59 protein-coding genes and 1 tRNA gene (2 of these 60 running past the window's edge) are annotated in these 57671 nt (G+C 37.8%); 34 read left to right on the top strand and 26 right to left on the bottom strand.

Going from position 1 to position 57671, the window contains the following annotated elements:
• The 5 genes from WFN33_RS04395 to WFN33_RS04375 all read left to right on the top strand — a co-directional run.
• Window positions 1-488: the 3' portion of an electron transfer flavoprotein subunit beta/FixA family protein gene (locus WFN33_RS04395; RefSeq protein ID WP_004823176.1), read on the top strand. It extends 265 nt beyond the left edge of the window; 488 of the gene's 753 nt are visible here — the last part of the coding sequence; the start codon falls outside the window, past its left edge; the stop codon is at window positions 486-488.
• A gap of 17 nt (window positions 489-505) precedes the next feature.
• Window positions 506-1438, top strand: coding sequence for an FAD-binding protein (locus tag WFN33_RS04390; RefSeq protein WP_004717227.1), 933 nt, complete (start codon window positions 506-508; stop codon window positions 1436-1438).
• A 734-nt stretch (window positions 1439-2172) separates the two neighbouring features.
• On the top strand, window positions 2173-2988 hold the full coding sequence (locus WFN33_RS04385; RefSeq protein ID WP_336951770.1) for a zinc ribbon domain-containing protein: 816 nt from the start codon (window positions 2173-2175) through the stop codon (window positions 2986-2988).
• Window positions 2989-3512: 524 nt separating this feature from the next.
• The gene (gene gyrA / locus WFN33_RS04380; protein WP_336951769.1) at window positions 3513-6536 is read left to right on the top strand and encodes a DNA gyrase subunit A; all 3024 of its coding nucleotides are present in this window, start codon (window positions 3513-3515) and stop codon (window positions 6534-6536) included.
• A 194-nt stretch (window positions 6537-6730) separates the two neighbouring features.
• Window positions 6731-7045, top strand: coding sequence for an NGG1p interacting factor NIF3 (locus WFN33_RS04375; RefSeq protein ID WP_336951768.1), 315 nt, complete (start codon window positions 6731-6733; stop codon window positions 7043-7045).
• Window positions 7046-7101: 56 nt separating this feature from the next.
• Here WFN33_RS04375 and WFN33_RS04370 read toward each other — a convergent pair whose 3' ends face one another.
• Complete coding sequence (locus tag WFN33_RS04370; RefSeq protein WP_004717220.1) at window positions 7102-7860, bottom strand: nitroreductase family protein; 759 nt, start codon at window positions 7858-7860, stop codon at window positions 7102-7104.
• A gap of 98 nt (window positions 7861-7958) precedes the next feature.
• A complete protein-coding gene (locus WFN33_RS04365; protein WP_004717217.1) occupies window positions 7959-8759 on the bottom strand; it encodes an enoyl-CoA hydratase in 801 nt (266 codons plus the stop codon).
• Window positions 8760-8860: 101 nt separating this feature from the next.
• Between WFN33_RS04365 and WFN33_RS04360 the strand changes: the two genes are divergently transcribed.
• On the top strand, window positions 8861-9427 hold the full coding sequence (locus tag WFN33_RS04360; protein ID WP_336951767.1) for a nicotinate-nicotinamide nucleotide adenylyltransferase: 567 nt from the start codon (window positions 8861-8863) through the stop codon (window positions 9425-9427).
• A gap of 62 nt (window positions 9428-9489) precedes the next feature.
• Window positions 9490-10053, top strand: a complete 564-nt coding sequence (locus WFN33_RS04355) for a YceI family protein (protein ID WP_336951766.1) — start codon at window positions 9490-9492, stop codon at window positions 10051-10053.
• Window positions 10054-10364: 311 nt separating this feature from the next.
• Here the strand turns inward: WFN33_RS04355 and WFN33_RS04350 are convergent, their stop codons facing one another.
• Window positions 10365-11255, bottom strand: coding sequence for a LysR family transcriptional regulator ArgP (locus WFN33_RS04350; RefSeq protein ID WP_336951765.1), 891 nt, complete (start codon window positions 11253-11255; stop codon window positions 10365-10367).
• A gap of 179 nt (window positions 11256-11434) precedes the next feature.
• Here WFN33_RS04350 and WFN33_RS04345 point away from each other — a divergent pair, with 179 nt between their 5' ends.
• Window positions 11435-12037, top strand: coding sequence for a LysE/ArgO family amino acid transporter (locus WFN33_RS04345; protein ID WP_336951764.1), 603 nt, complete (start codon window positions 11435-11437; stop codon window positions 12035-12037).
• Between the two features lie 156 nt (window positions 12038-12193).
• Here the strand turns inward: WFN33_RS04345 and WFN33_RS04340 are convergent, their stop codons facing one another.
• The 6 genes from WFN33_RS04340 to dapD all read right to left on the bottom strand — a co-directional run bounded on the left by WFN33_RS04340 (window position 12194) and on the right by dapD (window position 16196).
• Window positions 12194-12655: a peroxiredoxin gene (locus tag WFN33_RS04340; protein ID WP_336951763.1), complete on the bottom strand. Its 462-nt coding sequence runs from the start codon at window positions 12653-12655 to the stop codon at window positions 12194-12196.
• A gap of 9 nt (window positions 12656-12664) precedes the next feature.
• Window positions 12665-13357, bottom strand: coding sequence for a diphthine--ammonia ligase (locus WFN33_RS04335; RefSeq protein ID WP_336951761.1), 693 nt, complete (start codon window positions 13355-13357; stop codon window positions 12665-12667).
• Between the two features lie 65 nt (window positions 13358-13422).
• Window positions 13423-13833 (bottom strand): hypothetical protein, encoded by a 411-nt coding sequence (locus WFN33_RS04330; RefSeq protein ID WP_004717195.1) that lies wholly within the window; start codon window positions 13831-13833, stop codon window positions 13423-13425.
• 13 nt (window positions 13834-13846) lie between these two features.
• Window positions 13847-14518 carry a 7-cyano-7-deazaguanine synthase QueC gene (gene queC / locus WFN33_RS04325; RefSeq protein WP_004717194.1) on the bottom strand — a complete coding sequence of 224 codons (672 nt, stop codon included), beginning with the start codon at window positions 14516-14518 and terminating at the stop codon, window positions 13847-13849.
• A gap of 36 nt (window positions 14519-14554) precedes the next feature.
• Entirely contained in the window at window positions 14555-15265 is a 711-nt protein-coding gene (gene queE / locus WFN33_RS04320) for a 7-carboxy-7-deazaguanine synthase QueE (protein WP_336951760.1), read from the bottom strand.
• A gap of 109 nt (window positions 15266-15374) precedes the next feature.
• Window positions 15375-16196 (bottom strand): 2,3,4,5-tetrahydropyridine-2,6-dicarboxylate N-succinyltransferase, encoded by an 822-nt coding sequence (gene dapD, locus WFN33_RS04315; protein WP_336951759.1) that lies wholly within the window; start codon window positions 16194-16196, stop codon window positions 15375-15377.
• A gap of 304 nt (window positions 16197-16500) precedes the next feature.
• Here dapD and carO point away from each other — a divergent pair, with 304 nt between their 5' ends.
• On the top strand, window positions 16501-17247 hold the full coding sequence (carO, locus tag WFN33_RS04310; protein ID WP_336951758.1) for an ornithine uptake porin CarO: 747 nt from the start codon (window positions 16501-16503) through the stop codon (window positions 17245-17247).
• Between the two features lie 89 nt (window positions 17248-17336).
• Here carO and WFN33_RS04305 read toward each other — a convergent pair whose 3' ends face one another.
• The 7 genes from WFN33_RS04305 to WFN33_RS04275 all read right to left on the bottom strand — a co-directional run bounded on the left by WFN33_RS04305 (window position 17337) and on the right by WFN33_RS04275 (window position 24296).
• Window positions 17337-18554 carry an OmpP1/FadL family transporter gene (locus tag WFN33_RS04305; protein ID WP_336951757.1) on the bottom strand — a complete coding sequence of 406 codons (1218 nt, stop codon included), beginning with the start codon at window positions 18552-18554 and terminating at the stop codon, window positions 17337-17339.
• A 218-nt stretch (window positions 18555-18772) separates the two neighbouring features.
• Window positions 18773-19702 (bottom strand): CysB family HTH-type transcriptional regulator, encoded by a 930-nt coding sequence (locus WFN33_RS04300; protein ID WP_004717184.1) that lies wholly within the window; start codon window positions 19700-19702, stop codon window positions 18773-18775.
• A gap of 55 nt (window positions 19703-19757) precedes the next feature.
• Entirely contained in the window at window positions 19758-20819 is a 1062-nt protein-coding gene (locus WFN33_RS04295; RefSeq protein WP_336951756.1) for a sulfate/molybdate ABC transporter ATP-binding protein, read from the bottom strand.
• A gap of 10 nt (window positions 20820-20829) precedes the next feature.
• A complete protein-coding gene (gene cysW / locus WFN33_RS04290; RefSeq protein ID WP_336951755.1) occupies window positions 20830-21726 on the bottom strand; it encodes a sulfate ABC transporter permease subunit CysW in 897 nt (298 codons plus the stop codon).
• Window positions 21723-22556, bottom strand: a complete 834-nt coding sequence (gene cysT, locus WFN33_RS04285; protein WP_336951754.1) for a sulfate ABC transporter permease subunit CysT — start codon at window positions 22554-22556, stop codon at window positions 21723-21725. The genes cysW and cysT overlap by 4 nt, the downstream gene beginning before the upstream one ends.
• 80 nt (window positions 22557-22636) lie before the next feature.
• Window positions 22637-23242 (bottom strand): RBBP9/YdeN family alpha/beta hydrolase, encoded by a 606-nt coding sequence (locus WFN33_RS04280; protein ID WP_336951753.1) that lies wholly within the window; start codon window positions 23240-23242, stop codon window positions 22637-22639.
• 43 nt (window positions 23243-23285) lie between these two features.
• Window positions 23286-24296, bottom strand: a complete 1011-nt coding sequence (locus tag WFN33_RS04275) for a sulfate ABC transporter substrate-binding protein (RefSeq protein ID WP_336951752.1) — start codon at window positions 24294-24296, stop codon at window positions 23286-23288.
• A gap of 163 nt (window positions 24297-24459) precedes the next feature.
• On the opposite strand from WFN33_RS04275, the gene pabC reads away from it, so the two are divergent.
• The 8 genes from pabC (at window position 24460) to WFN33_RS04235 (ending at window position 31323) form a co-directional block, all read left to right on the top strand.
• Window positions 24460-25281, top strand: a complete 822-nt coding sequence (pabC, locus tag WFN33_RS04270) for an aminodeoxychorismate lyase (protein WP_336951751.1) — start codon at window positions 24460-24462, stop codon at window positions 25279-25281.
• On the top strand, window positions 25274-26335 hold the full coding sequence (gene mltG, locus WFN33_RS04265) for an endolytic transglycosylase MltG (protein ID WP_336951750.1): 1062 nt from the start codon (window positions 25274-25276) through the stop codon (window positions 26333-26335). Before pabC ends, mltG begins: the two co-directional genes overlap by 8 nt.
• A 9-nt stretch (window positions 26336-26344) precedes the next feature.
• Window positions 26345-26944, top strand: coding sequence for a dTMP kinase (tmk, locus tag WFN33_RS04260; protein WP_336951749.1), 600 nt, complete (start codon window positions 26345-26347; stop codon window positions 26942-26944).
• A gap of 339 nt (window positions 26945-27283) precedes the next feature.
• A complete protein-coding gene (locus WFN33_RS04255; protein ID WP_336951748.1) occupies window positions 27284-27709 on the top strand; it encodes a PaaI family thioesterase in 426 nt (141 codons plus the stop codon).
• A 468-nt stretch (window positions 27710-28177) separates the two neighbouring features.
• Window positions 28178-29158, top strand: a complete 981-nt coding sequence (locus WFN33_RS04250) for a hypothetical protein (protein WP_336951747.1) — start codon at window positions 28178-28180, stop codon at window positions 29156-29158.
• A gap of 4 nt (window positions 29159-29162) precedes the next feature.
• The gene (locus WFN33_RS04245) at window positions 29163-30044 is read left to right on the top strand and encodes a histone deacetylase (RefSeq protein WP_336951746.1); all 882 of its coding nucleotides are present in this window, start codon (window positions 29163-29165) and stop codon (window positions 30042-30044) included.
• 106 nt (window positions 30045-30150) lie between these two features.
• A complete protein-coding gene (locus tag WFN33_RS04240) occupies window positions 30151-30531 on the top strand; it encodes a hypothetical protein (protein WP_336951745.1) in 381 nt (126 codons plus the stop codon).
• A gap of 18 nt (window positions 30532-30549) precedes the next feature.
• Window positions 30550-31323, top strand: a complete 774-nt coding sequence (locus WFN33_RS04235) for an AraC family transcriptional regulator (RefSeq protein WP_336951744.1) — start codon at window positions 30550-30552, stop codon at window positions 31321-31323.
• 332 nt (window positions 31324-31655) lie between these two features.
• On the opposite strand, the gene nadB is transcribed toward WFN33_RS04235, so the two are convergent.
• Window positions 31656-33299: an L-aspartate oxidase gene (gene nadB / locus WFN33_RS04230; RefSeq protein WP_336951743.1), complete on the bottom strand. Its 1644-nt coding sequence runs from the start codon at window positions 33297-33299 to the stop codon at window positions 31656-31658.
• A 225-nt stretch (window positions 33300-33524) separates the two neighbouring features.
• On the opposite strand from nadB, the gene WFN33_RS04225 reads away from it, so the two are divergent.
• Both WFN33_RS04225 and WFN33_RS04220 read left to right on the top strand, forming a co-directional pair.
• Window positions 33525-34925: a Do family serine endopeptidase gene (locus WFN33_RS04225; RefSeq protein WP_336951742.1), complete on the top strand. Its 1401-nt coding sequence runs from the start codon at window positions 33525-33527 to the stop codon at window positions 34923-34925.
• Between the two features lie 89 nt (window positions 34926-35014).
• Window positions 35015-35461: an acyl-CoA thioesterase gene (locus WFN33_RS04220; protein ID WP_336951741.1), complete on the top strand. Its 447-nt coding sequence runs from the start codon at window positions 35015-35017 to the stop codon at window positions 35459-35461.
• Window positions 35462-36087: 626 nt separating this feature from the next.
• Here WFN33_RS04220 and WFN33_RS04215 read toward each other — a convergent pair.
• Complete coding sequence (locus tag WFN33_RS04215) at window positions 36088-36498, bottom strand: winged helix-turn-helix transcriptional regulator (RefSeq protein ID WP_336951740.1); 411 nt, start codon at window positions 36496-36498, stop codon at window positions 36088-36090.
• A 97-nt stretch (window positions 36499-36595) separates the two neighbouring features.
• Here WFN33_RS04215 and WFN33_RS04210 point away from each other — a divergent pair, with 97 nt between their 5' ends.
• The 10 genes from WFN33_RS04210 (at window position 36596) to WFN33_RS04165 (ending at window position 45142) form a co-directional block, all read left to right on the top strand.
• Window positions 36596-37426: an enoyl-CoA hydratase/isomerase family protein gene (locus WFN33_RS04210; protein WP_336951739.1), complete on the top strand. Its 831-nt coding sequence runs from the start codon at window positions 36596-36598 to the stop codon at window positions 37424-37426.
• Window positions 37427-37687: 261 nt separating this feature from the next.
• Window positions 37688-39505, top strand: a complete 1818-nt coding sequence (lepA, locus tag WFN33_RS04205) for a translation elongation factor 4 (RefSeq protein ID WP_004717093.1) — start codon at window positions 37688-37690, stop codon at window positions 39503-39505.
• Between the two features lie 21 nt (window positions 39506-39526).
• Entirely contained in the window at window positions 39527-40381 is an 855-nt protein-coding gene (gene lepB / locus WFN33_RS04200) for a signal peptidase I (protein WP_336951737.1), read from the top strand.
• 309 nt (window positions 40382-40690) lie between these two features.
• The gene (locus WFN33_RS04195; RefSeq protein WP_336951736.1) at window positions 40691-41065 is read left to right on the top strand and encodes a DUF4845 domain-containing protein; all 375 of its coding nucleotides are present in this window, start codon (window positions 40691-40693) and stop codon (window positions 41063-41065) included.
• Entirely contained in the window at window positions 41037-41729 is a 693-nt protein-coding gene (gene rnc / locus WFN33_RS04190) for a ribonuclease III (protein ID WP_004717088.1), read from the top strand. The genes WFN33_RS04195 and rnc overlap by 29 nt, the downstream gene beginning before the upstream one ends.
• Window positions 41730-41734: 5 nt before the next feature.
• Entirely contained in the window at window positions 41735-42763 is a 1029-nt protein-coding gene (gene era, locus WFN33_RS04185; RefSeq protein WP_004823128.1) for a GTPase Era, read from the top strand.
• A gap of 20 nt (window positions 42764-42783) precedes the next feature.
• A complete protein-coding gene (locus WFN33_RS04180) occupies window positions 42784-42975 on the top strand; it encodes an NF038104 family lipoprotein (protein ID WP_336951733.1) in 192 nt (63 codons plus the stop codon).
• Between the two features lie 11 nt (window positions 42976-42986).
• Complete coding sequence (gene recO / locus WFN33_RS04175) at window positions 42987-43706, top strand: DNA repair protein RecO (protein WP_336951731.1); 720 nt, start codon at window positions 42987-42989, stop codon at window positions 43704-43706.
• A gap of 31 nt (window positions 43707-43737) precedes the next feature.
• Window positions 43738-44463 (top strand): pyridoxine 5'-phosphate synthase, encoded by a 726-nt coding sequence (pdxJ, locus tag WFN33_RS04170; protein WP_336951730.1) that lies wholly within the window; start codon window positions 43738-43740, stop codon window positions 44461-44463.
• A 34-nt stretch (window positions 44464-44497) separates the two neighbouring features.
• Window positions 44498-45142, top strand: a complete 645-nt coding sequence (locus WFN33_RS04165; RefSeq protein ID WP_336951728.1) for a tRNA-(ms[2]io[6]A)-hydroxylase — start codon at window positions 44498-44500, stop codon at window positions 45140-45142.
• A gap of 97 nt (window positions 45143-45239) precedes the next feature.
• Here the strand turns inward: WFN33_RS04165 and WFN33_RS04160 are convergent, their stop codons facing one another.
• Window positions 45240-45425: a hypothetical protein gene (locus tag WFN33_RS04160; RefSeq protein ID WP_336951727.1), complete on the bottom strand. Its 186-nt coding sequence runs from the start codon at window positions 45423-45425 to the stop codon at window positions 45240-45242.
• Between the two features lie 132 nt (window positions 45426-45557).
• Window positions 45558-45633 (bottom strand) — tRNA-Asn (locus WFN33_RS04155).
• Window positions 45634-45879: 246 nt separating this feature from the next.
• Here WFN33_RS04155 and WFN33_RS04150 point away from each other — a divergent pair.
• Entirely contained in the window at window positions 45880-46359 is a 480-nt protein-coding gene (locus WFN33_RS04150) for a hypothetical protein (protein ID WP_336951725.1), read from the top strand.
• Between the two features lie 32 nt (window positions 46360-46391).
• Here WFN33_RS04150 and WFN33_RS04145 read toward each other — a convergent pair whose 3' ends face one another.
• From WFN33_RS04145 to WFN33_RS04130, 4 genes are all read right to left on the bottom strand, one after another.
• Complete coding sequence (locus WFN33_RS04145) at window positions 46392-47828, bottom strand: cryptochrome/photolyase family protein (protein ID WP_336951723.1); 1437 nt, start codon at window positions 47826-47828, stop codon at window positions 46392-46394.
• A 109-nt stretch (window positions 47829-47937) separates the two neighbouring features.
• Window positions 47938-48420 (bottom strand): FKBP-type peptidyl-prolyl cis-trans isomerase, encoded by a 483-nt coding sequence (locus tag WFN33_RS04140; protein WP_004717066.1) that lies wholly within the window; start codon window positions 48418-48420, stop codon window positions 47938-47940.
• A 143-nt stretch (window positions 48421-48563) separates the two neighbouring features.
• Complete coding sequence (locus WFN33_RS04135) at window positions 48564-49850, bottom strand: NAD(P)/FAD-dependent oxidoreductase (protein ID WP_336951721.1); 1287 nt, start codon at window positions 49848-49850, stop codon at window positions 48564-48566.
• Between the two features lie 127 nt (window positions 49851-49977).
• Window positions 49978-51246, bottom strand: coding sequence for a D-alanyl-D-alanine carboxypeptidase PBP6B (locus tag WFN33_RS04130; RefSeq protein WP_336951719.1), 1269 nt, complete (start codon window positions 51244-51246; stop codon window positions 49978-49980).
• 178 nt (window positions 51247-51424) lie between these two features.
• On the opposite strand from WFN33_RS04130, the gene WFN33_RS04125 reads away from it, so the two are divergent.
• Window positions 51425-53128, top strand: coding sequence for a M61 family metallopeptidase (locus WFN33_RS04125; protein ID WP_336951717.1), 1704 nt, complete (start codon window positions 51425-51427; stop codon window positions 53126-53128).
• Window positions 53129-53207: 79 nt separating this feature from the next.
• On the opposite strand, the gene uraH is transcribed toward WFN33_RS04125, so the two are convergent.
• On the bottom strand, window positions 53208-53609 hold the full coding sequence (gene uraH / locus WFN33_RS04120) for a hydroxyisourate hydrolase (RefSeq protein WP_442892761.1): 402 nt from the start codon (window positions 53607-53609) through the stop codon (window positions 53208-53210).
• Between the two features lie 787 nt (window positions 53610-54396).
• Here uraH and WFN33_RS04115 point away from each other — a divergent pair.
• Complete coding sequence (locus tag WFN33_RS04115) at window positions 54397-54816, top strand: hypothetical protein (protein ID WP_336951715.1); 420 nt, start codon at window positions 54397-54399, stop codon at window positions 54814-54816.
• 73 nt (window positions 54817-54889) lie between these two features.
• Here WFN33_RS04115 and lipA read toward each other — a convergent pair whose 3' ends face one another.
• Window positions 54890-55903, bottom strand: coding sequence for a lipoyl synthase (gene lipA, locus WFN33_RS04110; protein WP_004717052.1), 1014 nt, complete (start codon window positions 55901-55903; stop codon window positions 54890-54892).
• Window positions 55904-56105: 202 nt separating this feature from the next.
• Between lipA and sthA the strand changes: the two genes are divergently transcribed.
• Both sthA and WFN33_RS04100 read left to right on the top strand, forming a co-directional pair.
• Window positions 56106-57521, top strand: coding sequence for a Si-specific NAD(P)(+) transhydrogenase (gene sthA / locus WFN33_RS04105; protein ID WP_004717049.1), 1416 nt, complete (start codon window positions 56106-56108; stop codon window positions 57519-57521).
• Between the two features lie 140 nt (window positions 57522-57661).
• A protein-coding gene (locus tag WFN33_RS04100) for a 4-phosphoerythronate dehydrogenase (RefSeq protein ID WP_336951712.1) crosses the window boundary here: on the top strand, window positions 57662-57671 show its 5' end (the start). 1058 nt of this gene lie beyond the right edge of the window; the window shows 10 of its 1068 coding nt (coding positions 1-10); it begins with the start codon at window positions 57662-57664; its stop codon lies off the right edge, out of view.

The raw sequence follows: 57671 nt of genomic DNA, 5'->3' as shown, positions 1-57671 counted from the left end.
ATGACAGTCAACTTGGCGCTTTAGAAGTTGCTAAAATCCTAAAAGCTGTTGTTGAACAAGAACAACCACAACTTGTGCTTTTAGGTAAGCAAGCAATTGATGACGACTCTAACCAAGTTGGTCAAATGTTGGGGGCTTTACTTGGCGCTGGTCAAGGTACATTTGCTTCTGTAGTAACTGTAAATGGCGATAAAGTTCAAGTAACTCGTGAAGTTGACGGCGGTTTACAAACTGTTGAGTTAAATACTCCAGCGATCATTACCACTGACTTACGTTTGAATGAGCCACGTTATGCTGCGCTTCCAAACATTATGAAAGCACGTAAAAAGCCACTTGATACGAAAACTCCTGCAGATTTCGGTGTTACAGCAACTTCTAAACTTAAAACAGTTAAAGTTGAACCACCTGCAGAGCGTAAAGCTGGTGTACAAGTGAAGTCTGTAGACGAGCTTGTTGAAAAACTTAAAAATGAAGCGAAAGTGATCTAATACAGAAGGATAAAATCATGAGTATTTTAGTTATCGCTGAGCACGACAATAAGACACTTAACGGTGCAACTTTAAACGTTGTTGCTGCGGCTCAAAAAATCGGTGGTGATATCACTGTATTGGTTGCAGGTTCTGGTGCTCAAGCAGTTGCAGATGCTGCTGCGAAAGTTGCTGGTGTAAGCAAAGTTTTGCTTGCTGACGATGCAGCTTATGCAAACCAATTGGCTGAAAACGTAGCGAAACTTGTTGCTGAATTAGGTAAAGGTTATTCACATATCCTTGCTGCTTCAACAACAACAGGTAAGAACATCTTGCCACGCGCTGCTGCACTTTTAGACTCAAGCATGATCACTGACATCATTGCTGTTGAAGGTCCTAAAACTTTCAAACGTCCAATTTATGCAGGTAATGCAATTGCTACAGTTCAATCTGACGAAGCAATTGTTCTTGCAACTGTACGTGGTACAGCTTTTGATCCTGTTGCTGCTGAAGGCGGTTCAGCTGCAGTTGAATCAGCGGCTTCTACAGGTGATGCAGGTATTTCTAAGTTCATTTCTGAAGAAATTGTGAAATCAGAACGTCCTGAATTAACTGCTGCGCGTATCGTTGTATCGGGTGGTCGTGGTGTTGGTTCTGGTGAGAACTATCATAAAGTACTTGACCCACTTGCTGACAAGCTGAGTGCAGCTCAAGGTGCTTCACGTGCTGCGGTTGATGCTGGCTTCGTTCCTAACGATATGCAAGTTGGTCAAACTGGTAAAATCGTTGCGCCTGATCTCTACATCGCTGTAGGTATTTCTGGTGCGATCCAGCATTTGGCAGGTATGAAAGATTCTAAAGTGATTGTTGCAATCAACAAAGATGAAGAAGCACCAATCAATGCTGTAGCTGACTACTGGTTAGTTGGTGATTTGAATACTGTTGTTCCTGAATTAGTTTCTAAGCTTTAATTCTCGAATTAAGTTTCAAAAAACGCGCTTAGGATTTCCTAAGTGCGTTTTTTTTTTCAAATTTATTGATTAAATAGATGGATTGTATGTGCGGATAAATAAAGTCGTGGTGGTGGGTTATTCTCTATGCTAATAAAGAAACTCTGAGTAGCTTCTCTCATAAGACCTTTTTTTATAGTGTAAATCAATTTAAAAGCTCCTTTATGGTCATTTTTCCCATAGGTATAAGGAACCTTGCAAAACTAATACGATTCAAGCTACATGATCTTTTCTTGATTTATAAAAGGGATTTTTAAACATAAGGTATCATAAAATAAAAACAGTGATCAAAAATGCTATTTTCATTTTTTCTGATATTAATTCTTACGTCTAAAGTACTGTAATTTGAGTGGTTATTTTATCTATAATTAATTGATATAAATAGATAAGTTTTTTAAGGAATATTGCGAGAGAGAATGAGTAGATAAATGCCTTGAAGTCTAATTTTAAACCCTATAAGATCAAATGATAAACATAATTAAATTTTCAATCGTATACTGACAACATGCAGAAAATTCCAGTTTAAATCAGTTGTTACAGACACAAACATATCCTTTAACTCTGTAGCTGTTTTTCACCATTTTTTTAATTCTATATTTGTTGGCGCATTAGACTGGCTGATTCTGTCATTTTAGACGCTGTGTTTTTCCATTACTGCTCAATTCCATATCATCTCACCTAGAATAGCTATAAATATGAAGTGTCCCAAATGTTACGCTGAGAATATCAATGAAGCCATGAAATGTGGTATTTGTGGTACTCGTTTAAAACATGTTAAACAGACTAACGATTTAACAGGCAATAGTAATGTTGAATTTTCTGTACGCCGTGAAAATAAGCAGGGACAGTCAAATCCCACGCATAATATAAAACCTCGACAGACTCCGCCGAACAATGAAACAGAAAGCAATCAGCATGCTTCTGTAGGAGATAAGGCGAGTGCATTACTTGAATCATGGCAGCAGAAAGTTGCACATACTCAAAGAGAGTCTCAGAATCAGCCTAAAAAGAAAAATTTTAAAATTGTCTGGATACTTTTAGCTGTATTTTTGTTTGGTCCGGCAGTGCTTGGGGTTATTTCAAGTGTCGTTATTCCTATCGTGATGTCTGTAATTGGGGCATCCAATCAAGATGAGGCTGCGATCACAGATGAAGCACTTCCTGCAAGCGAAGAGGTGGTGTCTAATGAATATCAAGCGCGTTATTTTGATATGCAAGCTTATCAAGCGCGCTTAACAGAGTATTATGATGTCAAGCATCGTTTTGCAACGAGCCTAAAAGATATTGAAAAGTTTGAACAGACTCAGTTTAGTGATTTTATTTTTGATCAAATTGAAATTACACAGCAAGGAGTTCTAGTGGGTAAATTCACTGATACTCCTGCAAGTCGAATATATATGGTTCCACAGCTTGAAAATAATAAAATTCATGATTGGCAATGTTATCGTGTAGCAATCAGTGATGATTTGCTGCAACACTGTGAATTGATTCAGGCAGATCCATATAAATGATAGAAATTCACAAAACTCTATATTTGGAAGTGTTTAGATTTTTCTGATCAGTGGAGTTAGACTCCGTATTGCTTTGCTCATATTTTTTGCCATATTGGATTTTATAGGGCAATTTTCAAGTTTGAGTTTTTTAATCGATCCGAAGCAAAACTGTTTGATGTGATTTATTTTTTACTAATAAACATAACAAAAATAGTCAATGAAGCACATCATTGGGTATGATTGGATAGAAAAAATCTAGGTTTCGAGATAAAAATACCCATTCATTTATAAATTTAACGATGCTTAATTGAGTGGACAATCAGGCGTTTTTTTATTGTCAATAAATCGTTAAAATTGTTTAAAAATACTACAAAAAATCATGATTATAGTGTGGTTGGATAGGCACAAAATCGCTTGGTTTTATGCTATACTGTGCGACTGAATTTTAGATTTTGGCTCAACGCTTTTTGAGCTAAATTTTGACTAGCTAGATTATATAAATGAGCAGTAGCAGTTTGCACTGTTTGTAATAAGGAGTATGCATGAGCGTATCGGAAATTAGACCGATTGCCATTGAGGATGAACTAAAAAGCTCATATCTCGATTATGCCATGAGTGTTATTGTATCTCGTGCATTACCAGACGTGAGAGATGGTTTAAAACCTGTTCATCGTCGTGTGCTGTTCGCTATGCACGAGTTAGGCAACGACTATAACAAAGCCTATAAAAAATCTGCACGTGTTGTTGGTGACGTAATCGGTAAATATCACCCACATGGTGATTCAGCTGTTTATGAAACAATTGTTCGTATGGCTCAAGATTTTAGTCTACGTTATCAATTGGTTGATGGTCAGGGTAACTTTGGTTCTGTCGATGGTGACAGCGCAGCAGCAATGCGTTATACCGAAGTGCGTATGCGTAAGCTCACCCATGAAATGTTAGCTGACTTGGAAAAAGATACAGTCGAGTGGGAAGATAACTACGATGGCTCTGAGCGTATTCCTCAGGTTATGCCAACACGTATTCCTAACTTACTGATCAATGGTGTGACAGGTATTGCTGTCGGTATGGCGACCAACATGGCGCCACACAACATGACAGAAGTAGTTAATGCATGTTTGGCTTATGCAAATAATCCAAACATCTCAATTGAAGGGTTGATGGAATATATTTCTGGTCCAGATTTCCCTACAGGCGGCATTATCTATGGTAAATCAGGAATTGTAGATGCTTACCGTACGGGTAAAGGTCGTTTGCATATTCGTGGTAAATACCATTTTGAAGAAGATCAAAAAACTGGTCGTACGACGATTGTTTTCACTGAAATTCCTTATCAGGTCAATAAAGCAAGAACCATTGAACGTATTGCTGAATTGGTCAAAGAGAAAAAACTTGAAGGTATTTCAGAACTTCGAGACGAATCTGATAAAGACGGGATGCGTATTGCAATTGACTTAAAGCGTGGCGAAAACGCTGAAGTTATTGTTAATAACTTATTTTTAAATACTCAACTTGAAAATTCATTCAGTATCAACATGGTTTGCTTGGATAATGGCCAACCTAAACTGATGAATTTAAAAGACATCATTGCGGCATTTATTCGTCACCGTCAAGAAGTGGTGACGCGCCGTACCATGTTTGAATTACGTAAAGCGCGTGAACGTGGTCATATCTTAGAAGGTTTGACTGTTGCTTTAGCCAATATTGATGAAATCATCGAAACCATTAAGACTTCTGCGAATCCAGCTGAAGCACGTGAGCGTTTACTTGCTGGCGAATGGGCGGGTGGAAATGTTGTTGCATTGCTAGAAAAAGCGGGTGCAATTTCAGTTCGCCCAGATGAGATTGAAGGTGAAGATCCAAGTCGTCCATTTGGTTTAGACGGTCAGCTTTATCGTTTATCTCCAGCTCAAGTTGGTGCAATTTTAGAATTACGTTTACATCGTTTAACAGGGCTTGAACAAGATAAATTACAAGCTGAATATTCTGAAATTTTAGCTCAAATTGCTGAACTTACCGCAATTTTAAATGACTTCAATCTTTTGATGAATGTGATTCGTGAAGAACTTGCATTGGTTCTTCAACAATATGGCGATGCACGTAAAACGGATATTGTTGAATCACGTATTGATTTCTCTCGTGAAGATTTGATTCCAGAAGAGCAAGTTGTTTTAACTGTTTCAAAAACAGGGTATGCAAAAACGCAACCATTGTCTGATTATGCTGCACAGCGCCGTGGTGGACGTGGTAAATCTGCAACTTCGATGAAAGAAGACGATTATATTCAACATTTAATTGTGACATCGAACCATGCAACTGTATTGTGCTTTACCAATGTAGGTAAAGTTTATCGCTTAAGAGTATTTGAAGTACCTCAAGCGTCACGTGGTGCAAAAGGTCGCCCAATGGTGAACTTATTACCACTGGATGCAGAAGAGACCATTACAGCGATTCTTCCTGTTATCGATGCACCGAAGAAATTTACAGAGCGTTTAACAGAGTTTAGAACTTTTGTCCGTGCCAACGTTGCTCAACTGCGTCAAAATACAATTATCGACTCACATTATGAAGCACTAAAAGCTGCGTTTGCAGATCTTGGTGAAAATCCAGATGACTTATCAGATGCTTTACGTAAGCAACTCAAAGAAATTGGTATTGAACTTTCTGCTTCTGATCTTGATGATGAATTAATCGCTGAATTTGCTGAACGTGTAGAAAGTGTTCGTAAAAACTTCTATGTATTTATGGCAACAGCATCAGGTACAGTAAAACGTGTTGAATTAGAGCAGTTTGGTAATGTTCGTTCAAATGGTTTACGTGCGATTGAGTTGAAAGAAGAAGATACTTTAATTGGTGTTGCAATTACTGATGGCGAACAGCAAATCATGTTGTTCTCGAATGAAGGTAAAGCAATCCGTTTCTCTGAAACTGATGCTCGTGTGATGGGTCGTACTGCGAAAGGTGTTCGTGGTATGCGTGTGGCATTGGCTGCGGCACAAACAGAAGAAGATGTTGAAGTTGATGTAGATTCAGATGATGAAGATACTATAGATTCGAATACCAATGTGGTTAGCCGAATCGTTTCGTTAGTTGTTGTACCAGAAACTGGCGAAGTATTATGTGCTTCTGCAAATGGTTATGGTAAACGTACACCAGTAGATGACTTCCCAACTAAAAAACGTGGTGGTAAAGGTGTTATTGCAATTAAAACATCTGAACGTAATGGTGAGTTAGTGGGTGCTGTTGCCATCGATGAATCTAAAGAATTAATGTTGATTTCTGATGGTGGAACACTGGTTCGTACCCGTGCTTCTGAAGTAGCGAGAACAGGTCGTAATGCCCAAGGTGTTCGTTTGATCCGCTTAGGTAATGAAGAAGTCTTGGTCGGTGTGGTTGCGGTTGAAGCTGTCGAAGCTGATGATGAGATTATCGATCAGTTAGATGTAATTGAAGGCGAGACTACTTTAGAGTCAGAGAGTTTAATTGATTCAGAAAAATTAGTTGATGATGAAACCGTTATGGATCAAGTTGAGACTGAGTCTAATAATACTGAATCTGACGAGTAATTTTTAGAGAAATAAAAAGAGCGCTTAGGCGCTCTTTTTTTGTATTCTGATCAAGCTTATAAAATCTACAGTTCTGTTTAAATCTTATGAATTGAGCTAACAATACATAGCTTTTTTCTAACGAAAACCAAATAAAAATAAGTAAAAGTAAATACGAACAAAGCTATAATCAAGTTTTTGATTATAAAATAAATATGCTTAAACTGATCTACTATGTTCCAGAATCACACCTTGAAGCAACCAAACTTGCAATTTTTCAAGCAGGAGCGGGTGGTATTGGTGATTATGAACATTGCGCTTGGCAAGTGTTAGGAACAGGGCAATTTAAACCGTTAAGCGGTGCACAGCCTTTTATAGGCGAGTTAGATCATTTAGAGCAATTGCCTGAATGGCGAGTGGAAACTATCGTTCCTGAACACAAGGCCAAACAAGTGGCAATCGCTTTAAAAGCAAGTCATCCTTATGAAGAACCTGCTTTTGAGTTTATTCAAATCATTGATATTGAATAATAGTTTAAAAATCTCAACCCGCTTCTGAACAAAGAGGAGGAATTTATAAGCTAAAATTAAACTTTTTGAATAAACAAATCACGATCAAAACGGTATTGTGGGAAGAATACGCCATCTTCAGCACGTTCACCGGCACTAATCACCATGACTGGAAATTCTTTATCACCTAGATTGAGGATCTTGCGAACTAAGGGTTCATCAAAACCTTCCATCATGCAACTGTCAAAACCATAAGCACGTAAAGCCAGTACCAAGTTTTCACAAGCCAAGGCTGTTGTTTTACTGGCCCAAAGCTTTGCATCAGCTGGGTTGAATGCAGTGACAGGAAGTTGTTTATCTAAAGTGCGTGCTACTTTAAAAGCCACCTTTTTAAAGTTACCTAAAGCATTCAGATAACCTGTTTTATAGTTATATGCAATAAATTTATAATATTGTTTTACAGCTCTTGGCGCTTCTGGCATTGGGAAATGGGTTAAATTGTTTTTTGCCATTTCATCAATACGGTCAATACGTGCCACACATACAATCAGTTCTGCGGCTGTTTTTGCTGATAATTGGCTTAAACAAGCTTTGACTAATTGTTTCTTTTTCGCTTGAGACTGAACCACATAGAACGTCCAAGGCTGAAGATTTGATGAGTTTGGTGCCAATAAAGCCAAATCTAAACAAGCATCTAAAACATCGGCAGGAATTTGCTTTTCAGTGTATTTACGTACTGAGCGACGACTTTCTATGACTTTACGGAAATTTTCAATATCGATATCTTGTGGAGCGGGTTCGTAATAGCGCTTCTTGGTCGTTGTATCTTGTGACATGATCTTTACCCATAATTAAATGATATGTTTTATTGGATTCAAAATGACAAAAGCCACTGAATATTAGTCATGCAGTGGCTTTTGACAGATTCTCTCAATTAATTAAATTGAGAGAAGTTTGGCTTACGCTTTTGCATAAATGCGGCAACGGCTTCAGCCATTTCAGGTGATTTAACGCGTTGCATAAAGATCACCGCTTCATCATCCACGCATTGAATAATCTCTTCAAGATTATGCTTCATTAATGCTTTGGTTTGTTTGATTGAAGCCAACGGAAGTGCTGCTAGGGTCTGTGCTTGGTGTAAAGCGTGACCATATACATCGTCTTCAATACTATTGATTAAGCCAGCATTGAGCGCTTTTTCACTGTTAAATTTTTGTGCAGTTAACAGTAATTCAGCCGCTTTATGATATCCCGCTTGTTGAATTAAGAGTTTACTGGAAGCACCCTCAGGAGAAAGTCCCAGACTGACAAATGGGATTTGGAATAGGGCAGTATTGTCTGCATACACGAGGTCAGCATGTAAAAGTACTGTTACTCCGATCCCGATCGCCACACCACGTACTGCGCAGATCAATGGTTTAGATAAACGTGCAGCAGATTTTAATAATACAAATGGAGGGCCGTCACCTTCTTTACCTTCAAGTGGTTGTTGAATGAAAGCCATAAAATCTTTCATATCATTACCTGCACTAAAGTCAGCATCTGCGCCACGTAAGATTACCACACGAACATCACGATCTTGATCAGCTTCATCTAGGGCTTTTGCAATCCATAGATATAATTCACCATACAGTGCATTTTTTGCTTCTGGTCGATTAATTGCTAAAGTCAGTACACCATTCTCTAAATTTGCGTTTAAATGTTGATGTGGCTGTTGAATACAACTAAGTGTCATCGTACTATCCTTGCTTTAAAATTTAATTGGATTTTATGCCCTCATTATGTCGCATATTTGAAATTCTGTTGCAACTGATGAGTTCATAAAAAATTACTTTTATGACTTATAAATTTGATTATCTTGTTTATATTGGACGTTTTCAGCCCTTTCATCTCGCGCATATGCAAACTATTAAAATTGCATTACAACAAAGCCAATATGTAATTTTGGCCTTGGGTTCTGCGCAAAATGAACGGAATACTAAAAATCCTTTTCTGGCATCAGAACGGGAACAAATGATTTTATCTAATTTTTCTGAAGCGGATCAAAAACGAATCAAATTTGTACATGTTATTGATGTTTATAATGATACTAAATGGGTAGAGCTGGTTAAGTCCTTGGTGAATGCTACAGTTTTAGAGACTGATAAGATTGGTTTAATTGGTCACTTTAAAGATGATTCATCTTATTACTTAAAACTATTTCCAGAATGGCAAATGGTTGAATTGGATAGTTTAGTTGGCTCTATCTCTGCGACCCCACTACGTGAGGCATATTATCGTGGTGAAGTTTATCAGGTCGAGTTTCCTTTGGGCACAGCTGAGTTTTTAGAGAAATTTCAGAAAACGGAAATTTACCAACAATTAAAGTACAAATACCAAACGCAAGACAAATCAAATCTTTAATGTTTTTTGTGTGCATTGCAATACACTGAATAGAAATATATAGAATATGAATGGAGTATTGCATGCAGTTTAAATCAGTCGCTATAAACGGAGTTTTATTGGGTAGCTTCGTTATTTCGATTTCAAGCTATGCCGCGTCTTGGACATTGACACCCAATAGTGATGTTGGATTTCATATCGACTCATTGGGTATGAACATCGTCAAAGGGCAATTTAAGCGTGTTAATTCTTCCCTTAATTTTGATACGAGCGCTCCGCAAAATGCATCTACTGAATTTGTGATGGATGTAAATAGCCTAAGCATTAATAAATCTTCTTTAAAAAATATGATTATGGGTGAAGATTTATTTTACGCTGCTAAATATCCTTCCGCTTCTTTTAAAAGTATGGCATTTAAACCGCTTGCTAATAATAAATATCTAATTTCAGGTAATTTAACCTTGCGTAATGTGACTAAGCCTGTAACTTTTAATGCGACAATTAAACCCAATCTAAATAATCCAAAATTGCTAGATTTTAGTTCTACTACAGTCATAAAGCGTAGTGATTTCGGAATGAAAAAAGCTGTGGGTGGCGTTGGAGAAAAAGTGAATATCCAAGTGTCTGGGCAGTGGAGGATAAAGTAATAACGTATAGTGCCCAACATAATTAGCATAATATCTATAACGTAGTTTTACATTTTTTATTGTTCAATTATTTATTGTATATCTATCGCATAGCGATACGGATATCATTTTTACGCGGGGACGATTCACTCATTCGACAATTTTTTTGGTACTTAGATACTTTAACTCTGAGTACTAGAACAAAGCACAATTTTTTGCAACGCAAGCTAAGGGTTTAGCTCGTCAAATGTATGAAATTTCAATCTGGGATATGGTTGGGCTCTTTACATGTGATTTGAATTCGCTATTAATCAAATAGTATTAGCATGTGCTTAGATTAAAATAGACTGAGTATTACTAATTAAATCCAAAGTGAGTTTTTCCAGTTGCTTAGATTGTTGTTTCCAATGATGCCAATATAGATGTAAATCGGTTCTTGCTTTGGGTATGATTTCAAGTAATTGTCCTGTTACTAATTCTTTTTGAATTTGCATTTTAGGTACCATGCCATAGCCCAAATCGAGCAAAATCGCATCTACAAAAGATGTTGCAGAAGGAATAAAGTGGCATGGATAACTGTTTGGCATCAAGCCAAAAACTTGCTGTAAAACTTCGGCATGCACGTGGTCTTTATCATTAAAAATAACAGCAGGGATATGCCGTAATGTTTCACGTTGAATACCATGCTGAAAGTAAGTGTGGATAAAATTCGGTGTAGCAACCATCCTATAACTCATTGTACCTAAATGAATCGCCTCACAGCCTTTCATTGGTTTCGATTCGGTTGAAATACAGGCATTGACTAATCCCGCTTCCAGTAAGTGATGGGTTTGAGTTTGATCATCAATTTTTAAGTCTATAGCAATTTTTTCTGTAAGTAAGGTGTGTTGAATTGTGGGTAATAGCCACGTCACCAATGAATCGGCATTGGTGGCTATGTTTAATTTAAAAAATTGTGATTGTGAACTTTGTCCTTGAAGACTCTGAATTAAATTCTGTTCCATCAAGCGATGATGTTGTAGAAAAAGTAACACTTCCTGGCCTGCTTGAGTGACTTTGCATGGTCTTTCTCGAATGATCAGGACTTGTCCAAGTTGTTTTTCCAAAGTTTGCAAACGTAATGTTACCGCTGACGCTGTGATGTTCAAACGAATAGCAGCTTGCTCAAAGCTACCTGTTTCGGCAACCGCTAGAAAAGCTTCACTATGCTTACTTTGTAACATGCGGATCCTCTAAAAAATTGGGCGTTTTTATATAAAGAGATGAGTTATTTTAAAATACCCCATTACCAATAACTAAGAAAAACTTAACTTAAATGATATTTACTTAGAAATACTCATTTAAAGGAGTAAATTTGGATAATAGCACAATCCATTCAAAACTTTAAAAGTGTAGTTTTAAAATGTTGCAAAGTTATATGCAGGGGTTAGCTGTTGGGTTTAGCCTGATTATTGCAATTGGCGCTCAAAATGCTTTTGTACTCAAACAAGGTTTAAAGAAGCAACATGTATTTTGGGTTTGCGTGGTCTGTGCCGCATCTGACTCGATTTTAATTTTATTGGGTGTGCTTGGATTTTCAAAAGTTATTCAAACCCATCCAGAGTTTGTCGATTGGGCAAAGTATTTCGGAGCAACGTTTTTATTGGTCTATGGAGCACAACATTTTCTACAAGCTTTCAGAACATCGACAGGTTTAAAACCGAGTGAAAATAATGAATTCAAACTAATGAAAATGCTTCTGATTTGTTTAGCTTTAACTTGGTTTAATCCACATGTTTATTTGGATACTGTGGTTTTAATTGGTTCTATATCGACAAAGTTTGAATCTACCGCCGCGCTGTATTTTGCGATTGGTGCAGTAACGGCATCGTGGTTATTCTTCTTTAGCTTAGGTTTTGGTGCACGCTTTTTACTCCCCGTTTTTCAAAATCAACGCTCATGGCAAATATTAGATTTTATTATTGCATTAGTCATGTGGGGAATTGCAATATCTTTGCTGGTTTAATTGGTATTGTTGGTCAACTCAGCATAATGATCATTTTTAATGAGAAAAGAAGGAATAAGCTATATCAGATTTGAGTATGTTCTCAATAAGAAACTGCTAAAGTCCCTGACACGCTTAAAATCGCGTTAACTTCAAAGCGAGTAGGGACTTTTGCAGTTAAGCTTTTTGTAGTGCTTTTAAGTCTTCTAAAACTTGTTCAGCATGTCCAGCTGCTTTAACTTTACGATATTCTTTAACCAGTTTACCTTGATGATAAATAAATGTTGAGCGTTCAATTCCCATCACTTTTTTACCATACATATTTTTTTCTTTAATCACATCAAAGTGTTTACATAATTCTTCTTCTTTGTCACTGATCAGATTAATGGTCAATGCTTGCTTTTCAGTAAAGTTTTGATGTGCTTTTACAGAGTCACGAGATACACCAATGATAGTGGTATTTAAAGCGTCAAATTGGTCTTTTATACAGGAGAAACCAACCGCTTGAGTGGTACAGCCAGGTGTAGAATCTTTTGGATAAAAATATAAAACTAACCAATCTGTGGAGAGCTCAGTGAGATTGATTTCACCCGTAGTCGTAGGGAATTTTTGATTCGGAAGTAATATTTGCTCAGTCATTGTTTGTCCTTAAATGCTATCTTGTTTAAGTTCAAGTGCTAGAAATGCATAATTTTCATGATACAGAATATCACCTTTATGCAGTAAAAGTGGTTTTTTAAAAATGGGACCATCTATCAATGTGGTATGAAATTCACCAGCTTCACCACATGGATCAATCCCTCGTGTAATTAATTCATTCACAAAATCAGCTGTTAAAATTCTACCTAAATCTTCAACCCGCATACCGAGGTTTAAATTAATCGTCACAATGATGCTGACAAAACCCAGTTGAATCAATTCACTCACAATGTCGAGCCGTGGTTTTTGCCATAATGGCATGCATAACTGTAATTGGCTTTGCTCACAGACAGATTGGTTCCATTGCGCATGTCCAATCAGATCAATATCACCCGTAACAAGGGCTTCTGCACCCAGCTGTTTGGCTTGATTGAGCAGATTTAAAAATTGATGTTCATACTCATTCCACGTGGCTGCTGCTTTAAGAATTGGTAAACCAATCAGCTTAGCTTGAGTATCAATGATATCCAGCGGCATGGCGTGAGAACGAGATCTTTGCCCATGTTCTTCTAACATGACCATTAAAGCCACGGCTTGTCCAGTTTGCAAAGCATGGTATAACGCAAGGCTACTATCTTTACCGCCACTATATGAAGCAACAAACTTTTGTTGCTGTAGAACAGTGTCCCATTGATCTAGCATATCGCTTTGTATCATCCAATTGTAAAAAGAGCCTGCATATGCAGGCTCTTCACAACAAGAAGAAATTATTTCTTCGCTTGTGCAGCTTTCATTGCTTCTTCAGTTAAGGTTTTTAATTTACCTGTTAGCTGAGGACCAAAACATGTTTGAAGGTCTTGGTTGTTTTTTTGAACGAAAGCCAGTGTCGCTGGGCTTTTCTTTTGGTTAATGGCACTTTGAATTTGCCATTTTTGATCATTGGTTAACTTACCATCAGATTCAACAGCACAGCTACAGTATTTACTTACTTCCGCAGAAGTTAACTTACCACCTTTAGCAGTTTCTGTTTTACACACACCAATAAGCGCAGATTTCACATTTGCGCTTTTATAGGCTTGTTGAACTGCATTTGATTCAGCAGCAAAAGCCGTAGATCCCATTAAAGCCGAGGCTGAAAATAAAGCAGAAAGAATAAGACTTGATTTTAAATTTTTCATAAACAGTACCTTGTTATTGCGGTATATAACGTGTTGGGTCTGCAATACCTGCATCCTTAAAACCTTCTTTACGAAGTCGGCAGCTATCACACTTGCCACAAGCACGTCCTTGGTCATCTGCTTGATAGCATGAAACCGTTTGACTATAGTCTACGCCATGTTCGATACCTAAGCGTATTATATTCGCTTTGGATAAATGTAACAGAGGTGTTTCAAATTTAAGAGGCTTTCCTTCCACACCCACTTTCGTTGCAAGACGAGCCATATTGGCAAAAGCCTCGATAAACTCTGGTCGGCAGTCAGGATATCCTGAATAATCAACAGCATTGATGCCAATTACAATTGCTTGAGCATCAAAAACTTCAGCAGCAGCAAGTGCATAAGACAAGAAAATGGTGTTACGTGCTGGAACATAAGTTACAGGAATACCATCTGTTTCATGATCAGGTACATCAATGTTAAGGTCTGTAAGCGCTGAACCGCCTAAATTACCTAAATCGATATTAATCACACGATGTTCTACACCTGCGCGTTGCGTTAAAGCACGGGCTGCATCGAGTTCAGTGGTAGAGCGTTGACCATACATAAAACTTAGGGCGATACAGTCATAGTTTGCTTGAGCCCAAGCCAAACACGTCGTTGAGTCTAAGCCACCAGATAATAAGACTACGGCACGAGGGCGCATATCCAACTCTCCAAATATTAATAATTGACGATAAATTTAACGACCAGTTTCATCGTTCCAAAGCAATTTATGTAATTGCAACTGGAAGCGAACAGGGAGATGGTCTTCTAAAATCCATTGTGCTAAATCACGAGCAAGCTGAGGCAAACGTGCCGCACCTTTTTGCACTGCAAAAGCAGGAGAAAACCAAACTGTACTGACTTTTTGCTCTAAAGCGTATTGTTCAACTTGCTGTTTAGACCATTCATAATCTTCACGATTACAAATCACAAATTTGATTTGATCATGTTGTGTTAAATGATCAAGATTGCTCAGTAAATTTCGTGCAACCTCACCCGAAGTTGGGGTTTTTAAATCTAAAACTTTTGAAACGCGTGAGTCGACTTTAGAGACATCTAAAGCGCCGCTGGTTTCTAAAGAAACTTCACAACCTAAATCTGCCAAACGTTGCATTAGGGGTAAGGCATTGGGTTGAGCGAGGGGTTCGCCACCTGTGACACAGATGTAAGGAGTTTTATAATCTAATGTTGTTTGAATTATTTGGTCAAGCGATTGGCGCTCGCCACCTTCAAAAGAATAGGTGGTATCGCAATAGGTACAGCGTAATGGGCAACCCGTTAAACGAATAAAAACAGTAGGTAAACCCGCAGTGTTGGCTTCACCTTGCAATGAATAAAAAATCTCCGTGATACGTAGCCCCGCAGACGGATCAGAAACAGGAATAGTTGAAGAACGAAGAGAATTCATGAAATTTACCACAGATTACAAAATGAAAAATCTCTACGATCACGATTGACCGTAGAGATGAGAAGCGATTGCCATGCTAGATGACTAAAATTCCACGAGGGGATATAAATTAGTCTTCGCGAAGCAATTCGTTCAGGCTTGTTTTAGCGCGTGTTTTAGCATCAACTTTCTTGACAATAATTGCAGCATATAAGCTATACGTACCACATTTAGATGGTAGGCTGCCTGAAACAACAACTGATCCAGCAGGTACACGACCATAATGGATTTCACCTGTTTCACGGTCAAAAATCTTAGTCGATTGACCAATGAATACGCCCATTGAAATAACTGAGCCTTCTTCAACAATCACACCTTCAACGATTTCAGAACGTGCACCAATAAAGCAGTTATCTTCAATGATTGTTGGGTTTGCTTGAAGTGGTTCAAGAACACCACCAATGCCTACACCACCTGAAAGATGAACATTTTTACCAATTTGGGCACACGAACCTACAGTTGCCCATGTATCGACCATTGTGCCTTCATCTACATAAGCACCAATGTTTACATACGAAGGCATCAATACTACATTTTTCGCTTGGAAAGAACCTTTACGCGCAACAGCAGGCGGTACTACACGTACACCAGCAGCTTTAAATTGTTCTTCAGTCCAACCTGTAAATTTAGTCTCTACTTTGTCATAGAAACGAAGATCACATGATTCGATTGGCTTGTTATCATTTAACTTAAAAGACAATAACACAGCTTTTTTCAACCATTGGTGAACAACCCATTCACCGTCAATTTTTTCAGCTACACGAAGTGTACCGTTATCTAAGCCAGCAATGGCTTCTTCAACAGCTTGACGTACTTCAGCAGGGCAATCTACTGCTGTAAAGTTAGCACGGTTTTCAAACGCTTGTTCGATGATCGTTGAAAGCTGAGACATGATCTTCCTTCCCAAAAAATTTTAAAAGATTCTACACCAAATTGGACTCAGTTTAGATATAAAATCTAGTTTCAATCGAAAAAACTAATCTTATAATTTAAAATAAAATAACCAAAAGAGCGAATTGTTAAGTTTTTATTTAACTTATTCTCTTTAAAAACAACAATTAATATCTATTTGTATCAAAAAATAACAAAAAGCAATCAATTTATCTATTAATTGTGAGCAGAGAATCACATATGATCGTCCTGAGTCCAACACATTAATGATTAAAGAACAAACTCTATTTTTTGAGGAGACATAAATGAAAGTGTTAAAATTATTGGCTGTTACAGCTGCGTTATCTGCTTCTGGTCTAGCAATGGCAGATGGCTCTGTTGTTGACCAAGGTTATGCATTTGAAGCAAACCAATTAATTCCTACAGGTGCTCGTCTTGAAGTCGGTACAACTGGTTACGGTGGTGCTTTACTTTGGACTGCTAACCCTTATGTTGGTTTAGCACTGGGTTATAACGGTGGTGATATTTCTTGGTCTGATGATTTAAAAATCAATGGATCTAAATATGACTTAGACATGGACAACAAATTAGCGTATTTAAACGCTGAGATTCGTCCTTGGGGTGCAAGCCAAAATACTTGGGCACAAGGTCTATATGTCGCTGCTGGTGTAGCTTATATTGACAATGATTATGATGTAAATCGTAATATTGGTCGTAATGCATCATTTAAAGTTGATGGGTCACGCTTTAATGCTGGTTTAAATGATAATGTATCAATTAAAGGTAACCAGAAATACGATAATGATATTGCCCCATATGTAGGCTTCGGTATTGCTCCGAAAATTAATAAGAATTTCGGTGTATTTGGTGAAGTAGGTGCTTACTACACAGGTAATCCAACAGTGGAACTGGTTTCTAGTAACCCAGGATTAATTGGTGATGATGGTCGTACTCTAGGTCAAGCAACTAGAGCAGAAGCGGATAAAATCCGTAATGATGACAAATATAAATGGTTACCAGTTGGTAAAGTGGGCGTAAGCTACCATTGGTAATTGATTGTTGATCATGTAATAAAAAACGAGCTTCGGCTCGTTTTTTTATTTTGAACTGGGTATTTTTTATAACTGGATTTTCAGATGAATCAAAAGCGATAGCCAAGTCGAATTCCATGGGCAAAAGCATCATTATGAGCCACTTCAGATAAAGTTGAGTTTTGAATAATCGAAGTATTGGCATCTAAGTCGCTAACTTTTGCTTTATTGAATTTAAAATATTTAACACCATAAGAAATAAAGCTCTGCGGATTGATGTTATATAAAGCACCCAAACCTAAAGCATAAAAGCCATCAGAAGGATTTAAGGTTCCAGCGGGATTCGCAGTGCCTGAATCCCATGAAATATCCGTAGTGGCAATCCATTGTTGTGAAAATATATGTGCAAGCCCAAGCTTTGCAGACCATTGATTTTTGTTGTAATCAATCAAATTAAAAGGTTTGATTAGCTCGGGATATTGTTCTGCAGCAATATTAACCACTGCACCAAATTGTCTAGGTTGAATTTCAAAATCTTTCCAATTGACCCACCTCAAATTACCATAAAGAATATTCGATGGTGTTAAACCAGTCTGAAGATCCAAATTGATGGATTGAGGTGTGGTGATTTGCGTTTTCGCGAAGGGAAGAATACTTAAAGCTTGCTCTGCAACATCCTCATTGATTGCCGATTGATGATTGATTTTGGAACGATAGGTAATCGCAGTTTTTACTGCATACTCTGGAATTTGGTAGCTTAGACCTGCAAGCCAACCATGACCTGAACTTTGTTTTAGCTCTGCATGATAACCACTCATCGCTGAATAGTTTGCTCCAAAGACTTTGAGTTCACCCTCAAACTGTTGATAAATGCCACCAGTATATATATTCCAATTCGCACTAGGTTGATAACCCAATAACATTGAAAGGTTTTGGCTTTTAAACTTAAATTGACCCGACTCTAAAAGTTGCTTTCCAGCAAAGCTCTGTGGGCGATATTCATAACTGAGATCAACACCATAAGGCTGATCATAAATCAGTCCAAATGAAAGTTGCGAGGCAATTTGTAGTTTTGCGGCAGCTTTGACAAAGTGGTAATTGTTAACAAGGTTGCCTGTTGAAAAATCTTGAATGCCGAGTTGTTTGAATTGCTCATGTTGGGGTAGTTGTCCTGAAACATCTGCATAGAGCTCTGCATAAGACAACTCTACATAATGACGTGGTTCTAAAAAAGCAAGGATAGACTGGTCAGATTTCTCCATACCTGCTGCATGGCTAAAAAGAGGAACAAAACTTCCAAGGGTTAAGCCCCAAGCAATCGAATTCATTCATTCCCCCAAAAATAAATTGATCAGTGATTAAGATAAGACTAAATTTTATACTAAAAAAGCATGCTCATAATAAAATATTAAATAAAATCAAATAGATTAATTATTCTTAAGAGTTTGTGTTTTATTTTTAAATGATAAAAAAGAGAGCCGTAGCTCTCTATCATTAATCATCATGACTCTTTGATGGTTTCTTTCTTGATGATTGATTTCAAAGTTTAATCATCAGGATACGCAATTTTTTTCAATGCTTTGATATCAGCTTCTGGAGAGCAGAGCGAAATAAACTCATAGCCATAGCCACGGAGTAGATGCCCTTTACGAACTGCAATCCATGTCGTATTTAAACCAAAAATATCAGTATCGATTTGTTTTAGACGCTTATCTCGTTCTGTGTCATAAGCGACATCATTGACGATACCGACACCCATTCCCAGTTCAACATAGGTTTTGATCACATCGGCATCCAGTGCTGACATCACAATGTCTACATCTAAATTGGCATCTTCAAAGGCTTTATCAATTTTAGAACGTCCAGTAAAACCCCCGTGATAAGTAATAATTGGAAATTCAGCCAATTTTTCTAAGGTAATCTCTTTGGGATTAAGCTTAGTCAATGGGTGATCTTGTGGCGTAATGATGCTGTGTTTCCAGTTATAGAAAGATACACTGCCCAAATTATCTTCAGTGGTCAGTGATTCAGTTGCAATACCGATATCAGCCAAACCAAGCAATAACATTTCAGATATTTCCACAGGACTGGCTTGTTGCAAAATCAAATGAACTTTTGGAAATGCTTTTTTAAATAAATTCACGATCGGTGGTAACACATAACGTGCTTGTGTATGTGTTGTTGCGATGGTGAGTGTACCTTCATCAACTTTATTAAAATCGTCTGCAAGACGTTTAATATTGTCAGCATCAATGAGCATGCGTTCAACAATACTCAGTAGGGCTTGACCAGGTTCAGTTAAACCTAATAACCGTTTACCTTTACGAACAAAAAGTTGTACACCCAATTCATCTTCTAAATCTTTAATATGCTTACTTACACCTGATTGCGAGGTATAAAGTGCAGCAGATGCTTCAGTTAAATTGTAATTTTGACGAACTGTTTCTCGAATAATTCGTAATTGTTGAAAGTTCATGATGTTCGATACCTCAAATGTGGATGAATAGGAGTAATATTCATCCTGTCGTCGATTATGCGACTTGATTTTCAAATAGGTGAAGTGTAGATGCACTTACCCAAACTGTTTGATTTGGTCGATATTGATGTAATTTTGCTTCATCAGGATTTAAAGCAATTTCAATCAGTTGTCCTTGACGATCTTGTAACTCTGCCATAACTTTACCCGCAATCCACAACTCACGTAAGAAAATTGCTTGAATTGTATTTTCAGTCGGTTGCGTATGAATTTTCAATTCATTTGGTCGGGCAAAGGCAATCACTTTACCATTGGCGGTTTGTGTAGCCGAAGGCAGATGGATGCGATCTTCACCAATTTGAATGATGCCTTGATGGTTTTCACCTTCAAAACGGTTTGCTTGACCTAAAAAGTCAAATACAAAAGGTGTTGCAGGCTTTTCATAAACTTCACGCGGTGAACCAATTTGTTCAATATCACCTTTGTTCATTACCACGATTTGATCAGCAACTTCTAAGGCTTCTTCTTGATCATGGGTAACAAAGATTGAAGTGATATGTAATTCATCATGTAAAGTACGTAACCAACGGCGTAATTCTTTACGTACTTTGGCATCCAGTGCACCAAACGGTTCATCTAAGAGTAATACCCGAGGTTCAACAGCCAATGCGCGTGCCAATGCAATACGTTGACGTTGACCGCCAGACAATTGCGCTGGATAACGATCTGCTAAGAAACCGAGCTGTACCAAATCTAGTAAACGGGTAACGCGCTTTTTTATTTCAGTTTCATTTGGTCGAGTTGCTTTTGGACGAACACGTAAACCAAATGCAACATTGTCATAGACGGTCATATGACGGAACAATGCGTAATGCTGAAAAACAAAACCTACTTGTCGTTCGCGTACGTGAATATTAGTCGCATCTGTACCTTCAAGAATGACTTGCCCTTTATCGGTAGATTCTAAACCAGCAATGATACGCAGTAGTGTCGTTTTACCACAGCCAGAAGGGCCAAGTAGCGCAACCAGCTGACCTTCTGGAAAATCTAAAGAGATGTTTTTAAGTGCATGGAATGCACCGAAGTTTTTTTCAATATTTTTAACTTGAATACTCATGTGCAATTCCTTAAGAAACAGTTGATTCTTTACTTTCTCGATCTTGTTTTTCTTGGCGATATTCAACCCATGTTTTTAAAATCAGGGTAAAAATGGCTAAGAATGCTAACAGTGTTGAGACCGCAAAAGCAGCACTAATCGAATTTGGTTCGTTATATAAAATTTCAATATGCAACGGTAAGGTATTGGTTTCGCCACGAATATGTCCTGAAACCACAGATACTGCACCGAATTCACCCATGGCACGTGCATTACACAAAATCACGCCATAAATAAGACCCCATTTGATATTTGGAATGGTGATTTTCCAAAAGGTTTGCCAACCAGAAGCTCCGAGTACAATCGCAGCTTCTTCTTCTTCCGTACCTTGTGCTTCCATCAATGGAATCAATTCACGTGCCACAAAAGGAACAGTAATAAATACAGTGGCAAGGATAATGGCCGGTGTTGCATAGAGGATTTTAATATCATTTTCAATTAACCATGATCCAATCCAACCTTGTGAACCAAAGATTAAAACCAACATTAAACCAGCAATGACGGGTGAGACTGAAAATGGTGTATCAATAATGGTGGTTAAGAATGATTTTCCACGGAAATTAAACTTGGCGACACACCATGCTGCTGTAACACCAAAAATCACATTCAAAGGTACTGCAATGGCTGCAGTCAATAATGTGAGTTTGACTGCAGATAAAGTATAAGGGTCAACTAGTGAGGCAAAGTAGACTTGAACCCCTTGTTTAAATGCTTCAACAAAAATAAGCACCAACGGTAGAATTAAGCAGCTTAAAAAGAAAATCAGACCAATAATCAGTAAGGTATTACGTACCCATGCCGGTTCACGTGTCGCATCACGAGATTGCAATTTTTCTGCCAAAGCATTGCTATTGGTATTTAAGCTCATCGTGCTGTTCTCCCTGTACGGCGACTAGCCCAAGCCTGTATCAAGTTAATCAGGAACAAGATAAAGAAAGAAATCACCAGCATCACAACTGCAATTGTCGTTGCACCTGCATAATCATATTCTTCAAGGCGCGTAATGATCATTAACGGAGCAATTTCAGTTTCGTAAGGAATATTTCCCGCAATAAAGATTACCGAACCATATTCACCCACACCACGAGCAAATGCCAACGCAAAGCCAGTCAGTAATGCAGGAAACAAAATCGGTAAAATGATTCTTGTTACGATCTGAAAACGGTTTGCACCCAATGCCGAAGCGGCTTCTTCTAGCTCAGTTTCAAGATCACTTAAAACAGGCTGGACTGTACGAACCACAAAAGGAATACCAATAAAAATTAAAGCAAGCGTAATACCCAGTGAGGTATAGGCAATTTTAATCCCTAAAGGCTCAAGCAAATGACCAATCCAACCTGTTGATGCATATAAAGAGGTTAACGCAATACCTGCGACCGCTGTAGGTAATGCAAAGGGTAAGTCCACCAATGCATCGACTATACGTTTACCAGGAAATGAATAACGGACTAAGCACCAAGCCAATAAAAATCCGAAAATGACATTGATTAAGGCTGCAATGAGGGCGGTGGTAAAACTGAGCTGTAATGATTTTAAAATACGTTCAGAGCTCAAGATTTCCCACAAACCATCCCAACCTACGCCTAATGATTTTATGAATACAGCAGACAGTGGTATCAGTACTATTAATGATAGATACGCTAGGGTGAAGCCTAGTGAAAGACCAAAACCTGGCAGCACTCGGGATCGCTGCGACATGATGACTCCTCAAAAGAGAGAAAGCTTATTGAAATCAATAAGCAAATTTAAAACGATTTTGCAAGCTTAAAAGGCAATGATTAAATTGCAAATTTAAATAACAACTTGTTGTCATCAGTATTACTGATAAAGAAGTTTTGCTGATTAAAAATCAAATGATCATAAATTTCAGGAAAGTGCCCAAAGCCTGATGCAACATTGATATGCCCAACTTGACCTAAATTTCGAGGTCTAATTTTCCATGCTTTTGCCAGCTTTTGTGCATCCTCAAAATTCAACCAAGGATCATTTTCAGAAATAATCATTTCAGCAGGCACAGTTATTTTCAATTCATGAAAATAAGCTTCATAGTCACCCATACTGTTTCGAGCAAAACCAGCCTCACCAAAACGTGCTGGATTAGCTGGTGCAACTAAAATAATTTTTCTTACTTTAGCTACAATTTCAGGATGTTGAGCCAAAGCAGCAACCGTGGTTAAACATCCGAAACTATGTGCAACAATTTGAACAGGTTGTTCAGAATTGACGACAGTCGCAACAAATTGGGCAATCCAGTCCTTCAGAATAGGTAAGTTCCAATCTTGTTGTTGTACGCGCGAGCAAGACATGAGTTCACGTTGTAATTTAGATTGCCAGTGATCGTAATCACTACCACCAACGCCTGGAACAATAATTGTATGAATCAAGTCTATGCTCCTGTTTCCTTTCGTTTAAGTTTATTTTAAACAGTTATTTGCTGCTTGCATTGGCTTTTACGATTTGATCAAAAACACCATTATTTTCAAAATGTTGCTTTTGAACTTTAGTCCAACCGCCAAACTCTTTGTCAATTGTGACCAATTTTAACGGTTTGAAGGTTGTCGCATACTTTTGTAAAATTGCTGCATTACGCGGACGATAGAAGTTTTTCGCTGCAATGTCTTGACCAGCAGGTGAATACAGATAGTTTAAATATGCTTTCGCTAAGTTTAAGTTACCGTCTTTTTCAGCATTCTTTTCAACAATCGCGACAGGGGGTTCTGCTAAGATCGATAGTGATGGGGTAATGATTTCAAATTTACCCGGTTGTTCACGTGTAGATAAATACGCTTCATTTTCCCAAGCTAATAACACATCGCCAATACCGCGTTCTGCAAATGTTGTAGTAGAACCACGTGCACCAGAATCAAGTACTTTAGTTTGTTTATAAATTTGACGTACAAACTCTTGTGCTTTCGCGTCTGAACCATATTTATGTTTTGCCCAAGCCCATGCTGCCAAATAGTTCCAGCGTGCACCACCTGAAGTTTTAGGGTTTGGTGTTACAATTTCTACACCTGGTTTTACCAAATCACCCCAGTCTTTGATGCCTTTCGGGTTACCTTTACGGACGAGGAAAACGATTGTTGATGTGTAAGGTGTAGAGTTTTGTGGGAATTTCTTTTGCCAGTCTTTTGGCAATAAATTTGTATTTTGCGCAATTGCATCAATATCTGCGGCCAATGCTAAAGTCACAACATCTGCTTGCAAACCATCAATTACAGCACGGGCTTGTTTGCCAGAACCACCATGTGATTGTTTAAATTGGATGTCTTGGCCCGTTTTAGATTTCCAAAATGTTGCAAATTGCTTGTTAAAATTATCGTACAATTCTCGTGTAGGATCATAAGAGACATTTAAAAAATCTTTTGCAGCAACGCTGAAAGATGTGGTTGAAATTAGTGCTGCTGCTACAGCGAATTTAAGTTTAGAGAACTGCATTTTTTTGCCCCATTTAATTCTGAAGTTCGGTAAGATGGAGTGAGCATAACGCTAGTCTTTATCCATAAAAAATAATAAAAAACGAATTTTATATGAATAAAAAAGAAAAAGAAAATACTTATATTGCTTATAGTATTCGTGCAAAGTCATAGGAAACTGCTTAATGATCTGTTTTAAAAATGCTCAATTTGTTGATTCTATTTCACTTTTAGATCGAGCATTTCATTATGGAGATGGTTGTTTTACTACAGTCCGATTACATCAAGATGTTATGGAGTTGGAACTTTTACATCGTGCTCGATTGAAGCTAGCGGCTGAACGTTTGTTTTTAGATGTGAATTTCGAATTGTTGGATCAGACCCTACAAGGTTTAAGACAAAAAAATGGAATATTGAATGGAACATTGAAAGTGATTATTAGTCGGGGAGATGGTGACCGTGGTTATGCAATGCCCGAGCATGAAGCAGACCTTTATGTGGTCTATTATCCAAAAACAACTGCGTGCTTCCAGCCTGAATTAATTCAAAGTGGTGTATTAGATCAGGCGATTGGCTTATTGATGCCAAATTTGGTGGGACTAAAAACCTTAAATCGTTTAGAACAGGTACTACTCAAAAAAGAAGCTCAAGCAAAAGGCTGGTTAGAAGCATTAGTTACAGATGTACAAGGTTCAGTTGTTGAAGGTGTGAGCAGTAATTGTTTTATTCGAATAAACAATAGATGGATTACGCCTGAACTTCGTTATAATGGTGTACATGGTGTGATGCGAGCCGAAATTTTGTCACGGATGCAACATTATGGCGTCACTTGTGAACAGCGTTTTATCGATATGGATGAAATTCAACATTTTCAAAGCCTATTCTTTTGCAATGCACTCAGTCCAATGAAAGCAGTCGAAACGTTGAATCATCAACATCTAGACACTCAATCCTGTGTTGAGTTATTTAATACTTTAAATTTAAGTCAGTTTAATTCTCATGTCTAAAACCAAACCTAAGCCAAAGTCTAAAAAGAAAACTCAAGCCCAAGTGAGCAATAACATTTATAAAGGCATTGCAATCGTTCTGGTTATTTTTTTTCTCATAACTGCAATTATTTTAAAAATGAGTATTTTTAAAGAATATCCAGTGACAGGTCAAAAACAAAAGCTGTCTATTTCAAATGGTGAAACCTATACCGGTTTTATTGATCAATTGGCCAAAGAGGATAAGGTCAGTTTTCCGATTATTCTTAAGCTCTATCGTAAGATTTTCATCCATGACACCATGAAAGCTGGTGTGTATGAAGTGACCAAAGGGATGAATGTACGTCAAGTATTAGAAATGGTTTCTAATATTGAAAATGCTCAGATGAGCCGACTTTTAGTGATTGAGGGAACAACATCCAAGCAATTAATTCAGTCATTGCAAAAAGATCCATTGGTTGAAAAATCAGTGATCCAACTTCCCCGTAGTGAAATGCTGAAAGCTTTAGATATTCCTTATGATCACCCAGAAGGTTTATTTGCACCTGATACTTATTTCTTTGATAAGGGTGCAACGGATAAGCAAATCTTGACTGATCTTTACCAACGTCAAATGAAAATTTTAGATGAAGCTTGGGAAAAACGCGCGCCAGACTTACCTTATAAAAATAAATATGAAGCCTTAATCATGGCATCGATTATTGAAAAAGAAACTAGTGTAGACAGCGAGTTACCTCAGGTTTCAGGTGTGTTCTATCGTCGTTTAAAACTGGGCATGCGTTTACAAACCGATCCTACCGTGATTTATGGGATGGGTGATAAATATACGGGTAAAATTTCTAAGCAGGATTTACGTACACCGACTGCTTATAATACATATACGATCAATGGTTTACCGCCTACACCGATTGCTTTACCTAGTAAAAAAGCCATTGAAGCGACGATGCATCCAGATCACTCTGAAAACATTTACTTTGTTGCCACAGGTAATGGTGGGCACAAATTTACAGCCAATCTGAATGATCATAATCGCGCAGTGCAAGAATATATTCAAGTTATGCGGTCTAAGAATTAAGGAATGAGCATGTTTATAAGTTTTGAAGGTACTGAAGGTGTAGGAAAAACCACGCTCATTCAAAAGTTATTTGATTACTTTCAACAACAAGGTCAACAGGTTGTTTTAACACGTGAGCCTGGTGGTACGCCCTTAGCTGAACAAATTCGTTCATTATTGCTGTCTGTCAATCATGAAGAACAGATGAGTAATGACACTGAGTTATTGCTGATGTATGCAGCACGAGCACAACATTTGGCAACTGTGATTTTACCTGCATTGTCAGAGGGTAAAATTGTACTGTGTGACCGGTTTGTCGATTCAAGCTTTGCTTATCAATGTGCTGGTCGCGGGTTAAGCCGAGATAAGTTACAACTGCTCAATGAAAATTTTGTTTCTAAAATGCCAGATATTACTTTTTGGTTGGATGCACCAATTGAATTGGGAATGAACCGTGCACGTGCACGCGGTGCCTTAGACCGCTTTGAACAAGAAAAAGTGGTGTTTTTTGAATCGGTACGTAGTGGTTTTTCTGAAATACATCTTCGCGATTCTCAGCGAATGAAACGTTTAGATGCAACTCAAGCACCAGCGCAAGTATTTGCCGAGGCGTTGAGTTATTTAAAATAAGTGCCAATCAATCCTCTAAATAAGTTCAGTTGAGCAATTTTCGAGTTTCATAACGCAGACTAAGATAATTTTAGTCACAACCCTGAGCAAGAACAAAGCACTGCTTTGTTTGCAGCGCAAGGCGCAGTGGGGGGACTTAAGTGTTTTTTGTCACTACTTCGTTACCTTGCGAAACGATGTTTCTCATCATTTAGAATGACTAAATTTCGTATTTCGTGCCTAGTATTGCCTAAAAAACACTTATAGTCGTAAACATAGACGAATTGTCAACGGCCCCTAGTGTTTTGAACCGAAAAAGTCTTTATATTGTTTTAGGTCATGGATATAAAGACTTTAATTATGAAAAGCTCGAAAGCTGAAATCGTAGAATTCTTACAGCAATTTTTTTCACCTAGCTTACAACGTTGTGAAATTGAAGAAGTAACCGAAAAAGGAGCTTCATTGGTTTGGCATGTCAGTGATCAAGATATACGACCAGGTGGAACTGTTTCAGGTCCTACCATGATGGCCCTAGCAGATTTTGCACTGTATGTTGCGATTATGGGTGAAATCGGTTTAGTGGGTTTGACGGTCACAACCAATATGAATATTAATTTTTTACGCAAACCAACAGGTGGTGTTGATATTCGCGGCGTGTGTAAATTGATGAAAGTGGGTAAAGCTTTAATTGTGGGGGAGGTCTGGATTTATTCTTTGGATTCGGATGATCCTGTTGCTCATGTGACAGGAACTTATTCTGTTCCACCACAAAAAAAAATCATTTAGGGGTTTTAAAATACCTGTTGGGTGATTTTTTATAATCCCTAGCAGTTTTCTGATGGTTTTTAATGATCACTATTTTTACTGATGGTTAGCTTGTTTTGATCATCAATCTATATTTTTGGTTCAAGCATCATTAACAATAGACTTTTTACGTTCGTTCTTTTTTAAAGCATAGATCATCATACAATCCCCTTATTCTAGCCTTCTCCCAAAGGGAGAAGGGGCTTTCGATAAAAAGTCTAATTCACTCAATATGGCCATTTTTGATTGATGAAAGATCGTTGATGGATACTTAAATCATGAATGTGAGCATGAGTATCAAAAAGAATAATAAATAATCAATTGTATTGATTGATATAGATGTAATTACAACTTGAGTGATATATTGAGTTCTGCAAGGGATAATGCTAATTTATTCATAATAAATAGTTGATTTAAAAATATTAATATAGATTGAATGGAATAAAGAATATGTCATCAGGTCATGAAGTCGTAGATTTGTTTAAGGAACGGGTTTTTCCTTTATCAGATAAATTGACGGAGATGTTAAATGAACACTATTCACATCAAACTGAGCGCCGTGGTTGCGGTTATACGCAGGCTACACGAGTATTGGCTGAGTACATTAATTTTCCGCGTGATCAAATTGAAGCAACTGATTTAAAAATATTTAAAGATTATGATTTTAAGAAGTTAAAAAAAATCATTGAGCAAAAAAATGCTTATGGTTTAGAGATCGATGATTGGCATAACTTAGATCAAAATAAATCGATTCAAAATTTTCTTACTGAAGCCAAAGATGATGAGTTTAAAGTCTTAGTTGAACAAGAAGTTGCAATTCAAGCAAACTTGAGACGCTTATCGCAACAAGCACAATTAGAAGAAAGTAATGTTATTTGCGCTATGTTGGAGGATGTGATTTTACCAAAAACAGCAGATGAAACAGGTTATGTTGAAATTCCGACGCTAGAGGGCAAGCCTAAAGTGGGCTCATGTCCCATGGCAGAAGCATTTTTCTTAAAGATTGCCCATCGCTCCATGTTAAGACAAGGCTCAATTAATATTTTTGTAGATGATCAAAATCGTCCGTTATTGATTGAAAAAATGAATATGGGAGATAATCATTCGTGTATAAATTTACAACCTTTATTGATGAATGGGATTCGTATTCCGATTGGTTCCTTATTTTCTGTCGATTATGATATCGAACAAATTGCAAACAAAGTCCCCAATCAAGAGTTTAAAGGTTATATTATTCCTTATAAAGAGATTCAAGGTTTTTGGTTCTTGCGATTAACCACTTTAGCCATTTCACCTGAGAATCGACAAAGGGCATTTACGACACATTTTGAACAACAAGTGAATAATGGACTGTTTAGTCCGGACACAACACTTATAAAACAACTCAATGATGTTGCAAAATCACAATTGAGAGCACTCATTCTCGGATAGTTTTATGTTAAATGTTTGTTTCTCTCCACGCTATTTTGCTCAAACACATACCAATAGCATGGAAAAACTTGTTGCAGTCGCAGAGCAACTACAGCAATTTAATTATTATAAATTTCATGAACCACAACAAATTGAACCAGAGATTTTAAAAGCCTTACATTCTCCTAAATATGTCGAGGCTTTTTTAACTGGGCAACCCGCAAAACTGGCAACTTTTGCTGGTTTTAAGCCTTGGAATGAACAATTAAGAGATGCGGTACTCTCCATCAATGCTGGGCAATTGTTGGCAACTGAACTGGCACTCCAACATGGAATTGCTGCCAATATTGCGCAAGGGTTTCATCATGCAAATTATGAATATGGTGGCTCATATTGTACTTTTAATGGTTTGGCACTAATTGCACAACATTATGCAAATAAGCGAATTTTTATTTTGGATTGCGATCAGCATGGTGGTGATGGAACGGCTGACTTTACTCGTAGATTGGATAATTTATATAATTTTAGTATTTACGGTTTGGCTTTTGGCTACCCCACGTATGAGCGAGCGGAAAGTCGTCACATTCATACCAAGCATGGAAGTTTTGCTCAATATACCATGGCATTGCATGAAGCATTTCAGCGAGCGAATGAGTGGAAAGCAGATATTATTATTTATCAAGCGGGGATGGATTGTCATCAAGCAGATCCTTATGGTTCAGCATGGTTTACGACAGAGTTAATTCAAAAAAGAGACGAAATGGTGTTTAACCTAGCCAAACGTGAAAATATTCCGATCATGTTTGTACTTGCAGGGGGCTATCAGAATTTAGACGATTTAGCAAAATTACATGCTGAAACTTTTCATATAGCACATCGTATTTATTATGGAAAAAATAAAGATTAGACTCTTTTAAAATTGGCTGGAATACCGTATTTATTGGCTGAATTTAGTAATGTGCAATCTGTATAAATTTATACAATGATAATTATTCTCATTTAAGGAAATTATCATGTTTATTCAAAATTTAGAAAACTTTCCAATCGTTCGTATTAGTTATCAAGCTGAAGATGCAGTTTCAGTTGATGAAACAATTGCAATTTATGAATCATTATTGAGTCGCAAAGAAACTTTTGTTTTTATCAGTGAAGGCGCTTTTCCTGAACAAAAAAATGATCATGAAGAACGCAAGCAAGTTGCAGCATGGGTAAAAGCAAAACGTGAAAGTTTAACCCAATATGTGAAAGCATTGATTCATATTGAACCTGATGAAAATATTCGACTAGAGGCGCAAAAATTTGCCAATAACTTTATTAAGTTTACAGGTTACCCGATGTTTATTGTAGACAATCAACAACAAGCACAGAAAGTTATCAACGCAGTTTTAAAGTGATAAATGTATAGGTAAACCATGCTTGATAATGTGGATGCTTTTTTTGTAGATCAAATAGACCAAGCAATTATTGTATTAAAAATACATCAGCAAGTTCCTGATTGGGAACTTGCGTCACATCAGCATATAAAAAGCCAATTAATGATGACCATCAATGGCTTAATTACTGTGGAAACACCATCTGGAATTTGGGTTGTTCCAGCGCAACATGCTTTATGGATTCCATCAAATGTGTCACATAAAGTCAGTAGTTATGGTATCTCCTCTGGTTATGTTGCATTTATTGATCCCCAACTTGATCATTTCTCAGAACTCACTTGCACTATGTTACAGGTGACAAATTTACTTAATGCGCTATTGGAAAGAGTTGAAAGCTTGTCTGAGAAGGTACTTTCAGAAAAAGGCTTACGTTTACATCAATGTTTGTTAGACGAAATTCAATCGGTTGTAAAGCCAACATTTTTTTTACCGATCCCGCAAGATCTACGTTTAGTGAAAATGACTGACAACTTATTGAGGAACCCTGAGCAAAATCAAAGCCTAGCTAAATGGGCAAAGTTATGCTGTATGAGTGAACGCAGCCTTACACGCACTTTTCATCAAACAACAGGGATGAGTATTAATCAATGGCGAAGAAAGTTACATGTTGTATTGGCATTACAGTGGTTAACTGAAGGGAATTCGGTTCATCAGGTTGCGATGAAATTAGGCTATGATAGTGATAGCTCATTTATTATGATGTTTAAGAAAATAATGCATCTTTCACCTCGAAATTATATGCAGCAAACATAACTTTTTTATTCTCAAATAGAAGACCTAATAGCATTAAAGATTTTGCACATGTCTCATGTTAGATTGAAAACTTTAAATTGATTTGCGTAGATGTAGATGATGCCTCACTTTTCAGAGATAAAAATTAAAAATAATTTCTTTAGCAATAGATACACTATCCCTTATGGATTTTGAACTAGTCTCGCGCTTCACGTGCATGCTTTATGATGTATACCTTTCATGCTCAATTTTAATTCAGAATGTAGACCATGTATGGAAGGGTAATAAACTCTAATATCCTCATATAAAAATAGCCAGAATCATCTGGCTATTTTTCAAGATTTCAAGGAGTTTTAAACTTCTTCATTTACCAGGGGTGTTTCGACAGTAAAGTTTGGCGGTGTTAATACCGTTTTTCTTAATTCAGGGGAAAGCTCTGGATAATCAAGCGTATAATGCAGGCCTCGTGATTCCTTACGTTGCATGGCACAACGAACAATCATTTCTGACACCATGACTAAATTACGCAGCTCAATCAAGTTCTTACTGACATGATAGTCCTGATAATATTCTGTAATTTCTTTCTTCAGCATTTCAATACGATGCAATGCACGTTGTAAACGTTTTGTTGTTCTTACAATCCCGACATAATTCCACATGGTTTGACGCAGTTCATCCCAGTTTTGCAGAATGACAACATCTTCATCAGGATTGGTCGATTGTGAAGCATCCCATTCAGGTACAGTGGGTATGTCAAAGTGATGATTAAATTTTGCTTCAATGTCTTTAGCAGCACTCATACCATACACAAAGCATTCAAGTAGTGAATTGCTCGCCATACGGTTAGCTCCATGTAGACCCGTATAGGATGTTTCACCAATCGCATATAAACCAGCTAAATCAGTTTGGCTATTTTCATCGACAACCACACCACCACAAGTATAGTGCGCTGCTGGGACAACAGGGATCATATCCTTGGTGATATCAATACCAAGTTCCAATAAGCGTGCATATAAAGTAGGAAAGTGCTCTTTGACAAATTCAGCAGGTTTATGACTGATATCTAACCATACATGACGGATACCTAAGCGTTTGATTTCATAATCAATGGCGCGTGCAACAATATCTCTTGGAGCAAGCTCTGCACGTTCATCAAAGCGCAACATGAAGCGTTCACCATCGGGTAAACGTAAATATGCACCTTCACCACGCATTGCTTCCGTGATCAGAAATGAGCGTGCTTGAGGATGATATAAACAAGTGGGATGGAACTGATTAAACTCCATATTTGCCACACGGCAACCTGCACGATATGCCATGGCTATACCATCGCCTGTGGCAATATCAGGATTTGATGTGTATAAATAAGCTTTCATTGCACCACCACAAGCAAGGGCAGTAAAGGGCGCTAAAAAGGTATGAACTTTTTCATTGCTTTCATCAAGTGCATACAGACCAACCGAACGATTAGGTTGTTGTTTATGTCCTAATTTATGTGTGGTGATTAAATCAATCGCAATATAATTTTCAAAAATATGAATATTTTTCTTTTCTTGAGCCCTTTGAACCAGTGTTGTCGAAATGGCCTTACCTGTTGCATCTGCTGAATGAATAATACGACGTTGCGAATGTCCACCTTCACGGGTCAAATGTAATTGTTCATCCTGATCTAATGTAAACTGCACACCATGGTGGAGTAAGAAATCGACAGAAGGTCGCCCCCCCTCTACCGTATGTTTAACTGCTTCAAGCTCACATAACTGTGCGCCTGCAATCATAGTGTCATCAATATGCTGTTGAATGGAATCTGTTTCATCAAGTACAGCAGCAACACCACCTTGTGCAAAATACGTGCTTGCATCGGTTAAGGTCGATTTCGCTAAAACAGCAATATTAAAGTTTTCAGGCAAAGATAAGGCTAAACTTAAGCCAGCACCGCCGCTCCCTACAATAACCACGTCAAATTGATGAGTTGTGCTTAAATTAGACATGTCCATCAGCTAATTTGAAAAATGTTTGCTAATAACACTCTTTTTTTTAACAAATTACAATAGTCACATGTGTCAGATTTTAGTATAAATAAGATATTCTAAGGCTTTTAAGATAAAATTAAGTAAAGTCTTGTTTTATAAAAAAATGTAAACATATTTTTACGTATTTATATTAAATAATATGTTACAAATATTTTTAAGCAATCATCATCAGATACAGGTTCGTGAGAAATGAGTAATGGTCTAATGCAAAAAGGAATGTATGCAGCAGTATTTACTGTCGCTGCGGCAACATCACAAGTTCAAGCTTCAACGCCTGTGGATTTTTCTAACTTGGTTGAACAAGTCAGTCCAGCTGTTGTTAGTGTTAATGTTGTTAAAAAATTATCTCAGGAAGAGTTGTTACAACAGCAAGTCCCTGAAATTTTAAAGCGTTTCTTTGGTAATCAAATCATTATTCCACAACAACGTGCGCCACAAGAAAAGACCGCGTATGGTAGTGCATTCTTTATTAGTAAAGATGGTTATTTACTGACAAATCACCATGTGGTTGAAGATGCATCTAAAGTAACAATTATGCTGAACGATCGCCGTGAAATTGATGCAAAAGTGGTGGGTAGTGACGAACGTACTGATGTCGCTTTGCTTAAAGTTGAAGGAAATAATTTCCCATCATTATCTGTGGGTAATGTAGATCAACTTAAAGTAGGGCAACCTGTTCTTGCAATTGGATCACCATTTGGTTTTGATTATTCAGCATCAGCAGGGATAGTCAGTGCTAAGTCACGCAATATGATGGGTGAAACATCGGTACCATTTATCCAAACTGATGTCGCGTTAAATCCAGGAAACTCAGGTGGTCCATTATTTAACCAACAAGGTCAGGTTGTCGGTGTAAACTCACGTATCTTTAGTGGTACTGGCGGTTATATGGGCTTGTCATTTTCTATTCCAATTGATGTTGCAATGGATGTTGTTGATCAGTTGAAAAAGAATGGTAAGGTTACCCGTTCTTATCTTGGTGTAATGTTACAAGATATCGATCGAAACTTAGCTGAAGCCTATAAATTAGATAAACCAGAAGGTTCACTGATTACACAAGTTGCGCCAAATTCACCTGCAGAAAAAGCGGGCTTTAAATCAGGCGATGTGATCCTAAAATATAATGGATCACCAATTTCACGTACTTCAGAATTATTGAACTATTTGAATCGTACTCAGCCAAATCAATCTGTTAAGCTCGAAATTTTACGCGATGATAAACCGAGAGTGATTACAGCAACTTTAACCGTTGCACCTGATGATACACCTGCAAAAGTTGATAACACTAACACTTCAGCTAAGCCAAATAAAGGGCCTATCATCGGTGTTGCGATTCGTGCGTTAACTGAACAAGAAAAGAATCGTTTAAATGTTAAAGGTGGCGTGTTTATTCAAGATGTGACCAGAGGCGGCTTAGCTGCACAGTCACGGATTTTACCTGGTGATGTAATCACACAAGTAAATAACAAGAAAGTAAATACACCAAATGATTTTGTTGATGCAGTGTCTGAGCTACAGAAAAATACGGTAGCACGTGTAGCGATTGTTCGTGAAGGACAACATGCTATGATTGGATTACGTATTCAATAAATACAACTGATCAGAATCAGCCACTCAAAGAGTGGCTTTTTTATGTCAAACTTATGCGGATGATTTAAAAGTGCAAAAGGAATGATGAGATGAGTTCAGTATTTGATTTAAAAATCAAAGTAAAACCAGAGCATATAGATCTCTTAGGTCATGTAAATAATGTGGTGTATGTACAATGGATGCAGGATGTTGCCTCTGCACATATCGAAACATTAGGTGTTGGCTTAGATCAATACTTAGAAATGAAACATGCAATGGTTGCAGTAGAACATCATGTTCAGTATCGCAAAGCAGCGATGTTGAATGATGATATTATTCTGAGAACTTGGCTATATGAGATCAATGCACTTTATTCTTTTCGTCAATACGCTTTTTTTAATGCTAAAGATCTTAGCTTACTCTTTACTGGTAATACCAAATGGGCATGTATAGAAATCGCTTCAGGGCGTCCAAAACGGATGTCTCCAACTTTTATTCAAGCCTATCAACCAGTTGATCCTGAAGTAGATCCTTTTGATTTAAGCTCGATAGTTTAAACACAATAAAAAATTTAAAGTTTAGAGTTAATCAGTTGCTATTTATATATCGAAGTAGAATTATAAAACTTAAATAAATCGGCATGCATAAATCTGCTTCGATATTTGCGTTCTTGTATTAATTGCGTTCTAAACTGTTGGTAGAAATATTAAATAGCCATACTACAGAGTAAATATCTATTTACTTTTAATATTAAATTTCTTACTTTGTTCTGAATTAAAAACTTAAAGCGAATTAGATTAACCATTTTTACAACTCGGTGCAGTCAATAGTCAATTTAAAATAGTTGATCTCAATTTGTATAATTAGGTTCGTTAAAGTATTTAATAATAATTTTAAGAAAATCAATCCTAATCAACCAAATAATGTCACAATCGTTTCTAGAATTATGCTGATTAGCAAGGGATTGTTGATTGAATCTGATGTAAAAAGTATTGAGTATTATTGTTTATCAAATCAATAATTCTAAAAACGTCTATAGATATGTAGGTTTTTATATGCATATCTCAGGATAATATATAATAATCAATAGTTTAATTTGAGTGGTTTTTTAATGTCTAAAGGAAAGCGGGATAAATTAAGTAAGCCAAGCTCAGACACTGTTTGTAGCCATCTCCCCCGTATTTTATTTTGGAGTAACGGGAGACTCCTTCGTGAAATTCGAGCCAATTACATCATCACACTCATCATAGCGAGATTGGCAAGCCTGAATGCTTTCCATATTCTCTACAGTCCAGTCGTAGAGCGCGTTAAAAGGTAGTTTGAGTGACTTACCTAGTGGTGTCAAAGCATATTCTACACCTAGGGTTTTACCGTCTATGACAGTGCGTGTCACCATACCATTGCGCTCTAACTTACGAAGTGTCTGTGTCAATACGCGCTGGGTAATACCTTCGAGGCGACGCTTAATGGCGTTGAAGCGACGTGGTTCATGTAAGACAATCAAGACCAGCATTGACCATTTGTCTGCGATTTGATCGAGAATAGCGCGGCTAGGACAGTCGGCACGGTAGACTGGATCTAGGTCAAGGTTCATTGGTATGCTCCAACATACTTAGGATGCTTAAGGTGCGTAATTGACACCTAGTATACATAAGATACCATGATTATATACAGCTAAATCAGGGTACATTATGAATATTTCCACTTATTCTACACTTCACATTGAGCATGATGGTGGTGTGGCTACTGTTACAATCAATAATCCGCCAGTCAATGTGTTGGATGTTGCTGTGATGAGCGATATCCAAAGTTTTCTCACTCAGGTGCGTGATGATCCACAAACTCGCGTAATCGTTTTCCAAAGTGCTGATCCAGAGTTTTTTATAGCTCATGTAGACATGACATTGATTGATGAGCCGCATGCTTTCGATGAGATAGCCAAGAATGCTCCTGATGGCTTGAACCCATTTCAGGCTTTGGGAGAGATGATTCGGGCACAACCGCAAGTGACAATTGTCAAACTTGAAGGTCTGGCGCGGGGTGGTGGTGCTGAATTCGTGGCGGCAGTGGATATGACATTCGCCGCCATTGGTCGTGCAGGACTCGCTCAATGTGAGGCATTGATGGGTATTATTCCCGGTGGCGGTGCCACTCAATATCTTTCACAGCGAATGACGCGGGGACGTGCGTTAGAAGTAATACTTGGTGCGGATCTCATTGATGCGCTGCTGGCAGAAAAATATGGGTGGGTGAACCGTGCACTTGCTGCAAACGAGTTGGGTGCATTTGTTCGCCGTCTAGCCAACAATATTGCTGCTTTGCCAGAAGGTGTTATTTCCGCTGCAAAGAAAGTCGTTAAACCAGCGGATTTGAGAGAGGGTTTGTTGCGAGAGCATCAGGAATGGGCAGGTCTATTTGCGCTTCCTGCTGCTGAAAAACGAATACGTGGCGGTTTGCAGGGAGGTGCTCAAACAAAAACTGGCGAACATGATTTGGAGCAACTACTGCGCGAACTATCTTAATTAGGAGGTATTATCTTCATCTGCAACGCGTCATCTTATTGGTGGCTTTGGGATGAATCTAAATGGGGAAAATAATTTTAGTTGTTTTGTAATGACGGTTTTTACTATTTAATTAATAGTATCTGAATTTATCAAAGCCTCACTATATTTTTGACCCTGTTCTGCTTATACTGTGCAGCAATTAAGATATTTCATTTTTTGCACGTCATAAGTACTTTTGATATTGAGTACATGATCGTGTACATATTTTTAGAGTAGTGTATGGCAGTAGCTAAGAAATCCGTTAATATCAACAATATACGTAATTTTTCCATTATCGCTCATATCGACCACGGTAAATCGACACTTGCAGACCGTTTCATTCAAATGTGTGGTGGATTGCAAGACCGTGAAATGCAGGCTCAAGTCCTTGACTCTATGGAGCTTGAGCGTGAACGTGGGATTACCATTAAAGCGGCTTCTGTAACCTTGTATTATACCCATCCAAATGGGCAAGAGTATCAATTAAACTTTATTGATACACCTGGGCATGTGGATTTCTCTTATGAAGTATCGCGCTCACTTGCGGCTTGTGAAGGTGCGTTGTTGGTTGTCGATGCTGCACAAGGGGTTGAGGCGCAATCTGTTGCAAACTGCTATACCGCAATTGAGCAGGGTCTAGAAGTATTACCCGTCCTGAATAAAATCGATTTACCACAAGCAGAACCTGAACGTGTTATTCATGAAATCGAAGAAATTATCGGTATTGAAGCAACACATGCACCAACATGTTCAGCAAAAACAGGTCTAGGTGTAGAGTCTGTTTTAGAGACATTGGTTGACATTATTCCCGCACCGCAAGGTGACCGTGATGCACCTTTACAAGCCTTAATTATTGACTCTTGGTTTGATAACTATTTGGGTGTTGTATCACTTGTTCGTATCAAGCAAGGTCGTGTGCGTAAAGGTGATAAAATGTTGATGAAATCAACAGGTCAATCGCACATTATCACTTCAGTTGGTATTTTTAATCCAAAACATACTGATACAGGTATTTTAGAAGCGGGTGAAGTTGGCTTCATCATCGCTGGGATCAAAGATATTTTTGGTGCGCCTGTTGGTGATACGATTACTTTGGCAACGACTCCTGATGTTGCGACTTTACCGGGTTTCAAAAAGGTAAAACCACAGGTTTATGCGGGTTTATTCCCAATTGATGCTAGTGATTTTGAACCATTCCGTGAAGCACTACATAAGTTACAGATTAACGATTCTGCGTTGTTCTTTGAACCCGAAAGCTCCGATGCTTTAGGTTTTGGCTTCCGTTGTGGCTTCTTGGGAATGCTACACATGGAAATTGTACAAGAACGTCTAGAGCGTGAGTATGATTTAGACTTAATTAGCTCTGCGCCAACCGTAATTTATGAAGCATTGATGAAAAATGGCGAAACGATTTATATCGATAGCCCATCTAAAATGCCTGATGGTTCAACGGTTGAAGATTTACGCGAGCCGATTGCTGAATGTCATATCTTAGTGCCTCAAGAATACTTGGGTAATGTCATGACTTTATGTATCGAGCGCCGTGGTGTGCAAAAAGATATGAAATTCTTGGGTAATCAAGTATCTATTACCTTTGAAATTCCAATGGCAGAAGTGGTTATGGATTTCTTTGATAAATTGAAATCTTGCTCACGTGGTTTTGCTTCACTGGATTACAATTTCGTGCGTTTTGAGAGTTCATCTCTAGTTAAGGTTGATGTGTTAATTAATGGTGATAAGGTTGATGCTTTGGCAATGATTTGTCATCGTAATGATGCGCGTCACCGTGGTATTGCTTTAGTTGAAAAAATGAAAGATTTGATTCCGCGTCAAATGTTTGATGTAGCGATTCAAGCTGCAATTGGTGCACAAATCATTGCACGTTCAACAGTTAAAGCGATGCGTAAAAACGTATTGGCTAAATGTTATGGTGGTGACGTTTCTCGTAAGAAGAAACTGTTATCGAAACAAAAAGAAGGTAAGAAACGCATGAAGCAAGTGGGTAGTGTTGAAATCCCACAAGAAGCGTTCCTTGCTGTGTTAAAAGTAGAAAGATAAAAACTAGAGGTCTTATTGCTCATGGATTTTGATTTTAATTTAATTCTCGTTCCTGCAACGCTTATATTTTTTGGGCTATGGTTACTGGATAAGTTTGTACTGAAACAACGTGCAACCAAAGGTAAGGGGAATGAAAATGTCATTATTTCATGGGCATATGATTTCTGGCCTGTTCTAGCAGTGGTTTTGGTATTGCGTTCATTCTTATTTGAACCGTTTAATATTCCTTCTGATTCTATGGTACCCACTTTAGAGACGGGTGATTATATTTTGGTGAACAAATTCCAGTATGGGGTACGTTTACCGATTACCAATACCAAGATTATTGATATTGGTGAGCCACAACGTGGTGATGTTGCTGTTTTCCGTTATCCAGAAAACCCTAAAATTAGCTACATCAAGCGTATTATTGGTTTACCAGGTGACCATCTTGAATTCAATAATGGTCAACTCACAATCAATGGCAAAAATGTTGAGCAAGTACCTACTGAGTTTAGTCGTGAAAAAGATATTTTAGATACGCCTAAGTCAATCTACTATTATGAAACGATGGGTACACATAAGCATTTAGTCCGTCTGTTGGAAGGCCAAAACACGTTGGTTTCAGCATTTAATTATGCACAGAAGAAACAAGACCTACCATATGTAGCAACAGCAAATGATCGCTTTGTAAAATCCAATGGTCAAAGCTGGGAAGTCACTGTTCCAAAAGGTCAATATTTTGCCATGGGTGATAACCGTGACCAAAGTGCAGACAGTCGTTTTTGGGGCTTTGTACCTGAAGAAAATTTAACGGGTCATGCAATATATGTATGGATGCATAAGGAACCTGGTTTTAAAATTCCTTCATTTAGTCGCAATGGTGCTATTAACTAATCGACTACAATTTACAAAATCAAATAAAGGTCAATTTATGTTGACCTTTATTTTTATCTGTTAAAGCTATAGAGTTGCCTTGATTTATAAGAAAAATGAAATAGAACAAATGATTTAAACTAGCAACTTGATGCAGTTTCAAGGATAATAGCGCGGAAAAGTTTTTTATCACACCAGGAGTTGCAGTGGATAAAAAATTTATAACAATTGAAAATGATTAGTTGAATTGCATCACAGTATTTGACTCAATTATATGATTATTTTCAATTGCGATTAAAGATTATTCATTCTTACCTGTTGGATAAAAAAATGCGTAAAAATCAACAAGGCGCTTCATATATTGGAATTTTATTGGGGATAATTGCCTTAGCTTTTATGTTGAAAATCATAGTTGCTGTATGGCCCTTATACTGGGATGATCGTGTGATTAACAATCAAATTGTAGAGCAAATAAATAAAAGCTCTACTGATATCACGCCAATGAAATTTGCAACAGAAGTTGATAAACGGTTAGAAATGAACAATATCCGAGATACTAAATTTGAGGATATTGCGACTGTATCAACTAAAGATGGTTTACAAGTGACTAAAAAATATGAAGTACGGAAAAATTTCATGCTGAATATAGATTTAGTCCTCACTTTCGAGAAGAGTTTTGATCAAAGGTCAGTTGAAAGTAAGTGATCCTCGCTTACAGAGTAGAATCGGTTACCAGTTTAAACAATACGAGTTATTACAACTCGCACTGACTCATCGCTCGGTGAGTCATAAATATAACTATGAGCGCCTAGAGTTTTTAGGTGATGCATTGTTGGGTATGATCATCGCAAATTACTTATATCATGCATATCCTCATGAAAATGAAGGACGTTTGACGCGTATGCGTGCAACTTTGGTACGCCAAGAAGCACTGGGTAAAATTGCAAATGATTTAAAGTTAAGTCAAAGTTTAATTTTAAGTACAGGTGAATTGAAATCAGGCGGTCATCATCGTGAGTCAATATTAGCGGATACTGTTGAAGCAATTATTGGCGCGATTTATACCGAAACACGAGATTTGCCTTTATTGGAATCGATTGTTTTAAAATGGTATGAACCCTATTTAGACCATATCGAACCGACAGATCAACTCAAAGATCCAAAATCACGTTTACAAGAATATCTACAAGCTCGTAAAAAGCATCTCCCAGTTTATGAGGTCGTAGATATTCAGGGTGATGCACCTAACCAGCATTTTAAAGTAGAATGTACAGTAGATGGCTTGCCTAAAATGATGGGTGAGGGATCAAGTCGCCGTTTTGCAGAACAAGCAGTCGCGGCGGATTTTTTAAAGATATTGGAGCAGTAAACTGCATGAGTACACATTCCGATCACAATGATGCTGATCACGAGCCGTCTGAAAACGGTAATGAGTTAATTAATCAATTTTTTAGCTCGCAAGGTACAGAAATCCCTTCGGATTATCGAAGTGGATTTGTTGCAATTGTAGGACGTCCAAATGTGGGTAAATCGACATTGATGAACCATTTATTGGGTCAAAAGTTGTCAATTACTTCACGTAAGCCACAAACGACACGCCATAAAATCATTGGTATTGATAGTCGTGAAAAGTCTCAGGCTGTATTTGTTGATACACCAGGGATGCACAAGAAAGAAGTGCGTGCGATTAATAAAATGATGAACAAAGCTGCACATTCTGCCTTACGCGATGTCAATTTGGTTCTATTTGTTTTAGATGCCCAGAAATGGACGCCAAATGATGACTTAGTTTTAGAGAAACTACAAAATGCAGAAATGCCAGTCGTTTTGATTATCAACAAAATCGATACTTTAGAAAATAAGCGTATGATTTTACCGTTGATTCAAGAACGTGCGAAGTTGATGAATTTTGCTGAAATTGTTCCTGTTTCTGCCTTACGTGGTGCAAACTTAGATCATTTGCGTGAAGCGATTGAAAAGTATCTGCCATTTCAGCCACCATTGTATTCTTTAGAACAGTTAACTGACCGTTCAGAACGTTTTCTTGCCAGTGAAATCATTCGTGAGAAAATTATGCGTCAGTTGGGCGAAGAACTTCCGTATGATTTAACGGTTCAAATTGAATCATTTAAAACAGAAGAAGCAACAGTGAATGAAAAAACTGGTCGTCCTAAAGCAGCATGTACTTATATTGATGCCACAATTTTTGTTGATCGCCCTGGCCAAAAAGCCATCGTGATCGGTGAAAAAGGTGCTAAGCTGAAGAAAATTGGTATGGATGCTCGTGTTGACATGGAAAAAATGTTTGAGCAAAAAATCATGCTAACACTTTGGGTGAAAGTTAAAGGCGGTTGGTCTGATGACGAACGTGCTTTAAAAAGTTTAGGCTACAGCGATATTTAATTGACTTTTTGGGAACTGAAATGATTCGAGTTATAGCAATTCTTGCTTGCATAGTCATGTTACAAGGCTGTATCACTAAAATTGTGACAGTTCCCGTCAAAGTTGCGTATAAAACCACAAAAGGCGTGGTTAAAGGTACAGCTGCGGTTGTAGGCGCTGTTATCCCTGACGGGGATGATGACGATGATAAGAAAAAAGAAAAGGATGATTAAGTTCAAGCTAGATGCGTAATGAAATCTTGCATGGTTATTTAATCCATCATCGAAAATACAGAGAACGTAGTCATATTGTGCACTTATTTACACAAGAGCATGGTCGTGTCGACGGTATTCTTAGACAAACCCCACCACCCCAATATCAACCGATTACTTTACAAGCGTCGGGAAAATCCGAGCTTAAAAACTTTTCAAAACTCGAAATACTCAATCAACCGATTTTCTTTTATGGGGATGCTTTCTTTTCAGGCTTTTATTTAAATGAACTGCTACTTCGTTTATGTCCGCTTGAAGAAATGATGTCTGAAACATTTCAGCAATACCATTTAACCTTACAGCATTTACAAAAATTGGCTGAACATCCACAAGCAGATTTATTTCTCCGACAAATTTTACGCCAGTTTGAACATGCACTGTTAGAAGAATTGGGTTATCCACTGGATTATGAGCATGATTCAAATCAACAAGAGATTATGCTGACCCAACGTTATCAATTTCAATTGGCGGAAGGCTTTACACCAGTGTCATATACTTCATCTGGGACGTTGCTGGGGCAACAAATTCTAAGTATGGCAAATTATGAAAAGGGTAGGGATTTTAGCCCAGAACAGTTACAATTATTGGCTAAACTCTATCGACAAATGATTACTTCACTTTTAGGTGATCGACCATTAAAAAGTCGTCAGCTTTGGGTTCAAAACGCTCAATCTAAAACCTTGAGCCGTTAATTTTATTTTATTGGTGAATTAGGAGAATGTTATGGCTGCATTGCTAGGTGTAAACATTGACCATGTTGCGACACTCAGACAAGCACGTGGAACAACTTATCCTGATCCTGTGAAAGCTGCATTAATTTGTGAACAAGCAGGGGCGGAAGGGATCACTTTACACTTACGTGAAGATCGTCGTCATATTCAAGATGATGATGTGCGCCGTATGCGACCTGTATTGACCACAAGAATGAACTTGGAAATCGCTGTAACAGATGAAATGGTTGCATTTGCAAAAGAGATTCAACCACATCATGTTTGTTTTGTGCCAGAGAAACGTCAAGAAATCACGACAGAAGGTGGTTTAGATGTGCTTGGACATTTTGAAGATGTGAAAGCCGCGACTCAGGCATTAACTGCGATTGGTTGTGATGTATCTTTGTTTATTGATGCTGATCTTGCGCAAATTGATGCTGCTATTGCTTGTGGTGCACCAACCATCGAATTGCATACAGGTGCTTATGCAGACGCTAAAAATGCTGAAGCTCAACAGATTGAACTAGAAAGAATTATTAAAGGTACAGAGTACGCAGCATCTAAAGGTTTGGTCGTCAATGCTGGTCATGGTTTGAATTTGGACAATGTGGCTGCAATTGCTGCAATTCCACAGATTCATGAACTCAATATTGGACATTCGATTATCGCCGAAAGTGTTTTCGTCGGTTTGGAACAAGCAGTGAAGGACATGAAGGCCGCACTTCATGCAGCTGGTTAATTTAATTTTTGATTTACGTTGTTGAATATTGATCATGTCGAATATGAATTATGATGAACTCATGCAACCTGTGATTGCTTTTTTAGGCTGTGAAACGCCAAAGGCATGGTTGGATGAGGCATTGAACAATCTCCCATTGCTCATGCAAGATCATGCGAATTGTGAAAAGAAAGCGGCGGGAACAGCAATGAACTTGATGTTCCGTTACAGTTTTTTTACCGATTTGCAGATCAAATTAGCACAACTTGTTCGTGAAGAAATGTTGCATTATGAACAAGTGTTAGAGTTTATGAGCAAGCGTGGTCAAGAATGGAAAGGTCTGAGTGCAGGTCGCTACGCAGGTGGTTTGCGTAAGGAAATTCGTACTTATGAACCAGAAGCTTTGATTGATATTTTGGTGATTGGGGCGTTTGTTGAAGCACGTTCTTGTGAACGATTTTATGCTTTAGCACCATTGGTGGATGACGAGCTGGGTCGATATTACCGTTACTTGTTGAAATCTGAATCTCGTCACTATGAGGACTATTTAGCTTTGGCTTTAGATGTTGCTAAAACTGCCAAATTAAAAGATCCAGAAGAGGATATTGAGCAACGTATCGAATTGATTCGTGAAGTAGAGAAGGATTTGATTTTAACGCCTGATAAGACCTTCCGTTTTCATAGTGGTGTGCCAGCTTAACTATTATCTGATTAAAAGCTGAATTAAAAAATAGACCAAAGCATTGCTTTGGTCTATTTCGTTGTACTCTTTAATAAAATCAGATGAAATTGTTGCTTTAGGCAGTTTCGATACCTGTCCAGCCTGCATTTGGATAACGTTCATCCTGTATCTGATCAGGTGCAAAAAGTTGATCAAGTTGTAGAATTTGTTCATTCGTGAGGCTAAGCTGATTGGCTTTAAGGTTATTCTGTAAATAATTTAAATGAAAATACGAATTGAGAGAACTTATATTCTTGTGCATGGGTTTTTTGACAGGTTGGCTATATGTCGTTTTTAGAAATGAAAGTAGCACATAAAACTTGTCTATTTGTTACACCCGGTGTCGAGTTCTGAAATAAAAAAAGCCCACTTATGAAAGTGGGCTTTTAGAATTTGGCTCTCCAACCTGGGCTCGAACCAGGGACCTGCGGATTAACAGTCCGTCGCTCTACCGACTGAGCTATTGGAGAATCTGAATGCGATTATAAGGATATATCTTTATGGGTCAAGCCCTTCCTGTCATCTTTTCTTCATTTGTACACTGTATGGTTTTTATTTGAGCAATCTATCGATAAATTAAAAAAATTGATTCTTACAGTTGCAATAGTGAAACGGTCTTGTTAGATTAAAACCATAAAGAGTGTTTAAGTTTGACTTAAACAGTGTGGATTTAAAACCAACTTGCCAGCACTAAATGGCTAAATAGGAGACAGCGAATGAATACGCTTACTATTTCTCAAATTTTTGAAAAATTCTCATTTTATCAAGAAAACTACCTTTCAATCTTGCAAGATTCTGAACAATATTTTATCCAAGTTGAACAAGCCTATTTAGATGTTTGGCCATTTACTGAAAAAAAACTGTATTTGGGCGATCTGTTGCAACTATGGTTTAGTGAAAAATGGCTGATTAATACACCATGTCGATTATTAAATTCATCCAGTCAGGTTTCATCAAGTTCAGACACGCAAGCTACTCAAAAACCAGTTCAACGTACACAAGATTTTTATCTATTCCAATTGAGTGGAAGTACCTTATCAGGTTCTAATCACGCACAAATTTGGTCCGTTTCAGAACAAAAAGTGCTTTATGTTTCTTTGGATCGCATCTTTAAATATTACTGCTATTTTGAATCGATTGAACGCCCAAAAAACCATCCTCAAAACCCGTTTAAATTGTATCAGCAAGCGATTTAATCAAACCATTGAGAACGCTTTTAAGTGTGACTTTAAATCTGCTTAAAAGCTTCAATTGCTCGAATACGACTTTGCTTTAAATCCACAATTGGCTTTGGATAGTTGAGCTCTATATTGGGATTTTTTGCATAAGGTTCATGAATGGTTTTTGCGTCTAAATGTGCAAGTTCTGGAACCCATTTTCGAATGTAATCACCTTGTGCGTCAAATTTCTGCGATTGGCTGATAGGGTTAAAAATACGGAAATAAGGTACGGAATCTGTTCCTGTGGATGCACACCATTGCCATCCTCCGTTATTGGCAGCCAAATCCCCATCAATAAGGTGTTGCATAAACCATTGCTCACCTAAACGCCAATCAATCAATAGGTTCTTGGTGAGAAACATGGCGACAACCATTCGGATCCGATTATGCATCCAGCCTGTGTAAAGTAACTGGCGCATACCTGCATCGACGATAGGAATCCCTGTCTGACCAGTTTGCCAAGCGTTTAAATCATTTGGAGCATTGCGCCATTGTAGCTGCTGTGTTGGCATTTTAAAGGGCAAGTGCTTTGACACACGAGGGAAATCAAACAGGATATGCTGATAAAACTCACGCCAAAGCAACTCATCGAGCCATGTTTGTTGACCAATATGATCAATAAAAAAATGTCCAAATTGTGCTCGAAAGAGGGCATTGAAACACTGTCGAATTGAAAGGATGCCTATATTTAAATAGGCTGAAAGCTGGCTGGTAGCTTCAATTTGGGGGAAATCACGCTCGAGTTGATAATGACGGACTTTGTTTTCAATAAATTCATCCAAGACATACAAAGCATATTGTTCGCCAATTTGCCACTGCTTGTTGATCTGATTCGGATCGAATTTAAAACCAAGCTCGGCCAAAGTTGGCAGGCTATTGTTATTCAACTTGCCTACGTCTATTGTATCATTTAAGGCTTGAGTCTCAGGAATAGGGAAGCATTGCGGGATTGAAATACTCAGTTGTTCATAGCAATATTTTTTAAATGGGCCAAAAACTTGATAGGGTTGATTGGATTTATTTCGAATTGAACCCACAGGGAACAGCGTGCGATCATGATATAAAATCAAATCACGCTTACTTTGATTCAGTTGTGTTTGAACTTGAAAATCTCGATTTAACTCATTGACACCGCACTCGATATTGGCATGTACATTTTCAATTTCCAGTTTTTGGCACAGTTGATTGATCTCGGTTGGAATGTTTTCCCATAAGGGGATGTTGCAAATAATTAGCGGAATTTGAATGGAAGCAAGTTCTTGCTGGATGGCTTTAATTTGACGTAAATAGAAATCAAGCTTAATTGGTGCATCGTCATGCATCTGCCATTGTTCAGGTGAAAGAATCACAAGTGCAATCACAGGGCCACTTTGTGCCGCATGCCATAGGGCAGTATGATCTTGTATACGCAAGTCTTGACGGAACCAAAGAAGTTGTTTTTGCATAGGATTTATCAGAATAGACTCAATTGCACTAGATTTTAATCAATTTAAACGGATACATATAAAAAAGGCAAAGTAAAAACTTTGCCTTTTCGATCAGATCAATCAGATCTTAGTGGTGATGACCACCTGCACCGTGTACATGACCGTGCTCTAATTCTTCTGGAGATGCATCACGAACTTCTGCAATTTCAACTTCAAAAGTAAGATCTTGGCCAGCTAATGGGAAGTTAGCATCAACGATGATGTTGTCGCCTTCGATTGCTTTAACAGTAACGATTTGAACACCATCATCAGTTTGAGCTTGGAACTGCATACCAGCTTCAATGTTCTCAACACCTTGGAACATTTGAGCAGGAACTTCTTGAACGAGGTCAGGGTTGTATTCGCCATAACCTTCAGCAGCTGGAATAGTGACTGTAAATTTGTCACCTACAGTTTTACCTTCTAAAGCTTTTTCTAAACCCGGAATGATGTTACCTGCGCCATGTAAATATGCAAGTGGTTCACCTTGTGATTTATCGAGAGTTTCACCCTCAGCGTTAGTCAGCGTATAGTGGAAAGAAACCACGTTGTTATTTGCAATAGCAGTCATGTTATTGATCCATTGGGTAATCGATAATTTTAAGGCTACATCATAAAGTGAAAAGCAATTTTTGTAGACTAAAATTACTAAAAAATTGCATTTTCATCTGTATTTTGACCATTTTTTCATAAATATGGGCAAAAATTTAAATTTCAATGCAATTTTATTTTTGGCGCGATTTTTCGTGTAACAAAATCTTTAGCCGTTAACAAGCCTGCATGAGCATAGCCATATATCGTCGCTTGATGAATACGATATAAAGACACATACATCGATTTTGCCACGAAGCCCTGAACATTGACCTGACCAAGTAGCTCACCGACCGCTTTATTTTCACTAAGTGATACCAGTGATCCTTTGTCTGCGAACTGGAACATTGGCTGTGGTCGCCCTTTGATACGTGCATTCATTGCATCTACAAGAAACGAAGCTTGTTGACTTGCGACTTGTGCACGTGGACCAAGTGGTGCTTCTCTTGCATCTAAGATACAGTGGGCGCAATCACCAAAGGCAAAAATGTTTGGATCAGCCTGAGTCTGTAAGGTTGCGTATACGTTTAAACGCCCCATACGATCTTTTTCAAAGCCTGCTAAATTGGCAATTACTTTAGGGGTTTTTATCCCTGCTGCCCAAACTTTTAATTGTGCTTCTACAGATGTGCCATCACTAAAATAGACTTTTTCAGCATCTACTTTTTCAACACGTTTGCCCGTTAATACATCTATTTTCATTCGTTGTAATTGCTGTGTGGCATGCTCTGCCATTTTTTCAGAAAGTGCAGGTAAGATACGATCAGCGCCTTCAACCAAAGTAATTTTGACATTGTTTGGGTTAATTTTATTTAAACCATATTTATAAAAGTTCTGTTTGGCTTGAACCAACTCAGCTGAAAGTTCAACACCTGTTGCGCCTGCACCAATCACGGCAATGTGTAATTCACGATCAATATTTTTATTTTGAGCATCTAAATACAAGTGCAGTAAGTCCTGCTGGAAGACTTCCGCTTGTTGGCGACTGTCGAGATAATGGCAAAATTCTTTAACCCCGGGCGTATTAAAGTCATTGGAGACTGAGCCGACGGCCAGAATTAAGGTATCATAATGCAGTGTGATTTTCTCTTGATTAGATTCATATTTACTGGTTTGGGTTTTGCTGAGCTCGATGGTTTTGTTATCACGATCTAAATGTTCAAAACGCCCCAAGACAAATTCATAGTGATGTTTGGCTGCATGCGCATAATAATTGGTTTCTTCATCACTTGGGTTCATGGTGCCAGCCGCAATTTCATGCAGCAATGGTTTCCAGATATGGGTGAGTTTTTGGTCAACAAGGGTGATTTTGGCTTTTTTACTCTTTCCAAGCGTATCACCGAGTTGAGTCACCAGTTCTAAACCACCAGCGCCACCACCAACAATCACGATATGATGTAGATTTGACATAGAAAACCTAAATTGTTGTTATGAAAATAGAATGGCATAAATATGCCATTCTATTTAATTGTTTAGGTTTTTTTTGTATTACAGGTTACATAAATATAATAAATCTAAGTAAATTGGTTTGTTTTAATTAAATTCCAAAAATTGACTTGATCCATTCCATTAAGCGTTCAAACCAAGAGGCTTGTTCGATATGCACTTCATCTTCAATATCAAAACTTTGAATCAGTTGATTGTTTTGATAAACATTCACTTTTGCCAAATGCATGATCTTTTCTAAAGGTGCGGTAAGTGATGTCTCATTGAGTTCAACATTCAAATGGGTTTGAGTTGTTGTAAGCGGTTCAACTGTTGCCAATAGACCATTTGCTTCAGTTTTCATAATACGGCTATTTACAACATCAAAAGTCGCTAAATCAATTGGTGTCGCATCGTTATATAACGATGTGGTTATAAGTTGAGGTTTTTTTGCTTCAACCTTAAACATTTTCAAGGTGGATTTAACTACAGGAAGCTCAGCAATCAGCTGTTTGTCTTTAATTGCGACTTCATCACGGGTATAGGCATAGCCCAAGTTTAACAGTTTATGTGCAATTTCCGCGCGTTTAATTGCACTTTTTGCACCCATCACCACCACAATTAAACGACGATCAGGAGACTCTGTAATGGCAGAAGGACGATGCGCTGTCAGTGCTAAGTTATAGCCGGCTGCTTTGGTAAAACCTGTTTTTAAACCATCTACACTTGGATCAGACTTTAAAACAAGGTTGGTAGCATGATGAAAATGTTGATTATAACTAAAACTTGGCATCACTGAATAATGCATATATTCAGGGGTTTGTGATGTTACTGCTTGACCTAAGATCGCCATATCATGAGCTGACGAAAAATGATCAGGCATGGTAATACCGGGAGGGTTGGCAAAATGAGTATCCTTCATTCCCAATGCTTGTGCTTCTTGATTCATACGAGCAACAAATGCAGGTACGCTACCTGAGATACGTTCTGCCAGTGTTACTGCTGCATCATTGGCAGACATCACAATCAATCCAGCAAGAAGTTGGTCGATTGAGATTTGCTCACCTTGCTTTAGGTACATTTGGGATTCATCCCATTGCACGATCTGAACCACAGGGGTTGCAGTAATAATCTCTTCTTTTTTGATATGACCCGCTTTGAGTTCTTTCAACGCAATATAAGCGACCATCATTTTGGTCATGGATGCTGGCGCACGCTGTACATGACTATTATATTCAGCAATAGTTTGACCTGATTGCGTATCTAATATTGTCCAAGCTTCAGCTTCAACAGATTGCGGATTAATATTAAGTAAAGTGGCATTAACAAACGTGGAGCAAACCAAGCCCGTTATTGCGATAAAAGAAGCAAGAATTTTCAACAGATTTACCTTTAAGCCAATCCTATGGCGAGAGTGCATAAACTTTGCGAATGCTATGCCTTTTTTGCACTCTTCGCTAGTCAGAATCGTAGACAATTGCGACTAAAATCGCCTGACTTTGTAAAAAAATGCTAATCTAATTGGTAATTTCTCACTGTCTATTTTCGAATATATATTTATGTTGCATTATCAGATTGAATTTGACGATTACCGTCAGCACCTCATCCATGTCACATTGCGCTTTCTGGCGAACCCTACCCAAGTTTTGTCACTTCCTACATGGATTCCTGGTAGCTATTTGATCCGTGAATTTTCTAAACATATCGAATCTGTGAAAGCCTATGATGAAGCGGGTCGTCAACTGCAAATTAATAAGTTTGAAAAAAATAAATGGCGTTTATATAACACAGACCATGAACTGATTACTGTTGAATATGATGTTTACGCCTATGATCTTTCGGTACGTGGCGCGTATGTCGATCAAACCCGTTTATATGTCAATCCTGCTTGTGTCTGTCTAGGGTTACAAGACCAAGAAGAGTCAGCAATCGAAGTTGAAGTATTTTTACCTGAAGAATTAAAGCATTTTCAAATTGCCACAGGTTTAGAGTCAAGAAGTTTGGTGAAAGGGCGCTACACCTTAAAAGCCAACAATTATGCACAATTGATTGATGCACCATTTGAATTGGCAGAACAAACTCGTTTTAGTTTTGAAGCGAATGGGATTCCACATGAATTTGTGATTTCTGGTCAGCATACAATCAATGCAGAGCGTATGAAGCAAGATCTTGAAAAAATCTGTAGTACAGAAATTTCAATGTTTGGTTCAGCACCTTTTGAAAACTATACCTTTATGACCATGGCAACCGGCAATAGTTATGGTGGTTTAGAGCATCCGAATAGTACCAGTCTGATTTCGCCACGTGATGATCTTCCTAAAGCAAATGAACCTGTAGAGCCCTCAGCGGATTATCAACGCTTCCTTGGGTTGTGTAGCCATGAATATTTTCACTCGTGGTTGGTTAAATTTATCCGTCCTGAAAATTTTGCAAATTATGACTTGGATCAGGAAGGCTATACCTCACTGCTATGGATTTTTGAAGGTTTCACCTCTTATTATGATGATTTGATTCTGTATCGCAGTGGTGTGATTTCTCAAGCATCTTATTTAAAGTTGCTAAAAGGGCAAATTGATCGTTATCTACAGAATCCAGGACGTTTTATTCAATCTGTTTCAGAGTCTAGTTTTGATGCTTGGATTAAATTTTATCGTCAGGATGAAAACTCAAATAATGCTGGAACCAGTTATTACAATAAGGGGTGTTTGGTGGCACTCAGTTTAGATTTAGGTCTACGTTTACGTGGTTCTAGTCTGGATGCATTAATGCGCCGTTTGTATGAAAATACCCAAAAGGGTATGCAAGTCAATGAGCGTACGATTGTTGAATTGTGTAATGAACTGACGGGTGATAATTGGATCGAACAGATTAATCATTTGATTAATACCACAGATGAATTACCACTGGATCAATTGTTCCCTGAATTTGGTTTGAGCTATGGCTTGCAAAATGAAAAAGCACTTCCATTCGGTTTGAAAGTTGCTGAAAAAGCTGAGGGTGTCATCATTCAGCAAGCGCGTCGTGATGGTGTTGGCGCAAAAGCGGGTTTATCTGCCAATGATGTGATCATTGCGATTGATGGTTTAAAAGCGTCTGAAAAACTTTTAAGCCAATATGCAAAACATCAAGGTCAATTTACACTTTATGCATTCCGCCGTGATGAGTTTTTACAATTTGAGTTGCAAGGTGGTGAAGTTGCTTTGACTACGGTTGAGTTGACTGTATTAGATCAAGCTAAGGCTGATAAATGGTTAAAGGCTTAATTAAGTTGTGTACCAAGAAAAACCGATGTTAAAAAAACATCGGTTTTTTTACGCCTAAAATTTAACTTGATATAATCAATCAATTACCACGATATGTTGAATATCCATAGGGGCTAATCAGCAGTGGAATATGATAATGTTCAAGGCTTCCATCAATCACAAATACCACAGGAACTTCTAGAAAAAAAGCACGTTGGTTGTTCTGTTTAAACCACTCGCCTGTTTGAAAAGTAACCTTATATACACCCTTATCTAATGCTTTATTTTCAGGATACAATGATAAAATTCGCCCATTACTGTCTGTGCTTCCTTCATTAATTTTTACCCATTTATCTTTTTGTTGCGCTTCAAGAATGACTTTAACATTGCTTGAAGGTAAGCCATTTTCAAGATTTAATACATGTACGCTTAATGGGTTTTGGGCAAAACAAATCCCAGAAAATAGGGTTGCCGAAACAGCTAAAATTAATTTTTTCATCATGTTTTTTACTAAGACTAAAATCTCTATGTTAAGGTCAAGTTGAAGCATTGCCGTTAAAAAAATGTAAAATTATATTAATCATCAATATCCCAAATATATTTTGTGTAGGGTTCGGTTTTGGCGACATCTGTTGTGCGAGCAGACAGTACAGGAAAAATGTAGTTTCTATATACACCTTACGGCTTGTTTCCAAAAACACTTGCTTCCTGAGATCCCTTTTCCCTCATAAGTTACAAGGCTTATATGATCAATGGTATCAAAAGCATAGATGTTATTAGAGAGAGTAGCCACAATTCTTATTTAGTTACTTAGCCAATAGATAGGAAAAGCAAGAGCTCAGGAATTGATTGCTCAGTTCAAAACAGAGGTTCAGAATGAGTTAGAACATCTGTATTTTCTGTAAAATTATAAATCGACCAACAATTGGTTTCGTACTAAATTACTCTCTGAGGATCTGACTAGAAAGGGCTTAATGTTGAATTCAGCAGGCTATGTTAAGTAACTTAAGCAGTAAGTAAAATAACGACACCTCCCAAATTTTAAGTGGCTTTTTGATTTTGAAATCAGTCAAATTCGCTAAGTCGATAAATCAGCAATGATTTATTTCAACCGAGATCTGCAACAACAGTAAAATGAGGCAAATAAGCTAAAGTATCATCCATTTTTATATTTATGATTCCCAGTTAAAAGAAATCAACATATTTGTCATTAAACTTTCTGACTGTATATTTTAAAATCATCCAACAATAAGTTTATTCTAAATTTATAATACAAAAGGATAATGTCAATGAAAAAGCGTTTCTTAAGGCTCATCACAATCGCATGTGGTTTAGGCGTAGCTCCACTTGGATTTGCTGCAAATTGTTCAAGTACAATCAGCAATAATGCTGTGGTAAACTTAACTGTTCCAGCAGGTGCAACATGTACGTTAAATAGTACATCCGTTGAAGGGAACGTGAATGTACTCAATGGTGGAAGTTTGATTTTAAACAACTCTTCAGTGAGTGGAAATGTGCAAGCCAATACAGCCAAAGTATTAAAGTTGGTTAATTCTTCTGTTGAGGGAAATGTGCTTGCAGGTCAGGTTTCATCAACATTGAGCTTAAATAAATCAATGATTACAGGAAATTTACAATGTTCCACACTGACGAAACTACAAAGCAGTATGAGTAGTGTTGAAGGTAAAACTACAGGGAAGTGTCGTTAAAAATCAAAAATATCTGTAAAAAAGCACTCAATATAGAGTGCTTTTTGGACGCTTAAATTTTTTGAACAATGACTTAAGCTTCGATGGCTTGTACCGCAATTTTTTTCGCTGGATCAACTTTACGGCGTACCACTGGAACAGGTTCACCATAATATTGACGATCTGCAAAATAGCTAGAACGAACCATTGGTGCAGCCCAGATATTTCTGAAACCAAGCTTGTGACCATGTGCAGTATAACGTTCAAATTCTTCTGGTGTGACAAAACGGTCGATTGGTGCATGTTCTTTAGAAGGCTGCAAGTATTGACCGATTGTCACATAATCAACACCGTGTGCATGTAGATCATCTAACAGGGCAATCACTTCTTCTTCGGTTTCACCAATACCTACCATCAAACCACATTTTGTTGGCACGTCAGGGCAGTACTCTTTAAACATTTTTAACAAGTTTAAAGAATGTTGATAGTCTGAGCCTGGACGCATCGCTTTGTAGAGACGAGGTACTGTTTCAATGTTATGGTTAAATACATCTGGTGGACATTCAGTCATGATACGCAGTGCAATATCCATACGACCACGGAAATCTGGAACCAATATTTCTAATAGTGTTTTTGGACTGAGTTGACGTGCTTCTTGAATACAATCAACGAAATGTTGCGCACCACCATCTAAAAGATCATCACGGTCTACAGAGGTAATCACTGCATACTTTAAACCGAGATTGGCGATGGTTTCTGCCATATGACGAGGTTCATCTGGATCAAGTGCATTTGGACGACCATGTGCAACATCGCAGAACGGGCAGCGACGGGTACAAATATCACCCATGATCATAAAAGTTGCAGTACCACCACCAAAACATTCTGGAAGGTTAGGACAAGCCGCCTCTTCACACACAGTATGTAGTTTTTGTGCACGTAAAGTGGTTTTGATTCGTTGAACTTCATCAGGCGCAGCCATTTTGACACGAATCCAATCCGGCTTTCGTGGTGCTTCAACCGTCGGAATAACTTTTACAGGTATACGAGCAACTTTTTCCGCGCCACGTAATTTGACACCCTGTTCTGGTTTACGGTTCTCTGACATATTCAACTTTTCCACTGTTTTCTACGGGGGAGATTATGCTCATTATAGCGGAAATGCAAAAAGATAGGGCAAAAACACTATTCATATACTAAATGTCGTTATCACAGAATATATGCATGCGAAATACAGAAAATTGTTTTGGTTTAGGTCATAATATCGCATAAGACAAGATATAGACTGAATTTACTATAAGGAGCTTTGAATGCCACGTAAGAAAGAAGTCGTTAGTGGGAAATTTGTGAAATACGATGCGGTCGTACTTGGCTCTGGTCCTGCTGGTGAAGGCGCGGCAATGAAGCTTGCTAAATCGGGTAAGCGTGTTGCAATTGTAGATATTCGTGAGCAACTTGGTGGGAACTGTACCCATGTCGGCACCATCCCAAGTAAGGCTTTACGTCAGACAGTTTCAAGTATTATCCGTTACCAACGTGATCCAATGTTTAAAAAAGTAGGGGATTGGAAACAATTCACTATGAAGCAAGTTTTACGTAATGCGCATAAAGTGATTCAACAGCAAGTTGATACACATTCACGTTTTTATGACCGTAACCACATCGATGTATTTCACGGTCGCGCATATATCCAAGATAAAAACACGGTGATTATTTTTAGCGAAGATGGTGTTAAAGAAACTTTAGTTTTCAAACAGCTTGTGGTTGCCACAGGTAGCCGTCCTTATCACCCACAAGGTTTAGACTTTAATCATCCGCGTGTATTTGATTCAGATAAAATTTTAGATTTAGATTATCCAATTCATAAAATTATTATTTATGGTGCGGGTGTAATTGGTTGTGAATATGCATCTATCTTTATTGGTTTAGACCATAAAGTTGACTTGATCAATACACAGCATCAGCTGCTCAGTTATCTTGATGATGAAATTGCTGATGCATTGTCTTATCACTTACGTGAACAAGGCGTGTTGATGCGTCACAATGAGCAAATTGATCATTTAGAAACATTTGATGATCATGTAGTATTGTATTTGCAAAGCGGTAAAAAAATTAAAGCTGATGCCATTCTTTGGTGTAATGGTCGCTCAGGAAATACAGATGGTTTAGGTCTTGAAAATGTAGGTATTACACCAAATAGCCGTGGTCAACTTGCGGTAAATGACCAATATCAAACCGAAGTTGAAAATATCTATGCGGCAGGCGATGTTGTAGGTTGGCCATCACTTGCTTCTGCAGCATATGACCAAGGTCGTTGCGCTGGTTCAAATATGAGTGGCGAAGAAAATGTTAAACCAGTGAAAGATATTCCAACGGGGATTTACACTATTCCTGAAATTTCATTCTTTGGTAAAACTGAAAGCCAGTTAACTGCTGAAAAAATTCCATATGAGGTTGGACAAGCATCATTCCGTCATTTGGCACGTGCGCAAATTACCGGGGATACAGTCGGCGAGCTTAAACTGTTATTCCATCGTGACACCTTAGAATTATTAGGTGTGCATTGTTTCGGCAATAATGCGGCCGAAATTATCCATATTGGACAAGCGGTGATGCAAAGTGGAAACAATACCATTAAGTATTTTGTTGAAACGACATTTAACTATCCAACAATGGCAGAAGCCTATCGTGTTGCAACATTGAATGGTATGAATCGTTTGTTCTAAACAAATATTCAGAATTAAAAACCCGTAAGTCATCTTGCGGGTTTTTTTATGCCATATTTAAAAGATTTGATGTGTGAACTGCATAGTCTTAAATGGTTCAAAGGTTTATCATAGCGGCAGTTAAACTTGTGGATGACGCTATGAAAATTG

Origin of the sequence: Acinetobacter sp. AS167, from assembly GCF_037152175.1 — a bacterium.
Taxonomy (GTDB): domain Bacteria; phylum Pseudomonadota; class Gammaproteobacteria; order Pseudomonadales; family Moraxellaceae; genus Acinetobacter.
The sequence above is the reverse complement of the archived record's forward strand: the minus strand, read 5'-3'. Positions and strand labels throughout refer to the sequence as shown.

Excerpts from the sequence above, each read along its gene's own strand:
- WFN33_RS04390 (WP_004717227.1), top strand. The coding sequence starts at position 506 with ATGAGTATTTTAGTTATCGCTGAGCACGACAATAAGACACTTAACGGT.
- WFN33_RS04385 (WP_336951770.1), top strand. The coding sequence starts at position 2,173 with ATGAAGTGTCCCAAATGTTACGCTGAGAATATCAATGAAGCCATGAAA.
- gyrA (WP_336951769.1), top strand. The coding sequence starts at position 3,513 with ATGAGCGTATCGGAAATTAGACCGATTGCCATTGAGGATGAACTAAAA.
- WFN33_RS04375 (WP_336951768.1), top strand. The coding sequence starts at position 6,731 with ATGCTTAAACTGATCTACTATGTTCCAGAATCACACCTTGAAGCAACC.
- WFN33_RS04370 (WP_004717220.1), bottom strand. The coding sequence starts at position 7,860 with ATGTCACAAGATACAACGACCAAGAAGCGCTATTACGAACCCGCTCCA.
- WFN33_RS04365 (WP_004717217.1), bottom strand. The coding sequence starts at position 8,759 with ATGACACTTAGTTGTATTCAACAGCCACATCAACATTTAAACGCAAAT.
- WFN33_RS04360 (WP_336951767.1), top strand. The coding sequence starts at position 8,861 with ATGACTTATAAATTTGATTATCTTGTTTATATTGGACGTTTTCAGCCC.
- WFN33_RS04355 (WP_336951766.1), top strand. The coding sequence starts at position 9,490 with ATGCAGTTTAAATCAGTCGCTATAAACGGAGTTTTATTGGGTAGCTTC.
- WFN33_RS04350 (WP_336951765.1), bottom strand. The coding sequence starts at position 11,255 with ATGTTACAAAGTAAGCATAGTGAAGCTTTTCTAGCGGTTGCCGAAACA.
- WFN33_RS04345 (WP_336951764.1), top strand. The coding sequence starts at position 11,435 with ATGTTGCAAAGTTATATGCAGGGGTTAGCTGTTGGGTTTAGCCTGATT.
- WFN33_RS04340 (WP_336951763.1), bottom strand. The coding sequence starts at position 12,655 with ATGACTGAGCAAATATTACTTCCGAATCAAAAATTCCCTACGACTACG.
- WFN33_RS04335 (WP_336951761.1), bottom strand. The coding sequence starts at position 13,357 with ATGCTAGATCAATGGGACACTGTTCTACAGCAACAAAAGTTTGTTGCT.
- WFN33_RS04330 (WP_004717195.1), bottom strand. The coding sequence starts at position 13,833 with ATGAAAAATTTAAAATCAAGTCTTATTCTTTCTGCTTTATTTTCAGCC.
- queC (WP_004717194.1), bottom strand. The coding sequence starts at position 14,518 with ATGCGCCCTCGTGCCGTAGTCTTATTATCTGGTGGCTTAGACTCAACG.
- queE (WP_336951760.1), bottom strand. The coding sequence starts at position 15,265 with ATGAATTCTCTTCGTTCTTCAACTATTCCTGTTTCTGATCCGTCTGCG.
- dapD (WP_336951759.1), bottom strand. The coding sequence starts at position 16,196 with ATGTCTCAGCTTTCAACGATCATCGAACAAGCGTTTGAAAACCGTGCT.
- carO (WP_336951758.1), top strand. The coding sequence starts at position 16,501 with ATGAAAGTGTTAAAATTATTGGCTGTTACAGCTGCGTTATCTGCTTCT.
- WFN33_RS04305 (WP_336951757.1), bottom strand. The coding sequence starts at position 18,554 with ATGAATTCGATTGCTTGGGGCTTAACCCTTGGAAGTTTTGTTCCTCTT.
- WFN33_RS04300 (WP_004717184.1), bottom strand. The coding sequence starts at position 19,702 with ATGAACTTTCAACAATTACGAATTATTCGAGAAACAGTTCGTCAAAAT.
- WFN33_RS04295 (WP_336951756.1), bottom strand. The coding sequence starts at position 20,819 with ATGAGTATTCAAGTTAAAAATATTGAAAAAAACTTCGGTGCATTCCAT.
- cysW (WP_336951755.1), bottom strand. The coding sequence starts at position 21,726 with ATGAGCTTAAATACCAATAGCAATGCTTTGGCAGAAAAATTGCAATCT.
- cysT (WP_336951754.1), bottom strand. The coding sequence starts at position 22,556 with ATGTCGCAGCGATCCCGAGTGCTGCCAGGTTTTGGTCTTTCACTAGGC.
- WFN33_RS04275 (WP_336951752.1), bottom strand. The coding sequence starts at position 24,296 with ATGCAGTTCTCTAAACTTAAATTCGCTGTAGCAGCAGCACTAATTTCA.
- pabC (WP_336951751.1), top strand. The coding sequence starts at position 24,460 with ATGATCTGTTTTAAAAATGCTCAATTTGTTGATTCTATTTCACTTTTA.
- mltG (WP_336951750.1), top strand. The coding sequence starts at position 25,274 with ATGTCTAAAACCAAACCTAAGCCAAAGTCTAAAAAGAAAACTCAAGCC.
- tmk (WP_336951749.1), top strand. The coding sequence starts at position 26,345 with ATGTTTATAAGTTTTGAAGGTACTGAAGGTGTAGGAAAAACCACGCTC.
- WFN33_RS04255 (WP_336951748.1), top strand. The coding sequence starts at position 27,284 with ATGAAAAGCTCGAAAGCTGAAATCGTAGAATTCTTACAGCAATTTTTT.
- WFN33_RS04250 (WP_336951747.1), top strand. The coding sequence starts at position 28,178 with ATGTCATCAGGTCATGAAGTCGTAGATTTGTTTAAGGAACGGGTTTTT.
- WFN33_RS04245 (WP_336951746.1), top strand. The coding sequence starts at position 29,163 with ATGTTAAATGTTTGTTTCTCTCCACGCTATTTTGCTCAAACACATACC.
- WFN33_RS04240 (WP_336951745.1), top strand. The coding sequence starts at position 30,151 with ATGTTTATTCAAAATTTAGAAAACTTTCCAATCGTTCGTATTAGTTAT.
- WFN33_RS04235 (WP_336951744.1), top strand. The coding sequence starts at position 30,550 with ATGCTTGATAATGTGGATGCTTTTTTTGTAGATCAAATAGACCAAGCA.
- nadB (WP_336951743.1), bottom strand. The coding sequence starts at position 33,299 with ATGGACATGTCTAATTTAAGCACAACTCATCAATTTGACGTGGTTATT.
- WFN33_RS04225 (WP_336951742.1), top strand. The coding sequence starts at position 33,525 with ATGAGTAATGGTCTAATGCAAAAAGGAATGTATGCAGCAGTATTTACT.
- WFN33_RS04220 (WP_336951741.1), top strand. The coding sequence starts at position 35,015 with ATGAGTTCAGTATTTGATTTAAAAATCAAAGTAAAACCAGAGCATATA.
- WFN33_RS04215 (WP_336951740.1), bottom strand. The coding sequence starts at position 36,498 with ATGAACCTTGACCTAGATCCAGTCTACCGTGCCGACTGTCCTAGCCGC.
- WFN33_RS04210 (WP_336951739.1), top strand. The coding sequence starts at position 36,596 with ATGAATATTTCCACTTATTCTACACTTCACATTGAGCATGATGGTGGT.
- lepA (WP_004717093.1), top strand. The coding sequence starts at position 37,688 with ATGGCAGTAGCTAAGAAATCCGTTAATATCAACAATATACGTAATTTT.
- lepB (WP_336951737.1), top strand. The coding sequence starts at position 39,527 with ATGGATTTTGATTTTAATTTAATTCTCGTTCCTGCAACGCTTATATTT.
- WFN33_RS04195 (WP_336951736.1), top strand. The coding sequence starts at position 40,691 with ATGCGTAAAAATCAACAAGGCGCTTCATATATTGGAATTTTATTGGGG.
- era (WP_004823128.1), top strand. The coding sequence starts at position 41,735 with ATGAGTACACATTCCGATCACAATGATGCTGATCACGAGCCGTCTGAA.
- WFN33_RS04180 (WP_336951733.1), top strand. The coding sequence starts at position 42,784 with ATGATTCGAGTTATAGCAATTCTTGCTTGCATAGTCATGTTACAAGGC.
- recO (WP_336951731.1), top strand. The coding sequence starts at position 42,987 with ATGCGTAATGAAATCTTGCATGGTTATTTAATCCATCATCGAAAATAC.
- pdxJ (WP_336951730.1), top strand. The coding sequence starts at position 43,738 with ATGGCTGCATTGCTAGGTGTAAACATTGACCATGTTGCGACACTCAGA.
- WFN33_RS04165 (WP_336951728.1), top strand. The coding sequence starts at position 44,498 with ATGTCGAATATGAATTATGATGAACTCATGCAACCTGTGATTGCTTTT.
- WFN33_RS04160 (WP_336951727.1), bottom strand. The coding sequence starts at position 45,425 with ATGCACAAGAATATAAGTTCTCTCAATTCGTATTTTCATTTAAATTAT.
- WFN33_RS04150 (WP_336951725.1), top strand. The coding sequence starts at position 45,880 with ATGAATACGCTTACTATTTCTCAAATTTTTGAAAAATTCTCATTTTAT.
- WFN33_RS04145 (WP_336951723.1), bottom strand. The coding sequence starts at position 47,828 with ATGCAAAAACAACTTCTTTGGTTCCGTCAAGACTTGCGTATACAAGAT.
- WFN33_RS04140 (WP_004717066.1), bottom strand. The coding sequence starts at position 48,420 with ATGACTGCTATTGCAAATAACAACGTGGTTTCTTTCCACTATACGCTG.
- WFN33_RS04135 (WP_336951721.1), bottom strand. The coding sequence starts at position 49,850 with ATGTCAAATCTACATCATATCGTGATTGTTGGTGGTGGCGCTGGTGGT.
- WFN33_RS04125 (WP_336951717.1), top strand. The coding sequence starts at position 51,425 with ATGTTGCATTATCAGATTGAATTTGACGATTACCGTCAGCACCTCATC.
- uraH (WP_442892761.1), bottom strand. The coding sequence starts at position 53,609 with ATGATGAAAAAATTAATTTTAGCTGTTTCGGCAACCCTATTTTCTGGG.
- WFN33_RS04115 (WP_336951715.1), top strand. The coding sequence starts at position 54,397 with ATGAAAAAGCGTTTCTTAAGGCTCATCACAATCGCATGTGGTTTAGGC.
- lipA (WP_004717052.1), bottom strand. The coding sequence starts at position 55,903 with ATGTCAGAGAACCGTAAACCAGAACAGGGTGTCAAATTACGTGGCGCG.
- sthA (WP_004717049.1), top strand. The coding sequence starts at position 56,106 with ATGCCACGTAAGAAAGAAGTCGTTAGTGGGAAATTTGTGAAATACGAT.